The sequence below is a fragment of the Alteromonas profundi genome, from assembly GCF_010500865.1.
In the GTDB taxonomy this organism is placed as follows: domain Bacteria; phylum Pseudomonadota; class Gammaproteobacteria; order Enterobacterales; family Alteromonadaceae; genus Alteromonas; species Alteromonas profundi.
In genome coordinates this window covers 113,926-169,608 of sequence record NZ_JAAAWN010000007.1, presented here as the reverse complement: position 1 = coordinate 169,608, position 55,683 = coordinate 113,926, and the positions used below count along the sequence as shown (strand labels likewise).

The 55,683-nt window shown below is 44.8% G+C and carries 50 protein-coding genes and 9 tRNA genes; 31 read left to right on the top strand and 28 right to left on the bottom strand.

All coding sequences use genetic code 11. From position 1 onward, the window contains the following. Positions 1-189, top strand: a 189-nt coding sequence (locus GTH32_RS19360) for a hypothetical protein (protein WP_203565406.1), incomplete at its 5' end; no start/stop codon positions are given. A gap of 7 nt (positions 190-196) precedes the next feature. Here GTH32_RS19360 and fusA read toward each other — a convergent pair. The 5 genes from fusA to GTH32_RS07595 form a co-directional block, all read right to left on the bottom strand. Next, positions 197-2,281 carry an elongation factor G gene (gene fusA / locus GTH32_RS07615; RefSeq protein WP_163084638.1) on the bottom strand — a complete coding sequence of 695 codons (2,085 nt, stop codon included), beginning with the start codon at positions 2,279-2,281 and terminating at the stop codon, positions 197-199. A gap of 183 nt (positions 2,282-2,464) precedes the next feature. Then, positions 2,465-3,556 (bottom strand): 23S rRNA (cytidine(2498)-2'-O)-methyltransferase RlmM, encoded by a 1,092-nt coding sequence (gene rlmM, locus GTH32_RS07610; RefSeq protein WP_163084637.1) that lies wholly within the window; start codon positions 3,554-3,556, stop codon positions 2,465-2,467. Beyond that, a complete protein-coding gene (locus GTH32_RS07605; protein ID WP_163084636.1) occupies positions 3,549-3,977 on the bottom strand; it encodes a DUF423 domain-containing protein in 429 nt (142 codons plus the stop codon). Before GTH32_RS07605 ends, rlmM begins: the two co-directional genes overlap by 8 nt. Then, positions 3,974-4,612 carry an alpha/beta family hydrolase gene (locus tag GTH32_RS07600; protein WP_163084635.1) on the bottom strand — a complete coding sequence of 213 codons (639 nt, stop codon included), beginning with the start codon at positions 4,610-4,612 and terminating at the stop codon, positions 3,974-3,976. Before GTH32_RS07600 ends, GTH32_RS07605 begins: the two co-directional genes overlap by 4 nt. Then, on the bottom strand, positions 4,605-5,504 hold the full coding sequence (locus tag GTH32_RS07595) for a transcriptional regulator GcvA (RefSeq protein WP_163084634.1): 900 nt from the start codon (positions 5,502-5,504) through the stop codon (positions 4,605-4,607). The genes GTH32_RS07600 and GTH32_RS07595 overlap by 8 nt, the downstream gene beginning before the upstream one ends. Before the next feature lie 228 nt (positions 5,505-5,732). Here GTH32_RS07595 and GTH32_RS07590 point away from each other — a divergent pair, with 228 nt between their 5' ends. Continuing rightward, positions 5,733-6,020 (top strand): hypothetical protein, encoded by a 288-nt coding sequence (locus tag GTH32_RS07590; RefSeq protein ID WP_163084633.1) that lies wholly within the window; start codon positions 5,733-5,735, stop codon positions 6,018-6,020. A 60-nt stretch (positions 6,021-6,080) separates the two neighbouring features. Here GTH32_RS07590 and kdsA read toward each other — a convergent pair whose 3' ends face one another. The 6 genes from kdsA to hemA all read right to left on the bottom strand — a co-directional run bounded on the left by kdsA (position 6,081) and on the right by hemA (position 12,263). Next, entirely contained in the window at positions 6,081-6,935 is an 855-nt protein-coding gene (gene kdsA, locus GTH32_RS07585; RefSeq protein WP_163084632.1) for a 3-deoxy-8-phosphooctulonate synthase, read from the bottom strand. Between the two features lie 27 nt (positions 6,936-6,962). Beyond that, positions 6,963-7,334 carry a SirB2 family protein gene (locus tag GTH32_RS07580; RefSeq protein WP_163084631.1) on the bottom strand — a complete coding sequence of 124 codons (372 nt, stop codon included), beginning with the start codon at positions 7,332-7,334 and terminating at the stop codon, positions 6,963-6,965. A 66-nt stretch (positions 7,335-7,400) separates the two neighbouring features. Beyond that, positions 7,401-8,966 carry a DUF3369 domain-containing protein gene (locus GTH32_RS07575; protein WP_163084630.1) on the bottom strand — a complete coding sequence of 522 codons (1,566 nt, stop codon included), beginning with the start codon at positions 8,964-8,966 and terminating at the stop codon, positions 7,401-7,403. A 73-nt stretch (positions 8,967-9,039) separates the two neighbouring features. After that, entirely contained in the window at positions 9,040-9,885 is an 846-nt protein-coding gene (gene prmC / locus GTH32_RS07570) for a peptide chain release factor N(5)-glutamine methyltransferase (protein WP_343033398.1), read from the bottom strand. A 2-nt stretch (positions 9,886-9,887) separates the two neighbouring features. Then, positions 9,888-10,973, bottom strand: a complete 1,086-nt coding sequence (gene prfA / locus GTH32_RS07565; RefSeq protein WP_163084628.1) for a peptide chain release factor 1 — start codon at positions 10,971-10,973, stop codon at positions 9,888-9,890. A gap of 15 nt (positions 10,974-10,988) precedes the next feature. Next, complete coding sequence (gene hemA, locus GTH32_RS07560) at positions 10,989-12,263, bottom strand: glutamyl-tRNA reductase (protein ID WP_163084627.1); 1,275 nt, start codon at positions 12,261-12,263, stop codon at positions 10,989-10,991. 113 nt (positions 12,264-12,376) lie between these two features. Here hemA and lolB point away from each other — a divergent pair, with 113 nt between their 5' ends. The 4 genes from lolB (at position 12,377) to GTH32_RS07540 (ending at position 14,989) form a co-directional block, all read left to right on the top strand. Beyond that, positions 12,377-13,051: a lipoprotein insertase outer membrane protein LolB gene (gene lolB / locus GTH32_RS07555; protein WP_163084626.1), complete on the top strand. Its 675-nt coding sequence runs from the start codon at positions 12,377-12,379 to the stop codon at positions 13,049-13,051. Next, positions 13,036-13,926, top strand: coding sequence for a 4-(cytidine 5'-diphospho)-2-C-methyl-D-erythritol kinase (gene ispE / locus GTH32_RS07550; RefSeq protein ID WP_163084625.1), 891 nt, complete (start codon positions 13,036-13,038; stop codon positions 13,924-13,926). The genes lolB and ispE overlap by 16 nt, the downstream gene beginning before the upstream one ends. A gap of 5 nt (positions 13,927-13,931) precedes the next feature. Then, a tRNA-Gln gene (locus GTH32_RS07545) sits at positions 13,932-14,007 on the top strand. 43 nt (positions 14,008-14,050) lie between these two features. After that, on the top strand, positions 14,051-14,989 hold the full coding sequence (locus GTH32_RS07540; RefSeq protein ID WP_246223176.1) for a ribose-phosphate pyrophosphokinase: 939 nt from the start codon (positions 14,051-14,053) through the stop codon (positions 14,987-14,989). A 292-nt stretch (positions 14,990-15,281) separates the two neighbouring features. Here the strand turns inward: GTH32_RS07540 and GTH32_RS07535 are convergent, their stop codons facing one another. Next, entirely contained in the window at positions 15,282-15,605 is a 324-nt protein-coding gene (locus GTH32_RS07535; RefSeq protein WP_163084623.1) for a hypothetical protein, read from the bottom strand. 170 nt (positions 15,606-15,775) lie between these two features. Between GTH32_RS07535 and GTH32_RS07530 the strand changes: the two genes are divergently transcribed. From GTH32_RS07530 to ychF, 4 genes are all read left to right on the top strand, one after another. Next, entirely contained in the window at positions 15,776-16,249 is a 474-nt protein-coding gene (locus tag GTH32_RS07530) for a ribose-phosphate pyrophosphokinase (protein WP_163084622.1), read from the top strand. Positions 16,250-16,513: 264 nt separating this feature from the next. Beyond that, the gene (locus tag GTH32_RS07525; RefSeq protein ID WP_163084621.1) at positions 16,514-17,146 is read left to right on the top strand and encodes a 50S ribosomal protein L25/general stress protein Ctc; all 633 of its coding nucleotides are present in this window, start codon (positions 16,514-16,516) and stop codon (positions 17,144-17,146) included. Between the two features lie 5 nt (positions 17,147-17,151). Beyond that, positions 17,152-17,733: an aminoacyl-tRNA hydrolase gene (gene pth, locus GTH32_RS07520; protein WP_163084620.1), complete on the top strand. Its 582-nt coding sequence runs from the start codon at positions 17,152-17,154 to the stop codon at positions 17,731-17,733. A 37-nt stretch (positions 17,734-17,770) separates the two neighbouring features. Next, complete coding sequence (ychF, locus tag GTH32_RS07515; protein ID WP_163084619.1) at positions 17,771-18,862, top strand: redox-regulated ATPase YchF; 1,092 nt, start codon at positions 17,771-17,773, stop codon at positions 18,860-18,862. Positions 18,863-19,072: 210 nt separating this feature from the next. On the opposite strand, the gene GTH32_RS07510 is transcribed toward ychF, so the two are convergent. Further along, positions 19,073-19,816 (bottom strand): choice-of-anchor E domain-containing protein, encoded by a 744-nt coding sequence (locus tag GTH32_RS07510; RefSeq protein WP_163084618.1) that lies wholly within the window; start codon positions 19,814-19,816, stop codon positions 19,073-19,075. Positions 19,817-20,080: 264 nt separating this feature from the next. Here GTH32_RS07510 and GTH32_RS07505 point away from each other — a divergent pair, with 264 nt between their 5' ends. From GTH32_RS07505 to GTH32_RS07460, 10 genes are all read left to right on the top strand, one after another. After that, positions 20,081-21,004: a peptidylprolyl isomerase gene (locus tag GTH32_RS07505; protein ID WP_163084617.1), complete on the top strand. Its 924-nt coding sequence runs from the start codon at positions 20,081-20,083 to the stop codon at positions 21,002-21,004. Between the two features lie 182 nt (positions 21,005-21,186). Continuing rightward, positions 21,187-21,263: transfer RNA gene (locus GTH32_RS07500), tRNA-Met, on the top strand. A 36-nt stretch (positions 21,264-21,299) separates the two neighbouring features. After that, positions 21,300-21,384, top strand: a tRNA-Leu gene (locus tag GTH32_RS07495). A 4-nt stretch (positions 21,385-21,388) separates the two neighbouring features. Beyond that, positions 21,389-21,464: transfer RNA gene (locus GTH32_RS07490), tRNA-Gln, on the top strand. 25 nt (positions 21,465-21,489) lie between these two features. After that, positions 21,490-21,574: transfer RNA gene (locus tag GTH32_RS07485), tRNA-Leu, on the top strand. Positions 21,575-21,576: 2 nt separating this feature from the next. Continuing rightward, a tRNA-Gln gene (locus tag GTH32_RS07480) sits at positions 21,577-21,652 on the top strand. A 53-nt stretch (positions 21,653-21,705) separates the two neighbouring features. After that, a tRNA-Met gene (locus GTH32_RS07475) sits at positions 21,706-21,782 on the top strand. A gap of 34 nt (positions 21,783-21,816) precedes the next feature. Beyond that, a tRNA-Leu gene (locus GTH32_RS07470) sits at positions 21,817-21,901 on the top strand. 2 nt (positions 21,902-21,903) lie between these two features. Continuing rightward, a tRNA-Gln gene (locus GTH32_RS07465) sits at positions 21,904-21,979 on the top strand. 299 nt (positions 21,980-22,278) lie between these two features. Further along, positions 22,279-23,685, top strand: a complete 1,407-nt coding sequence (locus GTH32_RS07460) for an amino acid carrier protein (protein WP_163084616.1) — start codon at positions 22,279-22,281, stop codon at positions 23,683-23,685. Between the two features lie 171 nt (positions 23,686-23,856). On the opposite strand, the gene GTH32_RS07455 is transcribed toward GTH32_RS07460, so the two are convergent. Next, entirely contained in the window at positions 23,857-24,513 is a 657-nt protein-coding gene (locus GTH32_RS07455; RefSeq protein WP_163084615.1) for a cupin domain-containing protein, read from the bottom strand. Between the two features lie 591 nt (positions 24,514-25,104). Next, positions 25,105-25,725 carry a flavin reductase family protein gene (locus GTH32_RS07450; protein WP_163084614.1) on the bottom strand — a complete coding sequence of 207 codons (621 nt, stop codon included), beginning with the start codon at positions 25,723-25,725 and terminating at the stop codon, positions 25,105-25,107. A gap of 160 nt (positions 25,726-25,885) precedes the next feature. Between GTH32_RS07450 and GTH32_RS07445 the strand changes: the two genes are divergently transcribed. Beyond that, positions 25,886-26,440 carry an acyl-CoA thioesterase gene (locus tag GTH32_RS07445; RefSeq protein ID WP_163084613.1) on the top strand — a complete coding sequence of 185 codons (555 nt, stop codon included), beginning with the start codon at positions 25,886-25,888 and terminating at the stop codon, positions 26,438-26,440. A 133-nt stretch (positions 26,441-26,573) separates the two neighbouring features. Here GTH32_RS07445 and GTH32_RS07440 read toward each other — a convergent pair whose 3' ends face one another. Together GTH32_RS07440 and GTH32_RS07435 are read right to left on the bottom strand one after the other, a co-directional pair. Then, positions 26,574-29,147, bottom strand: coding sequence for a TonB-dependent receptor plug domain-containing protein (locus GTH32_RS07440; RefSeq protein WP_163084612.1), 2,574 nt, complete (start codon positions 29,145-29,147; stop codon positions 26,574-26,576). Between the two features lie 482 nt (positions 29,148-29,629). Beyond that, positions 29,630-30,181 carry a carboxymuconolactone decarboxylase family protein gene (locus GTH32_RS07435; RefSeq protein WP_163084611.1) on the bottom strand — a complete coding sequence of 184 codons (552 nt, stop codon included), beginning with the start codon at positions 30,179-30,181 and terminating at the stop codon, positions 29,630-29,632. A 154-nt stretch (positions 30,182-30,335) separates the two neighbouring features. On the opposite strand from GTH32_RS07435, the gene GTH32_RS07430 reads away from it, so the two are divergent. Next, entirely contained in the window at positions 30,336-30,938 is a 603-nt protein-coding gene (locus GTH32_RS07430) for a TetR/AcrR family transcriptional regulator (protein WP_163084610.1), read from the top strand. A 149-nt stretch (positions 30,939-31,087) separates the two neighbouring features. Here the strand turns inward: GTH32_RS07430 and GTH32_RS19355 are convergent, their stop codons facing one another. Together GTH32_RS19355 and GTH32_RS07425 are read right to left on the bottom strand one after the other, a co-directional pair. Further along, positions 31,088-31,264, bottom strand: coding sequence for a hypothetical protein (locus GTH32_RS19355; RefSeq protein WP_203565405.1), 177 nt, complete (start codon positions 31,262-31,264; stop codon positions 31,088-31,090). Continuing rightward, complete coding sequence (locus tag GTH32_RS07425) at positions 31,252-32,541, bottom strand: FAD-dependent monooxygenase (protein WP_163084609.1); 1,290 nt, start codon at positions 32,539-32,541, stop codon at positions 31,252-31,254. Before GTH32_RS07425 ends, GTH32_RS19355 begins: the two co-directional genes overlap by 13 nt. 517 nt (positions 32,542-33,058) lie before the next feature. Between GTH32_RS07425 and miaB the strand changes: the two genes are divergently transcribed. The 4 genes from miaB (at position 33,059) to GTH32_RS07405 (ending at position 36,647) form a co-directional block, all read left to right on the top strand. Next, entirely contained in the window at positions 33,059-34,504 is a 1,446-nt protein-coding gene (gene miaB, locus GTH32_RS07420; protein WP_163084608.1) for a tRNA (N6-isopentenyl adenosine(37)-C2)-methylthiotransferase MiaB, read from the top strand. Between the two features lie 40 nt (positions 34,505-34,544). Beyond that, positions 34,545-35,642 carry a PhoH family protein gene (locus GTH32_RS07415; protein ID WP_163084607.1) on the top strand — a complete coding sequence of 366 codons (1,098 nt, stop codon included), beginning with the start codon at positions 34,545-34,547 and terminating at the stop codon, positions 35,640-35,642. Then, complete coding sequence (ybeY, locus tag GTH32_RS07410) at positions 35,639-36,112, top strand: rRNA maturation RNase YbeY (protein ID WP_163084606.1); 474 nt, start codon at positions 35,639-35,641, stop codon at positions 36,110-36,112. The genes GTH32_RS07415 and ybeY overlap by 4 nt, the downstream gene beginning before the upstream one ends. A 106-nt stretch (positions 36,113-36,218) precedes the next feature. Beyond that, entirely contained in the window at positions 36,219-36,647 is a 429-nt protein-coding gene (locus GTH32_RS07405) for a 3-phosphoshikimate 1-carboxyvinyltransferase (RefSeq protein ID WP_163084605.1), read from the top strand. Between the two features lie 140 nt (positions 36,648-36,787). Here GTH32_RS07405 and GTH32_RS07400 read toward each other — a convergent pair whose 3' ends face one another. Further along, positions 36,788-37,804 carry an NAD-dependent epimerase gene (locus tag GTH32_RS07400; RefSeq protein WP_163084604.1) on the bottom strand — a complete coding sequence of 339 codons (1,017 nt, stop codon included), beginning with the start codon at positions 37,802-37,804 and terminating at the stop codon, positions 36,788-36,790. 586 nt (positions 37,805-38,390) lie between these two features. Between GTH32_RS07400 and GTH32_RS07395 the strand changes: the two genes are divergently transcribed. The 4 genes from GTH32_RS07395 to GTH32_RS07380 all read left to right on the top strand — a co-directional run bounded on the left by GTH32_RS07395 (position 38,391) and on the right by GTH32_RS07380 (position 43,802). Next, the gene (locus GTH32_RS07395; protein WP_163084647.1) at positions 38,391-39,815 is read left to right on the top strand and encodes an undecaprenyl-phosphate glucose phosphotransferase; all 1,425 of its coding nucleotides are present in this window, start codon (positions 38,391-38,393) and stop codon (positions 39,813-39,815) included. A 261-nt stretch (positions 39,816-40,076) separates the two neighbouring features. Next, positions 40,077-40,934, top strand: a complete 858-nt coding sequence (locus GTH32_RS07390; RefSeq protein ID WP_163084603.1) for a CorC family transporter — start codon at positions 40,077-40,079, stop codon at positions 40,932-40,934. A gap of 5 nt (positions 40,935-40,939) precedes the next feature. Continuing rightward, positions 40,940-42,460: an apolipoprotein N-acyltransferase gene (lnt, locus tag GTH32_RS07385; RefSeq protein ID WP_203565409.1), complete on the top strand. Its 1,521-nt coding sequence runs from the start codon at positions 40,940-40,942 to the stop codon at positions 42,458-42,460. Positions 42,461-42,476: 16 nt separating this feature from the next. Then, positions 42,477-43,802 (top strand): Xaa-Pro dipeptidase, encoded by a 1,326-nt coding sequence (locus tag GTH32_RS07380; RefSeq protein WP_246223173.1) that lies wholly within the window; start codon positions 42,477-42,479, stop codon positions 43,800-43,802. Positions 43,803-43,941: 139 nt separating this feature from the next. Here GTH32_RS07380 and pta read toward each other — a convergent pair whose 3' ends face one another. Further along, positions 43,942-46,080, bottom strand: coding sequence for a phosphate acetyltransferase (gene pta / locus GTH32_RS07375; protein WP_163084602.1), 2,139 nt, complete (start codon positions 46,078-46,080; stop codon positions 43,942-43,944). A 40-nt stretch (positions 46,081-46,120) separates the two neighbouring features. Further along, a complete protein-coding gene (locus tag GTH32_RS07370; protein WP_163084601.1) occupies positions 46,121-47,302 on the bottom strand; it encodes an acetate kinase in 1,182 nt (393 codons plus the stop codon). Positions 47,303-47,673: 371 nt separating this feature from the next. Between GTH32_RS07370 and GTH32_RS07365 the strand changes: the two genes are divergently transcribed. After that, complete coding sequence (locus GTH32_RS07365) at positions 47,674-48,126, top strand: Hsp20 family protein (protein WP_163084600.1); 453 nt, start codon at positions 47,674-47,676, stop codon at positions 48,124-48,126. Positions 48,127-48,312: 186 nt separating this feature from the next. On the opposite strand, the gene GTH32_RS07360 is transcribed toward GTH32_RS07365, so the two are convergent. From GTH32_RS07360 to dapB, 6 genes are all read right to left on the bottom strand, one after another. Beyond that, a complete protein-coding gene (locus GTH32_RS07360) occupies positions 48,313-48,705 on the bottom strand; it encodes a DUF3224 domain-containing protein (protein ID WP_163084599.1) in 393 nt (130 codons plus the stop codon). Between the two features lie 65 nt (positions 48,706-48,770). Beyond that, complete coding sequence (locus tag GTH32_RS07355) at positions 48,771-49,334, bottom strand: NUDIX domain-containing protein (protein WP_163084598.1); 564 nt, start codon at positions 49,332-49,334, stop codon at positions 48,771-48,773. Between the two features lie 216 nt (positions 49,335-49,550). Further along, positions 49,551-50,027, bottom strand: coding sequence for a transcription elongation factor GreA (greA, locus tag GTH32_RS07350; protein ID WP_163084597.1), 477 nt, complete (start codon positions 50,025-50,027; stop codon positions 49,551-49,553). A 117-nt stretch (positions 50,028-50,144) separates the two neighbouring features. Next, positions 50,145-53,366 (bottom strand): carbamoyl-phosphate synthase large subunit, encoded by a 3,222-nt coding sequence (gene carB, locus GTH32_RS07345; protein WP_163084596.1) that lies wholly within the window; start codon positions 53,364-53,366, stop codon positions 50,145-50,147. Between the two features lie 13 nt (positions 53,367-53,379). Continuing rightward, positions 53,380-54,510, bottom strand: a complete 1,131-nt coding sequence (gene carA, locus GTH32_RS07340) for a glutamine-hydrolyzing carbamoyl-phosphate synthase small subunit (RefSeq protein WP_163084595.1) — start codon at positions 54,508-54,510, stop codon at positions 53,380-53,382. Between the two features lie 364 nt (positions 54,511-54,874). Further along, positions 54,875-55,678, bottom strand: coding sequence for a 4-hydroxy-tetrahydrodipicolinate reductase (gene dapB, locus GTH32_RS07335; protein ID WP_163084594.1), 804 nt, complete (start codon positions 55,676-55,678; stop codon positions 54,875-54,877). Between the last annotated feature and the right edge of the window lie 5 nt (positions 55,679-55,683).

Here is a 55,683-nt window from a genome sequence, read left to right as displayed (position 1 = left end):
TTCCTTCAGACCCTGCCGTTAGCCAACAACGCCCTTGCCATTCGGATTGTCTTCCCCTCAGTCAGGGTGATTCAGGTTTCTTCCAACCTGACGGGATTGCCAGCTTCGCTGGGCAAACAAAAAAGCCGGTCGTTCGACCGGCTTTTACAATACTTAAGCAATGAGCGAGATAAACTCACTCAACGGTAAAGGCTAATTACTTAGCGGCTTTACGTGCTTTTGCTTCTTCAATTACTTTATCAGCAACGTTTTGTGGACATGGTGCGTAGTGGCTGAACTCCATAGAGAACTGACCACGACCTGATGTCATTGTACGTAGTGAACCGATGTAACCGAACATTTCTGATAACGGAACGTCAGCTTTAATGCGAACGCCTGTTAAACCAGCTTCTTGGTCGCTTAGCATACCACGACGACGGTTAAGGTCACCGATTACGTCACCAACGTGATCTTCTGGCGTGAATACGTCAACTTTCATGATTGGCTCAAGAAGTTGTGCACCCGCTTTCGGGATTGATTGACGGAATGCGCCTTTCGCTGCAATTTCAAACGCGATTGCTGATGAATCCACTGCGTGGAAGCCACCGTCAAACAGTTCTACTTCAACGTCAAGTACTGGGAAGCCAGCTAGAACACCTTCGTCCATCATTGACTTAAAGCCTTTCTCAACGGCAGGCCAGAATTCTTTAGGTACGTTACCACCAACAACGGTAGATTTGAACGTAAAGCCTGAACCTTGTTCACCTGGCTTGATGCGGTAATCAATCTTACCAAACTGACCAGAACCACCAGATTGTTTCTTATGCGTGTAGCTATCTTCAACTTCTTGCGTGATAGTTTCACGGTAAGCAACCTGAGGCTGACCAACGATAAGGTCTACACCGTAAGTACGCTTAAGGATGTCTACTTTGATGTCTAAGTGAAGCTCACCCATACCTTTAAGGATGGTTTCACCAGAATCTTCGTCAGTTTCAACCTGGAACGATGGATCTTCTGCAACCATTTTACCGATAGCAATACCCATCTTCTCGTTACCGCCTTTATCTTTAGGCTGTACAGCAATCGAGATTACTGGCGTTGGGAATACCATTGGCTCTAGGGTTACTTTGTCCTTCGGATCACACAGAGTATGACCAGTTTGAACGTTCTTCATACCTACGATAGCGATGATGTCGCCCGCTTGCGCACTGTTAAGTTCAATACGCTCGTCAGCTTGCATCTCAACCATACGGCCAACACGTTCAGTCTTACCTGTGAACGCGTTCATGATGGTGTCGCCTTTGTTCAGCTTACCAGAGTAAATACGAACGAAGGTTAGTGCACCAAAACGGTCATCCATAATCTTAAACGCTAACGCTTTAAACGTTTCGTCAGCAGATACGATGGCGTGCTCACCAGTTTCGTTACCTTCTTCATCCATAAGTGGCTGAGGGTCAACTTCTGTAGGCGCTGGCAAGTAATCAACAACAGCGTCAAGTACTAGTTGAACACCTTTGTTTTTGAATGCAGAACCACAGTATGTTGGGAAGAACGAAAGATCACGGGTACCTTTACGGATACAACGTTTGATATCTTCAATAGAAGGTTCTTCACCTTCCATGTAAGCTTCCATTAGATCGTCGTCTTGCTCTACAGCAGTTTCGATAAGTTGCTCATGGTATTCATTAACTTTGTCTACCATGTCCGCAGGAACATCTTGGACTTCATAGTTTTCAGGAAGACCTGTGTCATCCCAAACGTAAGCTTTCTTAGTAAGTACGTCTACAACACCTACGAAGTCATCTTCAATACCAATTGGTAGTGTCATAACTAGTGGAACCGCACCAAGTACTTTACGTACTTGCTCAGTAACACGGTAGAAATCAGCACCCATACGGTCTAGCTTGTTAACGAAGATTATACGTGCAACTTCTGATTCGTTAGCATAACGCCAGTTGGTTTCTGATTGTGGTTCAACACCACCAGAACCACAGAATACACCGATACCACCGTCTAGTACTTTAAGTGAACGGTATACTTCAACGGTAAAGTCAACGTGTCCAGGAGTGTCGATAACGTTGAAACGGTGATCTTTCCAGAAACAGCTTACCGCTGCAGACTGGATGGTAATACCACGCTCAGCTTCTTGTTCCATGAAATCAGTTGTTGATTCACCATCGTGAACCTCACCAGTTTTATGGATTTTACCAGTAAGCTTCAAGATACGTTCTGTTGTGGTCGTTTTACCCGCGTCTACGTGGGCAAAAATACCAATATTTCTGTAATGAGATAAGTCTGACATTAGTTCACTTTCAATTGGTTCAGAGTAAAAAAACGGCTGGATTATAAGGATTTCTGTACCAAATTTACACCTTTTTTAGCACAAACAAACAAATCGTTTGTACAAAATCAAGCCACCATCAATTCTTTTTCTTAAGTATCAGCAACTTACTACGTGAAGATACTTTTTTTGAAAATAACAAAATCACACCTCATCATCTGAAGTGCGAACAATTGTTACTGTAACTTCATCTCTGTCGTGGTAGAGATGCCTCACCTTTACCGTAAATGCATCGTTAAGGGCATCTAAACGGCTTACCAGCAGCGACATGGCCTCTGTTACGGTTTCATATCGGCGCTTCATAGGTAGCTTTAAATTAAATATTGCATGGGTTGCCCAGTGTTTTACCAGCCAGTCGCCCATTAGCTTTGCTACCCTATCGGGTTGCTCTATCATATCACACACTAGTAAATCTACGCGACCAAATTGTGGTTTATAACTAAAGCCGTCTGCGGCGTGGTGTTCAACCAAGCCGGTTTGCATTAAGCTATCTGCTACCGCACCATTATCTATCGCTTCTACATACATACCGCGCTTAACCAATTGATAGGTCCAGCCCCCCGGACACGCCCCTAAATCGACTGCTCGCCCGCCGCTACGTAGTACCTTGTTTTGCTCTTTGGCTGACAGCATATTCACCAGTGCATCTTCTAGCTTAAGCGTAGAACGACTAGGAGAGTCGGCGGGGAATTTCAATCGACAAATGCCTAAATGCGCTGGCGATGCATAGCCCTTTTCACTGTAGCCCACTACACAGGATTCAAAAGACGGGAAGAAAACATGAAGCTTTGCCTTTTGCGTATTTTCTTTAGCGGTTAACCATCCTTTTTGGCGAAGCGCTACCCGTAATGGCACTGTAAATTTACGGCAAAATTTAGCGAGTGTTTTACCCTCTTCAGTGTCAGGGTAATCCACCTCCAATACGCCAAACTCAGCTTTTGGCTTTTCTACCTCGCTAAGGGCATCGAGGACCTGTCCCACACGATCATCTTTGCCCAACGTATCTATTTTGGCGAATACACCAATTAACTGACGAGGAAAAATGGTTTCATTTACTGCCCGCAAAGTCAGTGCGTGCTTCAATTGATTTTCATCGAACAAATTGTAGTGAACAAAACCACTGTTTGACGTAGAAACAGGATAGCCAAACAGTTCTTTTTCGCCGTATAACGTGGCCAGTTCGTTGGCAGTGTCACTTTCATAGCCGGGACGGCAATAGGCCAAAATGCTAGTCATGTGAACGCCCCTTGAGTAAACCTATGGTAAGTAGCGCCCAACCTACTATGAATAATACCCCGCCAAGGGGCGTTATAGGGCCAAACCATTTCGCGCCAGTAAGCACCAATAGATAGAGGCTGGCGCTAAACAACAAACACCCACAGCAAAATGACACAGCTACGCGCTTAAGCCACTTTGGCGCTACGTAATCACTAAGTGTCGGCAGCAATAGCAACGCTAACCCATGATACATCTGATAACGTACTGCGGTTTCAAATGTGGTCAACTGGGACGCTGTTAAAATTGTGCTTAGGCCATGGGCTGCAAAGGCCCCAAGTATTACCGCGGTGCCAGCTAATAGTGCACCAAGAACTAACCAATGCTTATTTAAGCTTTGCTTAGTTAACCGCTGTGTATTTATCAAATCATTCTCTTTCATGACACTGTGTGTTCTTTTATAAAATCGGTTATCAATTTCGCCGCGTGCGTGAGGTGCTGCGCTTCACTAAACCCACTTTTCTTACGGGGTTTTAAACTATGATCACCATCCGCTAAAAAATACGTCGTAATGCGCGAAGAAAGTGAATAGCGCTCAACTTCGTGCTGGCTTCCTAGGGCATCCCGTTCGCCTTGCACTACTAACATGGGCGTAGTAATTGTTTGCAAGTGTGCCGTACGGGTTTTCTCAGGTTTACCTGCGGGATGAAAAGGATAGCCTAGTGCCACCACGCCTTGCACATTTTCAAGTTCGTCTACCAGCATACTGGCTATACGCCCGCCCATCGACTTACCGCCTATAAACGTAGCAAGGTCAGCGTAACTGGCCGAAATATGCGCCACTATATCTTTATACTCACCCAGTAAGGTTTCGGCTTTAGCTGGCGGTCGGCGCTTGCCCGTTTTCGTCATCACTTGCATATAGGGAAAATTAAACAGCACCACTTCAACCCCCTGTTTGCTCAATTTCGAGGCAATGGTTTGCATAAACGGATGTTGCATACCCGCGCCTGCACCGTGAGCTAAAATTAAACGCGCGATGGGGTTATCCGCCTCATGCAATTGTATATCAAACATCTTCTTGCTCTTCTTCTACTAAGGCTAAAATCCACTCTCGAAAGGCAGCAATTTTGCCCAGTTCCGCTTGAGACTCTTCACAAACCAAATAAAACGCATCTCGGCTTTCAACTTTCTCTTCAAAAGGCATCACCAATCGTCCTGCTTCAATTTCTGGGCGGGCCAAAATAGTGTTTCCTAATGCAATCCCCTGACCTAACGCTGCCGCCTGTAACACGAGCATTGAGTGACTGAACACAGGGCCTTGATTTACATTAACGCCTAATACCCCCACCTGCTTTAGCCAGTTTTTCCACGCTGAACGGCTGAGATCATGTAATAACACGTGATGACGTAAATCGGCGAGCTTCGCCAATGGTTTAGGGCTATTGAACAATAAGGGCGAGCATAAGGGCGTTAGAAATTCCCGATGCAGCTTATCGGCTTGAAGGCCACTCCAACGCCCCTTGCCATAATAAATGGCCACATCTACATCGTCGGCTAAAAAACCCTCATCAAAATCTACCGCTTTAATCCGTACATCAATATCTGGGTGAGCCTGACTAAATTTATTAATTCTAGGTACTAACCACTGACTGGCAAAACTTGGGGGCATGGCCACTGTCACCGCCCCTTTACTGCCTTTCGCTAATAGCCGCTCAGTAGCTTCTTGCAGGTTCTTGAAAATGTCCTTTAGCTCTAAAAAGTAAGCCTGGCCTTCTTCGGTTAGCAGTAACGTGCGATTGCGCCGTATAAATAATTTCATCGATAAAAATTCCTCAAGGGCTTTTATCTGATGACTTACTGCTGCCTGGGTGACAAATAGCTCATCTGCTGCTTTCGTAAAGCTTAAGTGTCGAGCCGCAGCCTCAAAGGCTTTCAGCGCGTTTAATGGAGGAAGACGTCGATGCATTTGTATTCTTGGTTAACCTTTTAGCCAACTATGACCGTTTGGTGAAATAAGCATTACTTTTTCTAATGATAACCCATACTTTTACTCGTTTTATTTTTGCACAAAAAATGACTATTATTTGCGCGAACTTTGAAAAGAAGCCGAAATATCAGCACTTTACAAAGACAAATTGTTAAGTATTTTAACAATTTAAAACAAACTTTTAATAAATTTTATTAGGTGTGAATTATGAAAACTAAAAAGTTACTTATTGCTAGTGTTTCTGTTATGGCGTTTGCCAGCGCAGCTGCAAATGCTAACGTACAGCCGGAAAAGATCAATCTACAATCACTGATTAATACGGCCATGACCAGCGTTAATATGGCGGAAGTACTTCCCGCTAATGACGCCCACATTGATGTTAAAAAACAGTCTACCACTATGCTATCTGAGCAAACTCAGATTGAGCTACACAAAAACTTGCTAGCAATGGCAAAGCGTGAAGAACGCGCTCCGGTAACGGCACAAAGCGAGTAACCCGTTATCACACCTGATCCGCATGCCGGTGTTTTACCACCGGCATACGTCATCAACATACTATGTGTTGCTGGTATCTAAAGGATCAAACCCTTTCACCAACTCATCTAAGGCTTTCATCTGTTGCAAGTAAGGCGCTAATTTAGTTAGTGGCAATGCACAGGGGCCATCACACTTCGCTTCATCTGGATTAGGGTGAGCCTCTATAAATAGCCCTGCTAAACCAAGAGCCATTCCGCTACGCGCTAGCTGAGCAGCTTGAGCACGACGTCCATCGGCAGAGGTAGCTCTACCACCTGGCATTTGCAACGCATGGGTAGCATCAAAGATAACTGGCGCATACGACTTCATTGCGTCCATACCAAGCATGTCTACCACTAGATTGTTGTAGCCAAAGCTAGTGCCGCGCTCACACAAAATAACCTGATCGTTGCCCGCTTCACCAAGCTTGGTAATAATATGGCGCATTTCGTGAGGGGCTAAGAACTGCGGTTTTTTCACATTAATAACACTACCGGTTTTTGCCATTGCCACTACTAAGTCGGTTTGACGTGCCAAAAACGCGGGTAATTGAATAACATCAACCACTTCCGCAACAGGCGCAGCTTGATGAGGCTCATGTACATCCGTGATTAACGGTATGTTGAAGGTAGATTTTATCTCTTCAAATATGCGTAGCCCTTCTTCCATACCGGGCCCACGATAGGATGTCACCGAGGAACGGTTTGCTTTATCGAAAGAAGCCTTAAACACATATGGGATACCAAGTTTTTGGGTAACTTCCACGTAGTGTTCGGCAATTTTCATCGCGAGATCCCGCGATTCTAGTACATTCATGCCGCCAAAAAGGACGAACGGTAAATGGTTGGCAACGTCAATATCGCCAACGCGAATAGTTTGCTGTGCTTGTGACATAATAAATTTAAGTGTCCGAGGGTTATTCTAAAAAAGGGGCTGCTTGGTTACCGCGACCATCGCGGTGGCCATAAGAACGGCTAGCGCTGCGATGAAAAATGCCCAGCGACTAACAGGGGTTTTGGCTTTTTTAAGGGCAAACAAACCCAATACGATATAGCCAACCACGCCAATAACCTTAAAGGTTAGCCACGCATTAACAATAGGGTATTGGGAAAGAATAACGCACAACCAAATAGCGCTGGCAAGCAACACGGTATCAACAATATGTGGAACCACTTTCACCCATTTTTTAGATAAGATGCTGGCGTCGAATTGCGACCAGATAAAGCGGAAAATAAACAGTAAGATACTTAATCCTACTGCGGTCAAGTGAAGGTGCTTAGCCATCATATACATATAAATTTCCTGTTCTCATTTTGTCGTTATTTTTGCTAACTATAGCGTAAACCTTGTTAGCTTTAGTTAAACATAATCAGGTGTATCTGGGTATTTGTGCTGGATAGCCTCAAAGCCACTAATGTTAGCCACTAAATAATTCACCAACGCGGGGTCGAAATGGCGGCCACTTTCTTCTTTTAGTACCCCGATAACTTTGTCAATTGGCCAAGGCGCTTTATAGGGTCTGCCATTAATTAACGCGTCAAAGGTGTCTAGCAACGCAGCAATACGGCTTTGCAATAATATATTTTTACCACTTAGTCCTTCAGGATACCCTTTCCCATCCCATCGTTCATGGTGCTCTCTTGCTAATGTGGCGGCAAGTTGTATTGTGGGCCTAGAGGAGCCCTTTAATATTTGATAACCAAATTCAGCATGTTGGCGAATAGCAAATACTTCATCGTCAGAAAGTGGCGTATTTTTTCGCAAAATGGTTTGCGGAACCTGAGAGTTACCTACATCGTGCAATTGTATTGCCTGCTTCAACCTACGTATTTCCTGGTCACTCATGCCGATACCAGAAGCCATCAACTCAGCCATTTCCGACATACGCGTTGCGTGTAAGCTTCCTGGTTCGTCGTAATCCATGGCTTTACTTAATCGCTCTACAATTTCTCGCTGCGTCTTTTCCAGATCCATGGTTTTTAGCACATTATCAAAGGCAAGCTGTACACTATTGGAAAAACGGCGCACTAAGTGTTTATCGTTTTCTCCTAACCGGCGAGGCAAACCCGATAAGTACAAAAGCGCGCCCTCTTGCGTTTTAGAATTGCAGTAGGCCACCACGTGATCCTCAGCATAAACAATTTCCCGCTTTTCCATGGCTTGTTTACACAACGCATACTGCGCATCAGATACCGCATTTTTAAGCGGGATACCTTCTTTATCTGCGTACTCACCATTGCCTGCAAACACATACAACTCATCGTTTTTCTCGCCCTTTGATTGCGCATCAGAAGTGGCTGCCACAGCAGTAGTTATATAGGCGGCATCTTTTGCACAGCCTAATATAGACGCAAGTTGTTGAATAATGCCCTGCATAAATTTTTCTAACGAGTGAGCAGAAAAAAGGTCTACCGAGGCATCAATAATTTTTTCAAGCCCTGCACGGTTTTCTTCAATAACGGTAATGTCTCGATAAGAGCGCAGTGCAGCAATAACCACGGTAAACAGCTTTTGCGACGTGAGTTCTGTCTTCGATTTATAGTCGTTGATATCGTAATTTATAATAACTTCTTTTTCAGGGACCTGACCGGGCTGCCCCGTGCGCAAAATAATGCGAGTGAAGTGGTTTTCGAGTTCGTTTCTTATATAGTTGGCAACTTCTAACCCTGCTTCATCGGTTTCCATTACAACATCAAGTAATACCACCGCGATGTCGTTATGCTCTCGGAAACACGCTTTCGCTTCCTCACCGCTGTATGCACTTATAAAGGTAAGAGTTTTGCCGTTTAATACAAAGTCGTTTAATGCCAACCGCGTAATTGCGTGAACTTCTGGTTCATCATCAACAATAAGTACTTTCCAAGAACCAAACTCTTCCACTTCCGGATCATCATCTTCTTCAATGAAGAGTAAATCATCGTTCATCGTACTTTCTGTCCTTATCTACCTGATAATAAAAGTGCTTACTTTGTTTATAGCGTAGGCGGTAAACCTAGCCTTAGCTATTCCAATAGCCCAGGGTAACACGGTCTAGTTGCGCATAGTCTTTGACAGTTTGCACTTGGATAAAGCCTCGCTCTCTCATAAGCGTCGCTACCGCTTCGCCTTGGTTAAACCCATGCTCAAACGCGAGTATACCCTTATCATACAAATAATCTGGCGCATAACGAACAATATGTCGAATATCTTTTAAGCCATCTTTACCCGAGGTAAGCGCAGAAACTGGTTCAAACCTTACATCTCCTAGAGCGAGAAACGGGCTATCGGCTTCGATATAGGGCGGGTTCGATACTATGACATGAAAACGTTTATTACTAAGCGCATCAAACCAACTGCTCTGCAAAAAACGGGCGTTGGTGATGTTATTTAACCTAGCATTTTGCTGCGCGAGTGCAACCGCTTCGGGAATAACGTCTACGCCAGTAACCCTAGCATTTGGCAATTCACTTGCAAGCGCAAGTGCTATCGCCCCTGTACCCGTACCTAAATCACACAGCGCTAAAGGGCTATCAAACGAGCATAAGCGAATATGCGCAAGGGTTTGTTCTACCAATACTTCGGTATCAGGACGCGGAATTAACGTATGCGCAGACGTAGTAAGCACTAGGCTCCAGAAATCTCGCTTACCGGTAAGATAGGCAATAGGAATGCCCTGTAAACGTCTATCAACCAGGGCGAAAAAACGCGATTGCTGACTACTGGAGAGTTGTTTTTCTGGCCAAGTAAACAAATAGGTTACTGGCTTATCAAGAACATAAGCCAGCAATACTTTCGCATCAACAGCGGGAGACTCCCCCTCTTTTAAGGTTTGCGCCGCGCTACGCAATGCCTCATCAATACGTATCATTACTCGTCAGACAAGGATGCAAGGAGGTCGGCTTGGTGCTCTTGCATAATTGGGTCTAGCAGTTGTTTTAAGTCCCCTTCAATCACTTCATCTAAACGATAAATAGTAAGGTTAATACGGTGATCAGTCACCCGACCTTGAGGGAAATTATACGTGCGAATACGCTCTGAGCGATCGCCACTACCCACTAAACTTTTACGGGTAGACGCTTCTTGTGCGGCACGTTTTTCTTCTTCAATTTGGTTTAAGCGCGCTTGTAGTACCGACATCGCCTTAGCTCGGTTTTTATGCTGTGAACGCTCATCTTGACACTCTACCACCAAGCCGCTAGGTAAGTGAGTAATACGAATAGCCGAGTCGGTTTTGTTTACGTGCTGACCACCCGCACCGGACGCGCGAAAGGTATCAATACGCAGTTCCGCAGGGTTGATCTCGATGGCTTCCGACTCTGGAATTTCTGGTAACACAGCAACCGTACACGCCGAGGTATGTATACGCCCTTGCGACTCTGTTTCGGGAACCCGTTGAACACGGTGACCACCAGACTCAAATTTAAGTACGCCGTAAACCCCTTCACCGCTAACGTTAGCTACAACTTCTTTGTAACCCCCATGCTCGCCTTCGTTTGCATTTACTAAATCTACTCGCCAGCCTTGGTTTTCAGCGTATCGGCTGTACATTCTAAATAAATCGCCAGCGAAAATAGCGGCTTCATCGCCCCCTGCCCCTGCACGAATTTCAAGGAAACAGTTGTTGTCGTCGTTTGGATCCCGTGGCAATAGCAATACTTGCAAATCTGTTTCAAGGCGCTCAATCTCGGCTTTCGCCTCTTTCATTTCTTCTTGCGCCATTTCCCGCATTTCGGCGTCGTCTTCGTTCATCATTTCTTGCGCAGACTCGAGGGTTTCTTGTGCTTGCTGATAGGCATTAAACCCAGCCACCACACCTTCAAGTTGGCTAAATTCTTTCGATAAATTACGGAATTTATCCTGATCGCCAATAACTGCAGGGTCTCCTAACAGGGCCTGAACTTCCTCGAAACGCTCCACCAAGTTTTCGAGCTTTCTGACAACCGACTCTTTCATATTCTTCTATTTACCTTATTTTTTGATATCTGATATGTCATCAGATAACGATAATGCTTGCCCTAACCAACGACTTAATGAGGGGTCGTCATGCATGGCGGCTTCGCGTAATGCCAATGTGGTAGGATGAAGCAATGTATTGGTTAATTTATAGGCCAATTCACCTATTACTGCCTCAGCATTTTTGCCTTCGGCTAATTGAACTAACGCTTTTTCGACTATTTCGTCCCGCTGGCTCATGCCTTTTTGACGATATTGGCGCACCAAGTCGATAGATTGCTGGGAATGCTTCCAGCTTAAATAATCACTTGCTTGCTTCTCAATAAGCTTCTCTGCTTCTTGTGCAGCTTGCTCTCGGTTAGCTAAATTTTTCTGCACTATGTGCTGTAAGTCGTCAACGGTGTATAGATATGCATCGCCAAGTTCGTTCACTTCTGGCTCTATATCTCTAGGTACAGCAAGGTCAACTAAAAACATGGGGGTGTTACGCCGTTCGCGTAATGCCTTTTCTACCATGCCTTTGCCAATTAACGGTAATTGACTGGCAGTAGAACTGATAACAATGTCAAAATCTTTTAAGTGTTCTGGCACCTGCGATAAAGTATAGACGCTGGCATCTAAGGTTTCAGCAAGCGCTTCTGCACGGGCCACCGTTCTATTTGCAACCGCTAAACAACTCACACCTTGTTCTTTTAAATGTTGCGCCACTAGCTCTATTGTTTCCCCTGCCCCCACTAAAAGCACAGAGCGTTTGGGAAGCTCGGCAAATATATGTTTGGCTAACTGTACCGCCGCATATGCCACACTTACCGCATTAGCACCTATTTCGGTTTCACTTCTAACCCGTTTAGCTACCGAAAAGGTATGCTGAAAAAGTTTGTCGAACTCGCTATTGATCATGCCCGAGTGCTTTGCATCACCAAAGGCCTGTTTTACTTGCCCTAAAATTTGTGGTTCGCCAAGGATAAGTGAATCGAGCCCGCTTGCCACCCGCATAATATGCTTAACGGCATCTTCTTGGCTTAGTACATAACTGTTTTGCGCAATTTCTTCTACTTCAAGGCGATGAAAGCGGGACAACCAGTGCAACAAAGCATCGGTATCGCCATTTTGCGTATTAACGTATAACTCAGTACGGTTACAGGTCGACACAATAACCGATTCATCTACACCCTCTAACTTTTTTAAAGACGCAAGGGCTTCCACCAAAGAATCTGGTGTAAACGCCACTTTTTCGCGTAATGCGACTGGGGCAGTTTTGTGGTTGATACCAAGGGCGAGTAAAGTCATTAACATCTATGCTGGCATTGTCGGAGCGGCATTGTACGAAAAAGCCAAAATGATTGAAAGTGTTGGTGAAACTGTGTTCCCATAAAGTATTACTAAAATAGATGTCATCCACTATGATTCGAAATTTTATAATGGCGCTGTTATGCACCTTGTTTATCGGCGCCTGTACGGTTACCCCAGATGGCCCCAAACAGGCGGTAAACCTGAGCGCACAGCTTAAACAGGTTGCCCAGGTAGATACGTGGGAGCTGCGCGGAAAGATGGCGTTTCGTCGCGGTGATGAAGCAGCGAGCGCTAATTTGCGTTGGAAAACCGATGGTGACGATTTTCATTTTAGATTAACGAATATGCTCGGGGTTACTATGGTTAGCATGGTGGTTGACGACAATGGGGCCGTGTTAGAGGCAGATGGCGAGACTTACAAAGACGCTGTTCCTGCACCGCTCATTTATTACGCCACAGGTATGGATGTGCCTGTAGCACCTTTATTATCATGGATAAAAGGTATGCCGCTGGCCACCGATACTTATACATTAAACGATAAAGGGTTACTGGCTACCTTGCGAAGCGGCTGTTCTGGTTGCCAAGGGTGGGATGTTTCCTATTCAAACTATGGCAGCGTTACGTTTTCCGATAGTGTGAACGACAGCGCCCAAAAACAGGTTTGGCTGCCCCATTTAATCACCTTGACCCAAGAGCCCATACAACCACCCCCTACATACAGTGAAACCGCTCCCTCATTAACAACCACACTTAAAATTAGAATATATCAATGGACAATACCGTAACAATTCATCGCGATTGGTGGCCATCACCCGCAAAGTTAAACCTGTTTTTGCATATCCTAGGCAAGTACGACAATGGCTATCACCAACTCGAAAGCCTGTTTCAAATGCTCGATTATGGCGACCGGTTAGCCTTTGAAACCAACGAAACCGGCGATATTGCCATGGCCTTACCTATGGCAGGGGTAAAAGACGAAGATAACCTTATTATTCGGGCGGCAAAACTGCTTGCAGCCCACAGCAAATGCAATAAGGGAGCAAAAATAACCATTGATAAACGTTTGCCTATGGGCGGCGGTATCGGCGGCGGCTCCTCCAATGCAGCCACCACACTGGTTGCACTGAATACCTTGTGGGATACCCAGTTATCCGTTGACGAACTCGCGACCCTCGGCCTTCAACTTGGGGCTGATGTGCCAATTTTTGTGCGCGGTGAAACCGCCTTTGCAGGAGGCGTAGGCGAACGTATTACCTCGGCTCCTCAACCCGAACAGTGGTTTTTAGTGGCAACGCCAAATGTACATATTAGTACTGCTGAGGTTTTCAGTGCCGCAGATTTACCCAGAAATACCCCTTCTATGCGCTGGGAAAACTATAATTTCGAAAAAACTCGCAATGATTGTCAGCAATTAGTCGCTAATCGCTATCCGGAAGTTGCAAAATTATTACAGTGGTTGGTACACTACGCACCGTCGCGAATGACGGGCACAGGTGCAAGCGTTTTTGCTGTCTTTTGTGACCAAGCTTCCGCCAACGATGTACAGGCGAAATTGCCAGCATCAACGAAAAGCTTTGTCGCAAAGGGTGTAAACCGCTCACCGCTATTACAAAAATTAGAAGAACAACATAGTATGTACGCCACATCGGACACGAACTAAACAATTGGGGTATAGCCAAGTTGGTAAGGCAGCGGGTTTTGATCCCGCCATTCGTAGGTTCGAGTCCTGCTACCCCAGCCAAACCTCTTTTATCAATGCACTGAGGAACCCACTTGTGCCAGATATGAAGCTCTTTGCAGGTAATGCTGTACCAGAACTTGCCCAGAAAGTTGCCGATCGCCTCTACACCAAACTTGGCAATGCCAAAGTTGGCCGTTTTAGTGACGGTGAAATCAGCGTAGAAATTCATGAAAACGTCCGTGGTTCGGACGTTTTTATTATCCAGTCTACCTGTGCACCCACTAACGATAACCTTATGGAATTGATTGTGATGATCGACGCATTACGTCGCGCATCAGCCGGTCGTATTACGGCGGTCATTCCTTACTTTGGTTATGCCCGACAAGATCGACGTGTGCGGTCAGCAAGGGTGCCAATTACTGCAAAAGTCGTTGCTGACTTTTTGTCAAACGTTGGTGTAGATCGCGTGCTAACCATCGACCTACACGCTGAGCAAATTCAAGGTTTCTTTGATGTGCCGGTAGACAACGCCTTTGGTACGCCCATTTTGCTTGCCGACATGGTACAACGTGATTTTGCTGATCCAGTTGTGGTATCGCCGGATATCGGTGGTGTTGTGCGCGCACGCGCAACGGCAAAACTGTTAAACGACGCCGACCTTGCCATTATCGATAAGCGTCGTCCGAAAGCTAATGTTGCTCAGGTGATGAATATTATTGGTGATGTCAACGATCGTGACTGCATTATTGTAGATGACATGATTGACACAGGCGGCACATTAGCTAAAGCGGCTGAAGCGTTAAAGAGCCATGGTGCCCGTAACGTGTATGCCTATGCGACTCATGCCATTTTTTCAGGCAATGCCGCGCAAAATTTAAAAGAGTCTGTTATTGATGAAATTATCGTAACTGATTCAATTCCGCTAGCGCCTGATATGCAGAAAATAGGCAAGGTAAAACAACTTACTTTGTCTGAAATGTTGGCTGAGACTATTCGTCGTATTAGTAACGAAGAGTCTATATCGGCAATGTTTGAATACTGATTGCTAGGTACTGGGCTTTGCCCATACCTTAGTTAATGAAAGCGAGCTTATGAAAATAAGCTCGCTTTTTTATTTTAGCCACGCCATTTTCACTCTCTATCATGTGAAGTGTCCCCTGTAATGTCTCAATCTAACTACACTTTGTGGGTTAACTTTACCCTGCGCTACGCGACTTTTTGAAAACTTTACAAAGCTTGCAGGTTCGTTAAACGCTAATTAAGTTTGGGGCGTTTTTTTCACCGCATACAAAAACAGCCTCAAAAGAGGCTGTTTTTATCGGCACCGCGACAAATTAATTGTCGTTGCGAGGTTCAGGATCGACTTCTTCCTCGTCGTCCTCAGGCATTTCTACGTCAACCACAGGAACTTCAACTTCCTTGGTTTCCGTGCGTACATCAACATCCGCGGTGTCTACGTCGTACTCAGGCATTTCTCCGCCCTCTACATCAACATCAGGCATTTCACCTTCGTCCTTTTTCACCACATCGTACTCTGGCATTTCACCGCCATCTACATCTACGTCAGGCATTTCGCCTTCTTCCGTTTTATTTACGTCACATGCACCTAGTGCTAACGCTACGGCTGATACAGCAAACAGTTTATGAAGTTTAAGCATATCTCTCTCCTTAATGTGCTTGTATTTAAATTGTTTGTCTCTTCTACTAAAGCACAGACTATGCCAACGAATTAAAAACTGCGGCAGGCCAACCTAGACCAATTGTGACTTTTAATTTTTAGCAATACCCATTATGTTCTTACCATGGATGTTAATTAAGGAAGGTAACAATGAAGATTAAGCATGCATTAATGGGCGTTGCCGTGTGCTCGCTAACATGGACGCTAACAGGGTGTGGTGAAGATAACGAAAATGTAGAGGACACCATGACAGATAAACCAACGATAGTTGAACAGGAGTCAACCGAGGACGAACGCGTTAAAGCAGTGACCGATTTAGCCGCCGAACCTATTGCGCAAGGCGAAGTGCGCGACGCCTCGCATAAAAAACAGGTTACCCTTACCGGCGCTATTTTTTATAAAGAAGTAGAAGGCGGTTTTTATGCCTTTGTTTCCGATGAGGGTGAGCGCTATACCTTACACGGCCTTGACGAAGTATTTCAGAAAAATGGCCTTGTAGTAGAAATTACCGGGCTGCCTAACCCCGATTTAATGACAACAACTCAATTTGGCACTGTGCTAAAAGTGCTAAACGTTGAGGTATTAGATACCTCCAAGGTTATTGAGGGCCATGCTACGCATTAAAAAGGAGTACGCAGATGATAAGGTGTGTACTCAGCACGAATAAATAAGGCCAAAGGCCTTATTTTTATAGGCTTATGTAATTGTAAGTTGGTGAGCACAGTGGTAGAATTCGCCGCCCTTAAATTTTGGGGGTTGGTTAACTGTGCTTACTAAGCGGGTATTTTTAATATTTGCCTGCTATTAGGGTGCCAGTTATACCAAATCATCGTAGGCTTTGGTCGCGAAAGCCTGCACTTTTAAATTATATTATTTTGGAGACATATAATGTCTAAGTCAGTTTTTTACCATGAAGCGTCTGTTCGTACAGACTTAGGGAAAGGTGCGAGCCGCCGCCTACGTCGCGAAGAGAAGCTTCCTGGCATCATTTACGGTGGTGATGAAGCACCTGTTTCTATCACCCTTGACCACAACAAAATCAACAACTCTGCTGATTTTGAAGCGTTTTACTCTCACGTTCTTACTTTGAACGTAGACGGTAAAGAAGTTGAAGTACTAGTTAAAGACATGCAACGTCACCCGTACAAGCCAAAAATCGTTCACATCGATTTTCAACGCGTAATTGCAGGTCAAGACGTTCACACTAACGTTCCACTTCACTTCATCAACGAAGATAAGTCTGAAGCAATTAAAGCGGGCGGTATTGCTGAGCACCACGTAAATGAAATTGAAGTAACTTGTCAGCCTAAAGACCTACCTGAGTATATCGAAGTAGATATCGCAGCGGTTGAAATGGGTCAAACGGTTCACTTGTCAGACCTTACACTTCCTGCTGGCATCGCATCAGTTGAACTTGCAAAAGACGACGAAGCGCACGACCTAGCGGTAGTAACTGTTAAGCCTGCTCCTAAAGCAGCTGGTACAGAAGAAGGCGACGAAGAAGAAGCTACAGAGGAATAATCCTCTTGGCTGATATTCGCCTTATCGTGGGCCTGGGTAATCCAGGCCCCGAATATGAAAATACCCGACACAATGCCGGTGAATGGTTTCTAAACCAACTTGCCGACACCTTCCATACCCCGCTAAAAGCAGAATCTAAATTTTTCGGAAAAACCGCCCGTGTGACTATAGCAGGTCAAGACGTTAGGTTGCTCTACCCCACTACGTTTATGAACAAAAGTGGCCAAGCGGTAGCGGCACTCGCCAACTTTTACCGAATTGAACCCGAACAAATTTTAGTGGCCTTTGATGAACTCGACTTACCCCCTGGCGTAGCCAAATACAAAGTAGGTGGCAGTTCTAGTCAAAATGGAATTAAAGATATTGTGGCAAGACTGGGTAATAATAGAGATTTCTTACGCTTGCGCATAGGTATTGGCCACCCCGGACATAAAAGCCGCGTAACCGGCCATGTCTTAGGTAAACCACCTAGCGATGAAAAAGCCGCTATAGATAGTGCTATCGACGAAGCCGTACGATGCACAGAGATTTTACTTAAGGGCGACCTCAAACAAGCGCAAAATAGACTACATTCCCATAAAGGGTAAGTCTAGGCACCACTAACTTCCAAACAAGGATCCTACTATGGGTTTTAAATGCGGTATTGTTGGATTACCAAATGTAGGTAAATCGACACTCTTTAATGCACTAACGAAAGCAGGCATTGAAGCGGCCAACTTCCCTTTTTGTACCATCGAGCCGAATACTGGCGTAGTACCTGTTCCGGATCTACGCTTGGACAAACTAGCAGAAATTGTAAATCCTCAACGGGTTATTCCAACCACCATGGAATTTGTTGATATTGCAGGGCTAGTAGAAGGTGCATCAAAAGGTGAAGGTTTAGGTAATAAATTTTTAGCTAACATCCGTGAAACTGATGCTATTGGTCACGTAGTACGCTGTTTTGAAGATGAAAACATTGTGCACGTTGCAGGCAAAGTAAGCCCTAAAGACGACATTGATGTTATCAACACTGAGCTTGCCCTTGCCGATTTAGAAACCACAGAAAAAGCACTTCACCGTGTAGCTAAGCGCGCAAAAGGCGGCGACGCAGATGCGAAGTTTGAGCTAAAAGTTCTAGAAAAAATTAAGCCGCACTTAGATGAAGGCTTGTTGCTACGCGCGTTAGCGTTGACTAAAGAAGAATTAGCCGCCATTAGCTACATGAATATGCTTACTCTTAAGCCAACTATGTACATTGCTAATGTTGACGAAGAAGGCTTCGAGAACAACCCTTATCTTGATCAAGTAAAAGAGATTGCAAGCGGCGAAAATGCAGTAGTGGTTGCAGTTTGCGCATCTATCGAGTCGGATATTGCCGAACTAGATGATGAAGAACGCGATGAGTTTATGGAAGATATGGGCCTTGAAGAGCCCGGTTTAAACCGCGTTATCCGAGCGGGCTATAATCTACTTACGTTGCAAACATACTTTACTGCTGGTGTAAAAGAAGTGCGTGCATGGACCTTCCCTGAAGGGTCAACTGCGCCCCAAGCCGCAGGCAAAATTCACACCGACTTCGAAAAAGGCTTCATTCGTGCGGAAATCGTGAGCTACGACCATTTTGTTGAATACAATGGTGAGCAAGGCGCGAAAGACGCCGGTAAATGGCGCTTAGAAGGTAAAGACTACATAGTGAAAGACGGCGACGTTATTCACTTTAGATTTAACGTGTAGTCTTGGTATAACAGGTTAGGTGTGAAATCACCGGTTAATGCCAGTGTAAACTCGTTAAATACAGAAAGCCGATACCTAGAGTATCGGCTTTTTTTATGCCTGTTGGAGGGCTACTGTTTACCAGGAATCGCGATTATGTAGCCTTGAATGTGGAAGGTTACTTGACGTTTTATTCAGCCTAACCTTTGTTAGCAACGAGCCCCTTCCCACTCACACTTTGTATCGGCGAAAAGTCCTAAGTGAAATGAGAGCGAGCGAAAGCCCAAATAACATAATTGTAGACGGGGAAGAAACGCGTACAGAGGCGTTTTCATACGTATAAAAAATATCCAATGTTCCAGCAGAAGAAACTTTAGCAAGATTGAGAACAGAACCACCGTCGGTCAAGAGCGTTGAATTTGATTCGCCATCCACATCTAGGTCAATAGTGCTTGTACCTATAAACAAAGCAAGAATGCTAGCATCAGTAATAGTTACCGTTTCAGAGTCTGTTACCGGTACAGGAGAAGCAGAAACAATATCTCCAGATGTTCCACTAAAGTCTATTGCTCCGTCGTAAGCGGTAAAGCTTCTTTCAAACGCAAACTCAGGTAATACCGTCACAAGGTCTATACCAGTTGACGTTGATAATGCAAGAAGAGATGCTATCAAACCCTCAACTTCAGAACCGCTGTCTGCCGACGTATTCTCAAGCTCAAACCGCCCTTCCATAAAACCACTAAGCGTTAATGTAACACTTAATAAGTTGAACGCCCCACCGTTATCATCAAACTGGTTTGCAGACAGCGTGTATGAATAGTTAGGGTTGAAATAGTCATCGCTATCAAAGTCAGTATCACCGTCTTTGTCATTAAATACATATTGAGAGGGGGAAGTGATGGCTGTGGCTGTAACAGCCCCAGAAAAAACTAAACTTGATACGAGTGCAAGATTAAACGCAATTTTTTTAAACATAATACACCTTAACAGCTTTATAAGGACAACAGACAACATTAGTATCTACGCTTAAGCAAACTCCATACCAGATAAAAATTTCATATTAAAAACAAAAACATAAATGGTTACTATATAGACAAAGTTTATACTTAAAGAAATTTTAACAATGTATTGTAAACAAACCTGACAGTTAGCAGCCTAGTAGATTGTTTAATTAAAAAAACGATGTCATATTATCTATAAAGTAAACGCCATAGACTCATTCACTAAGAACAACAGCCCATGAATATAAACTACACTGGTTCTATCTCACTGCTATTTTCGACAAAGCCTCTTTTAATATGGTGCACTAAGCGCGTTAATATATTACTCGTGCTATTGCTTTCACTACCATTTTTCACCCACAGCGCTGACGTTAACTGGCACAAGGTTTCTGCTGACAATATTGTTACCTTAGATACCCACTACGGGCCGGTTACTATTGCCCTTGAGCCTGAACTTGCACCCAACCACGTAAACCGTTTTCGTAACCTTATAAAGGATGGCTTTTTCAATCAGCGCTATTTTTACCGTGTGGTAGATGGGTTTGTCGCGCAAGGGGGCAGCAACGAGACACATGACGTCACCCCAGCCACAGATTTGCTTACAGCCGAATTCACTGTACCTTTAGCGAAAGATGCCATGGTTGTAGAAGAAAACGATATGTTCGCCCCTGCCACGGGTTTTTATCATGGCTTTGCCGTGGGTATAGATAAAGCTGCGGATAAAATGTGGGCGTTACACTGCCCTGGCACGGTTGCCTTTGCCCGAGACAATGAAAAAGACACGGGCAGTACAGAGTTTTACATAGTGATAGGTCAAGCTCCTCGGCATTTAGATCGTAATATGTCGGTAGTAGGCCGAGTAGTAGCAGGTATGCCTGCATTGCAGCAGCTTCCCCGTGGTGATAAGAAAGAAAGTGGCTTTATTGCGGCTCCCACAAAAGAGAGCAAAATTACGGGTTCTTATATAGGTACAAAAGCTAACGTTAGTGCAAATGCATCGCCAGAAACCTATTATATGCAACTTCCCACGCACGAAGAATACTTAAAAAGAACAGACTTAGCCCGTAACCTAAACAGCCCTTTTTACCACAATACCGACCATGCTCCGCGACCGGTAGATGTGTGTTACTACCAAACAAAAGCGAGTACGAGTGCGTGGTAACGAATTCGGTTTCGCTCCAATAAATAGTAAAAAGCGTGAATAAAAAGCGATAATTTGATGGTAATTTAACCCCAACGCACACATATTGAGCATTTAGAAAAAGTTAGCAAAAAAGGGGTTGACGGGTGACAGTCATATACGCATAATACGCGCCACTTCCTGAGAGGGAAGAGAAAAATGAAGGCTACGTAGCTCAGCTGGTTAGAGCACATCACTCATAATGATGGGGTCGCAAGTTCGAATCTCGCCGTAGCCACCACTTTCTCAATGTTCTCTTTTAGGAGTGTCTAGTTATGCGGAAGTGGTGGAATTGGTAGACACGCTGGATTTAGGTTCCAGTGCTTCACGGCGTGAGAGTTCAAGTCTCTCCTTCCGCACCAAAGTTGGGGTATAGCCAAGTTGGTAAGGCAACGGGTTTTGATCCCGTCATTCGTAGGTTCGAGTCCTGCTACCCCAGCCAACTTTGAGAAATAACTAGTGTCTATGCGGAAGTGGTGGAATTGGTAGACACGCTGGATTTAGGTTCCAGTGCTTCACGGCGTGAGAGTTCAAGTCTCTCCTTCCGCACCAATTGGGATATAGCCAAGTTGGTAAGGCAGCGGGTTTTGATCCCGCCATTCGTAGGTTCGAGTCCTGCTATCCCAGCCAAATTCTAAAAAGCCGCTCCCATGAGCGGCTTTTTACTGAAAATATGAAAGAAAGGCTACGTAGCTCAGCTGGTTAGAGCACATCACTCATAATGATGGGGTCGCAAGTTCGAATCTCGCCGTAGCCACCATCTTTCATATAGTCCCTCGGGAATACCTAGTTACGCGGAAGTGGTGGAATTGGTAGACACGCTGGATTTAGGTTCCAGTGCTTCACGGCGTGAGAGTTCAAGTCTCTCCTTCCGCACCAATTGGGATATAGCCAAGTTGGTAAGGCAGCGGGTTTTGATCCCGCCATTCGTAGGTTCGAGTCCTGCTATCCCAGCCATATTCTTAAAAAACCGCTCCTATGAGCGGTTTTTTATTGCCTAAAATATAGATGAAGGTACGTAAAGTGCATAAAATTCCTAATACACGGCATAAATCTTCATAAATACACCGTGTTTCATTGCTTTATTTAGACAGTCGTCATGCTAGTATTGCTTATTAACTCAATTTGGGTCTTTCCTTTTTGTATGTACAAATAAGCTTGCCAGTAGCGTTGACGTTAGGCTACAACACCCTTGTAGCCGCGTGATGTATAAGTTCAGCGAAAGACTTTATTAAAAAAATAACGAAGGAAAGTGCGTGATAAACGAATTCGTTTCATTAGTGAATAATGTGTTATGGGGCGACGGGCAAGTTCTCATAATTATGCTTTTGGCCTGCGGCATATGGTTTACGGTAAAACTTGGTGGTGTACAACTTCGCCACTTTGGCCACATGTTTGCCCTATTAAGAAACAGTACCACATCAAGCAAAGAAGGCATTAGTTCCTTTCAGGCATTGTGTACCAGTTTATCCGCGCGGGTAGGCACAGGTAATTTAGCCGGGGTAGCTGTGGCTATTTCTCTTGGTGGCTCAGGGGCTATTTTCTGGATGTGGATGATTGCCATATTAGGTATGGCCACCGGCTTTGCCGAAAGTGTCCTTGGTCAGTTGTACAAAGTACGAGATGAAAACGGCGAATTCCGTGGCGGACCTGCGTACTACATAAAACAAGGGTTAAACAAAACCTGGTTGGCTGTAGCATTCTCACTATGCTTATTCTTCGGCTATGGGTTTGTTTTTAGTGCGGTACAGGCCAACACCATTACCGATGCCTTAAACAACGCGTATAACTTCCCCAGTGAATATGTAGGTATAGTGATTATTGCGCTGGCAGCATTAATTGTAGTGGGCGGCTTACGAGGTATTGCACGCTTCGCAGAGTTTGTCGTGCCCTTCATGGGAATAGGCTACGTGCTTGTTGCTCTTGTTATTACTTTTATCAATATTTCTGAACTTCCAGCCATGCTGTTAGATATTATTAAGTCTGCATTTGGGCTTCAAGAAGCAGGGGCAGGCGCATTAGGCGCAGCTATCAAAAATGGTATCCAGCGCGGCCTGTATTCCAACGAGGCCGGCAGTGGCTCGGTGCCTCACGCTGCGGCGAGCGCAGTACCTAATCCAAACCATCCGGTTTCTCAAGGCTACATACAAATGCTAGGGGTATTTCTTGATACGCTTATTTTGTGTACTTCAACAGCATTTATCATTTTACTGGCGGGCGGCTCTAGTTCCGACCAAATGGAAGGCATTCGGTTAACGCAAGATGCAATGAGCAGTCATTTAGGTGAAGGCGGTACCGACTTTGTGGCCGCAGCCATTAGCTTGTTTGCGTTTACGTCGGTAGTAGCAAACTATGCTTATGGCGAAAGTAACCTGCATATGTTTAAGTTGGATAACAAAATAGGCCGTGCTGTGTATACCATCGGCTATTTGGGCATGATTTATTGGGGTGCACAAGCTGCCCTACCGCAAGTATGGGCGATGGCCGATATGGCATTGGGCTTAATGACGGTTATTAATATTATTGCCATTGTATGGATGACACCTACTATCGTTTCTATCAGCAAAGATTACTTTAAAAAGAAAGACAGTGGCGAAACCGTGGAATATAAAACAGGTGATTGCGAGATCCAGGGCCAGTCTGAAGACGGCATTTGGAAATAGCGCTGCAATAACAAACCACATCTATATAAAGGAGGCTAAATTGCCTCCTTTTTTATTACTTAAATTGCTGCATGTAATACCCTAGATGTCAGCATTCAATAACGGAGTCCACCCGTTAACACCGGTTTAGTTCCATGATCCAGCGTTGACATCCCGTGTTTAAAGCGCGCCTTATAGTGCCACCGGTAAGTGGCCAGTTTTCACCCAAATTATGGTTTCCTGTGTTACGAACGGGTGGTGTTCGCTCATATGGGGATTACGTAGCCAAGTACCTTGCGGGTATTCACCTCGCTCATCCTTAAACACCCCAGATAATACAAAAATCTCTTCTCCACCAAAATGCTTATGAGGCTTGAACACTTCGCCTGCTGGCCACTTCACTAAGGCCACATGCTCATGTTCAAAATTATGCAACGGCATTACTTCAAGCCCGCCCTGCCCCTTTAGCCAAGGCGTGGTGTTCGTGTTCACCCTTACTTCGAGTAAATCTCGTTTATCAAACTGGTTTAGCTTCACCAAAATAACACAGCCACCTTTACTAAACGGGCTATGCTTACTGCCCGGTGGATTGCGTAAATAGGTGCCTTTCGGGTAGTCTCCGTGCTCATCGGAAAATACGCCCTCTAACACCAAAATTTCTTCACCATAAGGGTGACTATGCTGCTTAAAGCTTGCGCCTGCCTCATACTTCACCACACTGGTAGTATGGCCAGACTCTTTGGCTTCACGCTCAAGTGGCTTGCGCCATACCGTAGCCGATGGTGACGCTTGCCATTGTTCACTAAACGTGTGAATTACTATTCGTTCGTCGAAGTTCATATTGAACATGATGCTGTTACTTCCTTTAGCAAATTATTCGCTAAGCGTAGCAAATTTGGAAAATGTTAGGGACCACTATCGTGACAGTCATAACATGGCCACTATCGTGACAGGCATAGCATGGCCACTATCGTGACAGGCATAGCATGGCCACTATCGTGACAGGCATAGCATGGCCACTATCGTGACAGGCATAGCATGGCCACTATCGTGACAGGCATAGCATGCCCACTATCGTGACAGTCATAGCATGCCCACTATTGTGACAGGCATAGCATGCCCCCTATCGAGACAGGCATAGCATGCCCACTATTGTGACAGGCATAGCATTGGCCACTATCGTGACAGGCATAGCATGCCCACTATTGTGACAGGCATAGCATGCCCACTATCGAGACAGGCATAGCATGGCCACTATCGTGACAGGCATAGCATGGCCACTATCGTGACAGGCATAGCATGGCCACTATCGTGACAGGCACAGCATGCCCACTATCGTGACAGGCATAGCATGGCCACTATTGTGACAGGCATAGCATGCCCACTATTGTGACAGGCATAGCAGTGACAAAAACACATAGCAACTTACGAATTGCCCTCTTATTCAGGCCTTAGCATTTTAAAGTAATTTTCTTGAGAAATGGTGTAGTAGTCACCTTGTCCACCTCCACGGCTTACGGGGGCTGCTTTTATTGTGCTGTACACGCCACTTTCTAATAGCGACTTATCAATATGAACCCCCACCACTTCGCCCATAACCCACCAGCTGTTAACCAATGCCCCCGACGCAGACTTCAATTGAACGATATCGGTTAGTTTACACTCCATGCTAACTTTACTTGCTTTAACACGGGGCACGCTTACTATTTCGCTATCCACTGTCTCAAGGCCTGCAGCGTCGAATTCACTTTCTTCTGGCATTAAGGGTTTACTTGTTACGTTCATGGCATCGACTAGGTCTTGAGATACTAGGTTCCAACAAAACTCTCCGGTTTCTTGCACATTTCGCAGCGAATCTTTTTTACTGCCCACACAACAAAAGCCAATAATTGGCGGCGTATAATTAAGTGCATTGAAAAAACTATAGGGCGCTAGGTTTAATACCCCTGCTTTTGATTTTGTAGAAACCCAACCTATAGGGCGTGGTGCGATAATAGCGTTAAACGGGTCGTGGGCAAGGCCGTGGCCTTCCTTGGGCTGATAAAAATGTATATTAGACAAAACCTTTCCTTTAAAAATTGTGCTAGGGTAACTATTACTAACTATATAAAACAGTATAAATAACGCAGAGATAGCGCTCTAAGTACTATAAATCCTTATCGCCCTTTGTACGTTAATTTCTACATCCCGATCTATTCCCAGTAACATAGCAAGGTGCTTTATGAACCCGCGTACTATCGCTTTTTCTCGAACTCGTTTAACAGAACTTATGGTCCCCTCTTTCGCGAACTTCGGCGGTAAGGTACACGGCGGCGTTATTCTTTCTTTAATGGATAAAGTAGCTTATGCCTGCGCCAGTAAACACGCCGGCGCTTATTGCGTAACCGTAACCGTTGATGGCGTAGAATTTTTACAGCCCGTTGAAGTAGGTGAGCTGCTCCATCTGGATGCCACGGTACACTACGTTGGTAATACCTCGTTAGTCGTAGGTATAAAAGTTACCTCTGAAGACATTAAAAGCAATGCGGTAAAACACACCAATAACAGCTTTTTTACCATGGTAGCGAAAGATGATAATGGTAACCCTGTAAAAGTGCCTGAGCTTGAACTTACAAGCCATCAAGAAATGCGACACTTTGTTACCGCTATTCGCCGCAGCAAAATTAAAAAAGAGGCGCAAATACGCCTACAACAAGACTATGATGCGTTTATTCCCAAAGAAGATTTCGCCTTGCTAGACTCACATCGATGCCAGCTTGCGTTTGAAAAAGAATAGCCTTTTGATAACCAATAATCCCCGAATAAAAAGCCTATAAGCGAATGGCTTAAACAAAAAAGCGGAACTAGAGTAGAACTCTATTTCCGCTTTTATTAGCTAACTTATTAAGCATGCAAAGCACGCCATTACATCAGAACGTGTAGCTAACTTTACCGTATACATAACGGCCGGTGAAACCGTAAGGCGAGAAGCCAGAATACGGGAAGATATTTGAAAAGGTTGTAACCTCATCTACTAGATTTCTTGTAGCTTCAGGGTAAACATCAAATACATTATTCGCTCCCACTGATACAGACAAACCTTCAGTAAGCGCTACTCGCACGTCTAAATCCGTGATCCACTCAGATGGGATAATTTCATTAAGCGCTGGATCTGAAGATGGGTCTTCCACTTCACCGTAGCGTGTGGTGCGCAAGGTTGTTGTGTAGCGATCATAATTCCAGGTTACACCTAGATTTAGTTTGCTATCAGGCGAACTTGTTTCAAATCGACGTAGCTCAACATCGCTAAACAGGTTGCTTTGATCAAAACCTGCCCCTTGGAGCTCTTCTGGCGCGTCTAAAATATCAGTGACTTCATTATCGTTGAAGTTAATACCTGCATTGAAGTTAAACGCACCGTAGTCGGCGGTGTTCAATGTATAGGTAGATACTATGTCAACACCTTCAGTGCGCGAATTAATCGCATTAAGGAAGAAGCGCGCGCGGTTAGCACCGGTACCTTCTAGTAATGCTTCAATGGCTTCGCCTGAAAGGTTATTCGACAATACAATACGATCATCAATATCTATGCGGTAGAAATCAACGGTTAAGTTGAAATCTGCGGTGGGTGAATAAGTAAAGCCCGCACTGTAGTTATTCGACTCTTCCGCATCTAGACCTGGGCTTCCTAGCGCTTGCGCTACGTCACTTGAGGGCGCGAAAGTACCTGTTTCGGTAGGCACGCCGTCAACAAAAACAGTGGCAATAGAGGTAAAGAACTGCTGTTGTAGCGAGGGCGCTCTAAAGCCGGTTGATACGGATGCACGCAGTGCGAATGCGTCGGTAACCGTTACCCGATTAGATAGCTTCCAGTTAAACGTGCTACCAAAATCAGAATAGTCTTCGTAACGACCTGCAATTGCTACGTTCCAGTTCTCAATCACGTCAGCTTCAACATCTACATAAAAACTGTAGTTATGACGACTATTTTCACCTGCAGATTCAGGTGTAAAACCAGGAAACACCTGTGATCCAGCTGCACCAAAAGGGCCTTCAACAGGGTCGGTTTCTACACCACCTGGGCCAAACGTGCCCTGAATATAGGAATTCTCTTCACCGGCAGAAATTTCATAGCTTTCGTGACGATATTCGGCGCCCATCGCGAAGTTCATTTCGCTATAAAATACGCCAGTATCGACCAAACGTGATGCATCAGCATTCACTATGGTAGTGTTGTATTCCAAGGTACCCGCATCAAAACTAGTTTGACTTGTTGGCCCCAACGAAGTGTTTAAGCTATTAATAACACTATATTCAAGCTCGTTCCCTCCGTGGGTAACAGAAAGGTCGTAATTCCAAACATCACCATAGCCTTTAATACCAGCGAGCAACGATCTGTCAGCGATATCGGTTTGAATAGTTGGCAAGAAACCATCGGGGTAAATTTCAATAATATTACGGGTATCTGAGGCACGGCGATAGAAACCACCACCAAGAGAGTCTCGCGAACTCATTCCTGCGGTAGCATAAAACTCAATGTCGTCAGTCAGTGCTTTACCAGCGTTAACAAACAACGCATAGTCTTCCACTTCACCGTTACCATAAACGTGGTTATAGCGGTTTACGGTAAATTCTCGTTCGTCCAAATCGCCGTTTTCATCGCGGGCATAATTTTCACGAGGGTCAAAATCGGAACGGTTTGCTTCACCACGGTCGCGGTATTCGGCAGACACGTTTACAAATCCATCATTACCCCATTCAAAGCCAATGTTGCCACGTAAGGTAAATGTTTGGCCGTCAGTCAGTTCTCTATCAGAACCTGTATCAAACGCTAAATTTCCTTCGGCATCAGCACTTACCCCTTCAAGGTTAGGTACGCCGTCCATAGTAGTAACATTTGCGCCATAGGTAGCTGATACTTCGCCGCCTTCAGCAGCGTCTTTCAACACTATATTGATAACGCCCGCTATAGCATCTGAACCGTATTGGGCTGCTGCACCATCGCGCAGTACTTCTATGCGTTTAATGGCATTTGCCGGAATGGCATTTAAATCTACCGCAGAAGATCCACGTCCAACGGAACCATTTAAGTTAAGGAGTGCCGAAGTGTGGCGACGCTTACCATTTACCAGTACCAGGGTATGATCCGGTGCTAGACCACGAAGCTGTGCTGGGCGCACGTGATCGGTACCGTCAGTAACCGAAGGCTGAGGGAAGTTGAAGCTAGGCAACAAGCTATTTAGGATCATATTCGTTTCGGTTAAGCCTGTTGCTTCAATAGAAGAAGCATCGATAATATCGATAGGTACCGGAGAATCATTTATGGTTCGGCCCACACGGCGCGAACCCACAATTTGAATTTGCTCTACGTCTTGTTCGTCGATGGTTTGTTCTTGCGCAAATGCTGGCGAGGCCAAAGGCATTCCGGCAATTGCACCGGCGATAAGAGAAAGCTTGAATACAGTGGGGCTAAATTTACCCTGTGGCTTTTTATCCTGATACATTGTGATGTTCCTGATTTGTGTGTGTTTACATCTAAAAAGCGGGCGCTTTTTTAATCGCCCGTGTAGCGATGCATGTTGCTTTAAGTAATTAACTGATCACTACATTCTGTTGTCAGGGGCACGAATTAACGCCAGGTGTCTGAACGACTTATTATTATTAGGTATGACGGGCGAAATTCCCGTGACAGGAGTTAATCACAAAATAGTTCACTCACACAATACCCCGCCAGTATTATTTTTAGAATATCGATAGTGCGCAGAGTTTTCGGGATAGATCACTTTCACGTAGCCTTAAACTTAATGTAGCCACTAAATTATGGGTTAAAAATTCCCCCACACAAAACTACTGAACATTGCCCTTGGACTAAACGAGATAAAAAAAAGCCCCTGACATCTCAGGGGCTTTTTGGGTATCGACCTAATTATACGTGTTGCACGTAAGCTTTCGCTAAGCGGTTTCGCGCAAACTTGCTATAAAACTCTTACTTAGGCTGCCATTCAAATGATTTGAACGCGTCGTCAACCGGCGTTTCAGCTACGTGGTTGGTGTAATTACTCATTACTTTTTGAGCAAGAATAAGAATAATTTCAAGCAACTGTTGTTGCTCGTACCCTGCATCATAAAACGCTTTTAATTGCGCATCATCAATATTACCGCGACCGCGTGTTACCGCTAGCACAGTTTCTTTTAGCGTATTTAGTTTGTCATCAGACAAAGCTTCATCGTTACGAAGCTGCTCTATTAGCTCATCGCTTACTTTCATGTTTTTAGCAATGCCGGTGTGCGCAGGTACGCAGTAGTGACAGGCATGTTCAACATTAACGGTTTGCCAAACAACGGTAAGTTCATCGGCATTAAACGAAGTTTTTTGCGCCAATTCGTGAAGAACTTGATACCCTTCCAATAAGGTAGGCGCTTCAGCCATTACCGCATGAAGGTTAGGCAACATGCCGAAGGCTTTTTGCGAATTGTCGAGCAAAGGTTTCGCTGCTTCTGGTGCAGAATCTTTCGTATGTAGTGTAAAGTTGTTCATTCCACTCTCCTATTTAAGTGTGGTTAGGGTGAGTACGCTACGTTAGGTAGGTACCGCTGATGTCTTGTTACAATACAATATAGGTTTACTTGAACACTTGTTCAAGTCATAATTGAACAAGTGTTCAAAATAATCATGTATATGGTATATCAATATGAAATATGCAACGCAGGAAGTGATTGAGAAAGCCACCGTGCTATTTTGGCAAAAAGGCTTTCAGGCAGCTGGTATGCGCGACATTCAAGATGCATTAGATATGCGTCCGGGTAGTATTTATGCGCGTTTTAAAAGTAAAGAAGGCTTATTTCAGTTGGTTGTTGAACACTACGTAGAAAACAGCAAAGCTAAATTAAATGCGGTAGCTGAAGCAACGTCGCCGTGCACGGCCTTACATTCATTTTTTACTCAAGCGCTGATTAACCCCGAAGAGTACCGATTTATGCGTCAGTGTTTGTTGGTAAAGTCGATAACCGAATTAGACGTGATTGGCGAACAAGGCAAGCAAGCGGTGGTAGAAGGTATGGCCGTCTTACAACAATGCTTTGCCAGTATTGTTAGCCGCGCAATAGAATGCCAAGAGCTGCCAACGAGTACACCGGTAGATTTAGCTGCAAACTGGCTACAGAATCAATTTGTAGGTTTACGGGCGTTCGCCCTTATGCAGCACGATAATGCCGCAATCGCCACTATGATTGACAAAGTGTTGATAGATTTAAAAACGCAGTGGCCTATTAATCGCACATTAAATGCCCATTAGGGCCCTGTTTTCTGATAAAGGCTATCTATCTCATAGGGGTAAATTAGCGCCACACGCTAAAGGAAGGTGTTTATGCTTAGCTCCTCTTCCTTTCGCAGTGTGCTAGTAATCCCCCTACTGGTACGTATTGTTATCAAATGATAACCGTACTAGGAAAACATCATCCGTAAAAGCTGGGCAATTAATAGTATACCCATTAATGGCCAAATCCATTTTGCCCACTTGGCTGCATCCTTATTACTAATACGCATTTTTGAGCGCTCTATTAGCGGTATCACTATAAATAAGGCAGCAAACAATACCGCCAGTAAAATTAAAACTTCCATTCGCGCATCCCTATAGCATATTTAAGCACTTCACGTTTTGCCGGTTCGAAGCGCTGGGCAGCTGATAACAGCTGATTACGTAACCACTTAATGGGGCCAATATCGTTGCTAAACAAGCCATAAAAGCCATCCATAGCAGACATCATTAATCGGTTATCCCGCTGGCGTGGCCTTTCATAATCTCGCGTTAACCCTTGAATGAAGTGCGCACTGTTAAGTGGATGTTTGTTGGCCGTAACCGCCAGTAAACTTTCTACATCACGAAACCCCAAGTTAACGCCTTGCCCAGCAAGTGGGTTAATTGTATGCGCAGCATCGCCTATTAATATATAGGGGGCGCTGACATAGCGGGTAGCGTGTGCCCGGGTTAGCGGGAAACAGGCTTTATCAATTACAGTAAGACTATTAGGCTTATCTTCGCCACCTACCTCACCCGTTTGCGCTAGCGCGTTTCCAAGCTCGTCGGGGAATGCCGCCATAATACGCTGGGCAAGTTGTTCGTTGTTCAAATTATTCAATGCTTTTAAGGTATCTGGTGTGTCGTACCATACTAAAGAGGCATAGTTATCAAACATAGGTAAAAAGGCTTTTGGCCCCGAGGGGGTAAACTGTTGCCATGTAATAGCCGGTACGGGCTTAGCCATTTCAACCGTTATTCCCATGGCTTGCTGTTGGTATTGCCACCCCGAAGTACCTATATTGGCGGCTTTACGCACCTTCGACATTGCGCCATCGGCGCCTATCACCCAACGTGCATCAATAGTTTGGCCACTCGCAAACGTAATGCGGGCGCAAGCTGCCCCCCCCTCTTCTTCACTGTTTTCAAGGCCATTACATTGTGTAACCGACGCCCCTTGAGAAGGCTTAAGTACATTAAACTCTGTGGCTTCTTCGCTATACCAGGTAACGTTATCTAAATGCTGCAACGCTTTGTGACAACCTAATTGCAATAACCTATTTTCAACGAAAAAACCTAACTGAGGAACCTCTATACTTTGAGCGGTAAAGTCAGTTCTGTGGGCGGGGTTATCCCATACACTCAAACCGGTATAGGGCTTTACCCGCATTTCCGCGATATATTTCCATGCGCCTAAAGCGCGAAGGAGCGTTACCGAGGCTTCACTAATAGCCGACACCCGCAGGTCGGGTTTGCTACCAACGTTGTACTCATCTGGCATATTAAGCTCAATAATAGCAACCTTATAATTTTGCTGAGCAAGCCCTAGCGCTAAGGCTGCGCCCACCATGCCGCCACCATTGATACAAAAATCGTACATTTAATCTCCTCTTCACCCAGATAATAAAAGGGCGATATGTGACTAGTTTATATTGAATACGTGACAATATCGAATGCGCAAGGCCAATGATTTACCTACGATTAATAACGCCCATTGGCTTTACTGAACATGGCAAAAACTTACTGCACATCTTTTTAAAAACACCTTAAAAAAGCCGTAATAAACGAGTAGAAAAACCGCCATCTATACACCAACACTAAGGGTAAAAGATACGTTTTATAAAACGCGCAGCGTTACACAACGTTAAGCAGGCATTAATTAACCATGGAGAAAAAATCGAACAACCCTTAATTTGTACACCGAAAGGCAAGAATATGTGTGAATACGCTGGGCAAGAGGCTACACAACAGGTAAAATATGCGGCTATTTTGAACATCTTCCCAAAAATGCACGTGCTAATTCACGAGACCAGCGCAGCGTAAGCACGATAGGTGCTTTATTTTTTACTGCAGGTCAATGGCTTACGGGAACACTAACAGGTTATCGAATAGTTGTTATGACTAAAAAGCTGTATATCAAAACCTGGGGCTGCCAAATGAACGAGTACGACTCGGAGAAAATGGCAGACTTACTGGACTCTACGCACGGTTATACTGCGGCAGAAACGCCGGAAGAAGCCGATGTCATTCTTTTGAATACCTGCTCTATACGTGAAAAAGCGCAAGAGAAAGTATTCCACCAATTAGGGCGTTGGAAAAATCTAAAGCAAGATAAACCCGACCTTCTCATTGGCGTAGGCGGCTGTGTAGCATCGCAAGAAGGCGACGTTATACGCCAGCGTGCCCCCTATGTAGATCTCGTTTTTGGGCCGCAAACGTTACACCGTTTACCCGAAATGATAAACGAGCTACAAGGCGGCGCAAAGTCTGTGATTGACATAAGCTTCCCTGAAATTGAAAAATTCGATCGTTTGCCTGAGCCTCGTGCAGAAGGCCCCACCGCGTTTGTAAGTATCATGGAAGGGTGCTCTAAGTACTGTACTTTCTGCGTAGTACCTTACACCCGTGGTGAAGAAGTGAGTCGCCCTGTTGACGACGTATTGTTAGAAGTGGCGCAACTGGCTGGCCAAGGCGTACGTGAAGTAAATTTATTGGGTCAAAACGTAAACGCATTTCGTGGCGAACACCACGACGGTACTATTTGCACCTTTGCCGAGCTACTTGAATTAGTCGCTACTATCGACGGTATTGACCGAATTCGTTATACCACTTCGCACCCGGTTGAGTTTACTGACGATATTATTGAAGCTTACGCGTCAATACCTGAGTTGGTTGATCATCTTCACCTGCCTGTACAAAGCGGTTCAGATCGAATTTTAAACCTAATGAAGCGTGGCCACACGGCTATCGAATACAAGTCGAAAATACGAAAGTTACGTAAAATTCGCCCTAATATTAGTATGTCCAGCGACTTCATTATTGGTTTCCCCGGTGAAACTGATGCCGACTTTGAAGCCACTATGGACTTAATCCAGGCAGTAGATTACGACCTAAGCTTTAGCTTCATTTACAGTGCTCGCCCTGGTACGCCTGCCGCCGATGCGGTAGACGATGTGTCGGAAGAAACCAAAAAACAACGATTGCACCTATTACAGCAACGCATAACGCAGCAGGCGTTGCGAATAGCTCGTCATATGGTAGGCACAGAACAACGTATTTTAGTTGAAGGCCCCTCTAAGAAAAACCCAATGGAGCTTTCTGGACGTACTGAAAATAACCGTGTGGTTAATTTTGAAGGTACGCCAGACATGATTGGTGAGTTTGTTGATGTTGCTATAACCGACGTTTTCACCAATTCATTACGCGGCGATGTAGTGCGTAGAGAAAGTGAAATGGGCTTGCGTGTGGCAGTTTCGCCCCAATCTATTATGGCGAAACACGATATAGAAAAAGCTGCAGGGCAACCTGATGAATTAGGTGTAGCTACATTTACCCCAGCATAAACCCTATTGACGTATATAAAAGAGAGAGGAATACAGTAGTTTGAGTACATTGGTAAGTAACGAATTTGAATTGGAACCGGCTGACAGCAAACGTCTGTCTAGCTTATGTGGGCCGTTTGACGACAATATTAAGCAAATTGAACGTCGTTTAGGGGTAGAAATTACCTACCGCAACAATGCGTTTAAGGTGCTAGGCGAACCACTCCAAATGAACAGTGCTTGCGAGCTTCTTAAACTGCTGTATGTCGAAACTCAGCCCATTAAAGGCCGTACCCCTGAGTTAGAACCTGAACAGGTACATTTGGCTATTCAGGAATCTCGCGTGGTAGAGCAAAACGTTGAGGGTGGATATGGCAAAGAGATTAATATTCGCACCAAACGTGGGGTTATTAAGCCTAGAAACCCCAACCAAGCTCAGTATGTTGCAAATATTCTTAATTACGACATTACTTTTGGTATTGGCCCGGCCGGTACAGGTAAAACCTATTTAGCGGTAGCCGCAGCAGTAGATGCTTTGGAACGTCAAGAAGTGCGCCGAATATTGCTTACCCGCCCTGCCGTTGAGGCTGGGGAAAAGCTAGGTTTCTTGCCAGGAGATTTATCACAAAAGGTAGACCCTTACCTGCGTCCCCTTTACGACGCCTTGTTTGAAATGCTCGGCTTTGAAAAAGTAGAAAAGCTAATGGAGCGCAACGTAATTGAAGTAGCGCCTCTTGCTTATATGCGTGGGCGTACACTAAACGATGCCTTTATTATTCTGGATGAAAGCCAAAATACTACGGTAGAACAAATGAAAATGTTCTTAACCCGTATCGGCTTTAATTCACGGGCTGTAATTACCGGCGATATTACCCAGGTAGATTTACCGCGCGGCGCTAAATCCGGCCTGCGTCACGCCATTGAAGTATTGAGCAACGTTGACGACATCTCGTTTAATTTCTTTAACGCTGAAGACGTGGTACGCCACCCTGTTGTTGCCCGTATTGTTCGTGCCTATGAGCAATACGACGCCGAACAAGAACGCATTCGCAAGCAGAAGAAAGACGAAGCCTTGCGTGCCCAACAAGCCCATGCGTTAGCACCAAAGAACACAGACAGCGCCAGTAGCAATGCCGATAAAGGCGCACACAAACAGTGAGCGCCATTGTCGATTTGCAACTCGCTTACGAGGGTAAAGATAACGTAGCCGATGCTATCCCCTCGCTAGATAACATAACCCAATGGGCCAATGCTGTACTTGTCGCCGAAGGCCTTGATGAACAAGAGCTTACCGTTAGGTTTACCGACGAAGAAGAATCGCAAGCGCTAAACTTTGAGTTTCGAGGTAAAGATAAGCCCACTAACGTACTGTCGTTCCCGTTTGAAGCGCCCCCTGGTATAGAGTTAAATTTACTGGGCGATTTGGTGGTATGTGCGCCGGTAATTATGCGTGAAGCAAGTGAGCAAAATAAACTGCACACGCACCACTATGCCCATATGATTATTCACGGTACCTTGCATTTATTGGGGTACGATCATATCGAGGACAGTGATGCCGAGGTAATGGAGCAAAAAGAAATCGACATTCTAGCCAGCCTAGGCATAGACGACCCCTATCAAATTCGGTAACTTGGTATAAAAGGTAATCAAAACGCGCTTACCCGTTGTTAAAACAGTAGGCTCGTATTTAAACACCACACCATATTTAACCCTTTTGCTTGTTATAAGGCCAAGGATGACAACCCCCAGTTCTCATAGAGAAGTACCAAACGATATAAGAAACGACCCTGTTATTAGCCGGTTGCTTGATAGAATGCCGCGTAAGGTAGCCCAGTCGTTTGACGAAGAGCAGCTTTCTCATATTCGAAATGCCATTGGCGCACGAGAATGGGGTAAACATAAGGTCGATCTTCGTGGTACCGTGAAATTCTTTCGATGGCGCTATTACTATGTGGTACTGGCAGGACGAAACAGACGGGCGCTGTCAGATTCGGAAAAGAAATTTGCGACCTTACTGACCGCCACATTACTTTCAGCCTTCATCCTCGTTTCCCTACTTTTCGGTTTACTGGTACTTTATTTAATCAAGTCGGCGCTAGGTATAAACCTAATAGACGATTACAGCTTAGGGATTTGGGACTGGTTTAAAACTCAGTTTTTATAGCCCGGCTATTCGCTGGGCTCAAAGTGAGTGTTTAGGAAGAACCGCCGCTTACCCATAAGTATGCATCTATGTATATGATATGCAACGTCATAGTATAAACGGCGATAGCGCGCATTTAACACGCTTACTTTAGCGCTTGGTTACACACCGTAATACGCTTTATACCATTTAACAAAGTTGCCAATTCCTTCCTTTATCGAGGTACCGGGCTTATAACCTGTACTTGCCCCTAACGCATCTACATTGGCATAAGTAGCGGGAACGTCACCGGGTTGTATAGGTAGTAATTGCTTTTTCGCCTCAATGCCAAGGGCTTCTTCTAAGGTTTCAATAAAACTTAATAAGTGAACAGGATCGTGCGCGCCAATATTGTACACACGATAAGGGGCTTTACTGGTAGAAGGGTTTGGCTGCTTACCATTCCAGGTAGCATCGGGAGCGGCCGTATGCGTTAAAGACTTAATTACGCCATCCACAATATCATCGATATAGGTGAAATCGCGGTAATGATCGCCATAGTTATACACCTGTATTTCATCACCAGCCAAGATAGCTTTAGTAAACTTAAACAGTGCCATATCTGGCCGGCCCCACGGCCCGTAAACCGTAAAAAAGCGTAGCCCAGTGGTAGGTAAACCATACAGATGGCTATAAGTATGGGCCATAAGTTCGTTGGCTTTTTTAGAGGCAGCGTACAAACTTACGGGGTGATCGACATTATCTGACTCAACAAACGGCATGGTTTCGTTCGCGCCGTAAACAGAGCTAGATGAAGCGTACACTAAATGTTTCACATCATTGTGCCTGCAGCCCTCTAGAATATTAACAAAGCCTACCAGGTTTGAATCGACATAGGCATGAGGGTTTTCAATAGAGTATCGAACGCCCGCTTGCGCCGCTAAGTGTACAACTTGATCAAACTTTTCACTCGCGAAGAGGCTTGCAACACCATCGCGTTCTTCTACCCCTAATTGATGAAACGAAAAATTTTCGCCACTAGGCGCATCGCTTACGTCTTGTAAACGTGCTTTTTTTAGCGCTACATCGTAGTAATCGTTTAGGTTGTCTATCCCTACTACCGAATGCCCTTGTGCTAGCAATATTTTAGATACTGCAGCCCCAATAAACCCTGCTGCGCCAGTGACTAATATTTTCATTATTATAATATTCCTCTATCTAATATCTCTATGTTGTATGTTTGTGAAGCAGCATACAAGAGGAATTTATTGAAATGGGTTCCCTCGGGCAGCAACACAGCCCTATCACCATACACATATAAAGGTAAATTGGATTAATCTGCCAAGCGTTCTCTTTAAGTTAAAAGAAAATTTCTAGTTGAAGCACATTACGCCACCTAACAGAATAACGGCACAATCGCTAACAAGTAAATGTCTTCACACGGTAGCTGAGGCTTGTTTAGAAATGCCCCCTCAAATTAATTCTAGACTTAATACGCGTTGATATTTTAATGTGTAAGTAACTCAACCTGCAGTTTCTAAGTATTCCCCTGAATTATTGGTTTGCTTTAAAACAAACTTGGATAGTCGTTGATTGTTAGTAGCAGTAATAGTTATTATAGTATTTGTGGTTTTTTTGAAGTAATAAAACGAATTCTTGGTTAATTTTGGAATTGTTTTGCGACTGGAGACAGAACATACGTACAGAAAACACACTGCGAAAACGTAGCAGTTGTTTAGAAAGCTTAGCTGTATCATGGAAAAGAAGGCGTATATTTTGCAAGACATGGGCTCTGACCAAACACCTCGAACAAGAAAAGGTGGTTTTGTTGTAAGAAACCAAAGTGGTTTTTCTACACTCTATCGGTTAATTGATTTATCTATTATTACTCTGCTTTACTATGGCTCTTACGCCTTTTTCGATTTTTCAGTTGCTAATGTCGACTTAATCCTGCTTTTTGTTTTCGTTATTTCCTTTCAGTTGGTAGCAGAAGCATTTGACTTGTATCGTTCATGGCGGGGGTATGCCACCATTGAGATACTTAAATCCACATCTTATTGCTGGGCAATTACCTGTGTAGCTACTCTCACCATTGGCTTTTTTATCGTCGAAGCCATAGAGCAGCCTACTTCAGCGTTACTTATGTGGTTCGCGTCTTCAGGTGTAGCTTTATTAAGCTGGCGCTTTGTAATGCGCAAATTCTTATTCAAAATTCGCCAAAGTGGAATGAATAGCCGTCAAGCTATTATTATTGGCGCAACAAAAACCGGCTACAACCTAGCGCATCAAATTATTGATAACGAACAACTTGGTATCCAATTCCAAGGTATTTTTGATGACAGAGCCGAGGAGCGGCTACCTCATAAATTTAAAAATCAGGTGCTAGGTGACATAGAGCATGCAATTAATATGGCGCGCAATAATAAGGTAGATTACATTTATATTGCCTTGCCTATGAGTGCTGAAAATCGAATTCGGGACATTTTGGAAAAATGCGCCGATACTACTGCCAACGTTTATATTATTCCCAATTTCTTCATCTACAATTTAATGAATGCGCGCTGGCAAAGTGTGGGTTCGGTTCAAGCCCTCAGCGTATACGACACGCCTTTTCAGGGTGCCAGCAACTTGCTGAAACGCGCTGAAGATATTGTCGTTGGCAGCATTATATTAACTATTTTAGCTATCCCCATGTTGTTTATAGCTGCAGCCGTAAAACTCACCTCCCCAGGCCCCATAATCTTTAAACAAAAACGCTATGGGTTAGACGGTAAACAAATCTATATTTACAAATTTCGCTCGATGACAGCCATGGACAATGGCCCGGTAGTGAAACAAGCAACGAAGAATGACCCGCGTATTACCAAGCTAGGGTCGTTTTTACGCAGAACGTCCCTCGACGAACTGCCCCAGTTTATTAACGTGCTACAAGGAAGAATGTCTATAGTTGGGCCGCGCCCCCATGCTGTAGCCCATAACGAGCAATATCGAAAGCTAATTAAAGGCTATATGCTGCGTCATAAAGTGCGCCCTGGGATCACTGGCTGGGCACAAGTAAACGGGCTTAGAGGCGAAACCTCTACCATTAACAAAATGGTAGAACGGGTTGAATACGATTTAGACTATATTCATCGCTGGTCAGTTTGGTTAGACGTTAAAATTATTGTAATGACTATTTTTAACGGCTTTGTAAATAAAAACGCCTATTAATTCTTCTTCGAAGATGGGCAAAAGCACTTATCAATAGTAGCTATGGGCGTTTTTTTGTGCCCAGCATCCTCTGTTTACTGTGCAGGTATGTGCCCCTTAGGCCTTAATGCTTATTTCCGCTTTGTTTTTCTGTAAATGCCCCTATTTTATAAATGAAAACACGCAGCCTATGGCTGTTTTTACACTTTCAATCAATAAAGCATTGACGACCTTGGTTAAGACATTTAACGTTGGCGTTGATTTAATTAAAAACTGGACACTATGAGCGACGATAATCCTCACTCTACCAACGGCTCCTCAGGAAAAAGTTGGTTAGACAAACTAAAAAATTCAATCTCTGGCGAGCCGAAAAGTAAACAAGAACTGGTAGAAGTTATTACCGAAGCCGAGCGTAGCGAAATTATAGATCCGCAGACTCGGGAAATGATCGAAGGCGTAATTGGCGTCAACGAAATGCGTGTACGCGATATAATGATCCCCCGCGCGCAAATGATCACTATAGATGTTGAACAGGATGTGGAGTCTTTCCTACCTGTTATGCTTGAATCTGCCCACTCCCGCTTTCCGGTTATCAGCGAAGACAAAGATCATATTGAAGGTATTTTACTGGCCAAAGATTTGCTTAGTTATGCCTTTAATGCCGAGCGTGAGTTTAACCTAAGAGATGTACTTCGTCCTGCGGTTATTGTTCCAGAAAGTAAACGGGTGGATGTTCTGCTAAAAGAGTTCCGCCAGCAACGTTACCACATGGCTATAGTCGTAGATGAATACGGCGGTGTGTCTGGCTTGGTGACGATTGAAGATATACTTGAAATCATTGTCGGCGAAATAGAAGACGAGTTTGATATTGAAGAAGACGGCACCGATGACATTCGTCCACTGAACAAATCTACATACTCAGTAAAAGCCCTTACTCCTGTTGATGAATTTAATACCTTCTTTGAAACTAATTTTAGCGAAGAAGAAGCCGACACTATCGGCGGCATTGTATTAAAAGCATTTGGCCATATGCCTGAAACCAGTGATGAAGTAACCATTGGTGATATTCAATTTAAAGTGACTAACTCGGATAAACGCCGGTTAATTCAACTTAAAGTTTCGGTGCCCTCTCTGGAGTAACTCCACTGAAAACACTTATTCCCTATATTCTGCTTTTATTAAGCGGCGCCAGCTTAACGCTGGCTTTTGCCCCTTTCGGCCTATGGCCTTTGGTGATTCCTGCGTTGGCCCTAGCGGTTAGACAGGTGAGTAAACTTAACACGCGGCCGTTTTTGGCTGGCTGGCTTTTTGGCCTTGGCTGGTTTGGTGCGGGTATAAGTTGGGTGCATGTAAGTATCGACCAGTTTGGTGGCCTTCCGCTTATTGCCTCAGTGGGCATTATGCTGCTGTTGTGCGGCTACCTTGCTCTGTTTCCGGCATTAGCATTTAAAATAACTGCGCGCTTCTTTTCGGTTAACTTATGGCCTCTGGCTCTGCCCTTCTTTTGGGTGCTGAGTGAATGGTTGCGTAGTTGGCTACTCACTGGGTTCCCCTGGCTGTCGTTAGGCTATAGCCAAATAAATAGCCCTCTTGCAGGTTGGGCGCCGATAATAGGTGAAACAGGTATTACAGCGTTATTGGTGATGGCTGCTTCTGCATTGGTTTGCAGTTCGCGAACGCGAGGTTTAGTTGCCGGTAGCCTTGTCACCCTTGCTATTTATGTGAGTGGTTATATTGCACTTCAACACGTGTGGGTAAGCCCAAAGGCGACCTACGATGTGGGTATGGTACAAGGTAACATTCCGCAATCGTTACGCTGGGTGCCTGAGCAAGATAAGCCCACTATGGATAAATATCTCACCCTAACGCAGGGCCTGTGGCAAAGCGATCTTATCATTTGGCCAGAAGCGGCTGTGCCAAAGCTAGAACCCTTGGCGCAGGACTATTTAACCTTGGTAAACGAGCAGGCTTTTAACCACAATAGTGCACTTATAACCGGTATCGTAAACTACAATTGGGAGTCGCAGGAAGCGTGGAACAACCTTATTGTCCTGGGCAAGCGTATCCCCGAAGCACAAACACCTACCTACCAATACTTCCATAATAATCGCTATGCTAAGCATCATTTGTTGCCAGTGGGGGAGTTTGTCCCTTTTGAGAATTGGTTACGTCCGTTAGCTCCGTTATTCGACTTACCCATGTCCTCATTTGCCCGTGGCGATTTTCAACAAACAAACCTCACAGCAAATGGCATTAACTTAGCACCGGCAATATGCTTTGAAATAGCGTTTCCTCGCCAAGTAGGTGCTAATATTAACAGTAATACCGACATGCTCATTACCGTAAGTAATGATGCCTGGTTCGGTCATTCACACGGCCCGGCGCAACATTTAGAAATTGCGCGGATGCGGGCGCTTGAATTTGGTCGTCCAGTGCTGCGCGCTACCAACAATGGTATAACTGCGTTTATCGACCATAAAGGCGAGATAATTGCCCGTTTACCACAGTTTGAAGCTGGTAGTATAAGTGCGCCCGTTACGGCAACCAAAGGCGCTACGCCGTACCATAGGGTTGGCGATATTGCGGTTTGGTTGCTGGTATCATTACTTTTATGCTTCGCGCTCGTTTTACAAAAACGTATGCGTGCAAACGCTGTTGCAAAATAAAAATAAAGGAGCACTAATGAAATCGTTAATGATAGATTTGGCCACTAAAATAGGCAGTAGAGTAGCCGCATTTTCTACTGCGGCGGTTGCTGTGGCTTCACTGTCAATTACCGCCGTTGTTGCAGATACAATTGTATTAACCGCAGATAGAATGATAGATGTTAACAACGGCCGCGTTATTACGCAGGCGGCGATAGTTGTAAACGACAATATCATTACCGCTTCTGGTAAGGCCAATACGCTGAATTTACCCGCAGATGCGACCCGCGTTGATTTAGGCGACGCAACGTTAATGCCTGGTCTTATGGACATGCATGTCCACTTAACCAGCGACGCTACACAACATGGTTATAAGCGCCTAGAAGTATCCTTGCCCCGCGCTACTATCACGGGTGTAAAACACGCTAAACAAACCTTAGAAGCAGGGTTTACCACAGTACGTAATGTGGGTGCGCCAGGGTTTACCGATGTCGCATTAAAAGATGCCATTAATGCAGGTGACATTCCTGGCCCTCGTATGTTTGTTGCTGGTCCTTCACTTGGTGTAACTGGCGGGCATTGCGATAACAACTTACTGCCTTTCGAATATAAACACTACAGCGAAGGCGTGGCTGACGGCCCTTGGGAAGTTCGCAAAAAAGTACGTAGAAATATTAAGTATGGCGCCACCGTAATTAAATTTTGCGCTACCGGAGGCGTGCTATCTAAAGGCACCAAAGTAGGTGCCCAGCAGTATTCACTTGAAGAAATGAAAGCGTTGGTTGAAGAAGCCCACCTTCGTGGCCTTACCGTAGCAACCCATGCTCATGGTACCAGCGGCATTAAAGATGCTATTCGAGCAGGTGTAGATTCTGTTGAGCATGTGAGCTTACTAGACGATGAAGCGATTGCTTTAGCTAAAGAACACGGTACTTACTTCTCTATGGATATTTACGTTACTGAATATATCTTAGGTGAAGGTGAAAAAGCCGGTATTTTAGAAGAGAGCTTAAACAAGGAACGCAAGGTGGGTAAGCTACAACGCGAAAATTTTGCCAAAGCGGTGAATGCTGGGGTAAACATGGTTTTTGGCTCTGACGCCGGTGTTTACCCGCATGGCGACAACCCAAAACAATTTGCCCGTATGGTTACTTTTGGAATGACACCAATGCAAGCGATTCAAGCCGCCACTATTAATTCGGCAACGCTGTTAAAGCAGTCGTCTACATTAGGAAGCTTAGATGAAGGTAAGTTGGCCGACATAGTAGCGGTGCCAGGTAACCCGTTAGAAGATATGAGTAGAATGGAAGACGTTCACTTTGTAATGAAAGACGGCGCTATTGTTAAGTCGTTAGCTATGTAATAGACGTGGTTAAGTATAAAAAAGGCGTGTTGTTATTCACAACACGCCTTTTTTTATTCACTTACCATCATGCGTTAGCACGAGGCAATGGTTAAAGCATAGTAGGGGTATAACTATTGCCCAATGCCTCATCGTGTACCTACTCACCTTCAGCTTGTATAGCGGTAAGCGCAATAGTAAATACAATATCGTCGACTAAAGCACCACGACTTAAATCATTTACAGGCTTACGCATACCTTGCAGCATGGGCCCAATACACACTAGGTCAAAGCTACGCTGTACGGCTTTGTAAGTGGTATTCCCTGTGTTTAAATCAGGGAATACAAACACATTTGCTTTACCCGCAACAGGGCTATTCGGTGCTTTACTGCGCCCTACACTCTCAATGGCAGCTGCATCATATTGTAACGGCCCGTCAATAAGTAAATCGGGACGCAAGGATTGCGCTATTTTGGTTGCCTCACGAACCTTTTCTACGTCGCTACCTGCACCAGAGTCGCCGGTGCTGTAGCTAATCATGGCAACTCTAGGCTCTAAACCAAACATTTCGGCAGACGCTGCCGACTGAATCGCGATATCCGCAAGTTGTTGTGCGTTAGGATCAGGATTAATCGCACAATCGCCATATACGAGCACTTGGTCGGGCAATAACATAAAGAACACAGAGGACACTAATGAGGCGTTTTCCGCGGTTTTTATTAACTGTAACGCAGGACGAATGGTATTCGCCGTGGTGTTAACTGCGCCAGATACTAAGCCATCCACATCGCCTTGTTGAAGCATCATAGTACCTAGGGTTACCGTATCTTGTAGTAGTTCTTTAGCTACCACATCTGTCACGCCTTTATGGCCGCGAAGCGCCACTAGCCCTTCCACATAGCTATCTCGAATAGTAGAAGGTGAAACTATTTCTACCCCATCGCTAAGGGTGACACCCTGCTGCTCTGCAACACGCCGAATCTCAGTTTCTTCGCCCAACAAAACAGGCCTTGCTAACCCGCGTTTGGCGCAAATTGATGCTGCCACTACGGTGCGAGGCTCATTGCCTTCAGGCAGTACAATACGTTTATTAACCTGGCGTGCACGATTGGTAAGATAAAAACGAAAGGCCGAAGGTGATAACTTTTTGCGGCGGGTAACCTTGTCAGTCAAAGAGTTCACCCATTTAGCATCTAAACTTTCCGCAGTATGCACCATCACTTTTTCAATGCGTTGGCTATCATCAACCGGCACTTCTTGGTTAAACGCTTGAAGATTTTGCGCTGTTTGCCAAGTGTTAGTACTTACTGACATAATCGGCAAACCCGCTTCCATCGCTTGGCTGCACAGCGCTTGAATGTTCTCGTCAATGCTATACCCGCCGGTGAGCAATAATGCGCCCAGTTTAGTGCCGTTTAGCGCGGCTAAACAACATGATACAAACACATCGCTTCGGTCGCCGGAAAGAACCAATAAGGCCCCTGGTTTAAGCGCGTGGGTCATATTGTGTATTTCACGCGCACAGAAAGTCACGCTGCTTAAACGTCGCGCCGATATGTCACCTTCATTCACTATGGTAGCGCGTAAATGCTTTGCAACATCAATGGCGCGAGGCGACATAAGCTCGGCACTCCAATCTATGGCGCCTAAAAATGCCAAACCCCGGGAGAATATAGGTAAGTTGCGAAGTGCTTCACTGCGCGTCTCATCATGCTCTGTGGCTTCAATGGCGCCTATATCTACGCGCAGGCGGCCATGTTCGTCTATGGGGGCATTTACTTTGTTGAATATACACCCTACTACCTTTTTACTTTTGTGACCGCCGTAGGTATCAACCACTATCTCAAGACGGTGATTGATATCCACCGGGTTTTCGTTGCCCGGCACACATACAAATACAATATCGGCATCAAGTGCGCGGCTAATTTCTAAATTCAGTCGCTCGGCGTAAGGGTGATGATGGGTGGTAACCAAGCCCTCAATAACTGTAACAGCATCAGGCTCTTGGTGTTGTTCAAAGCGCTCTATAATTTCTTCAAGAAGCTCATCGGTGTTGTCGTTACTTATCATTTCCTCAACGTAACTAAGCTCAAATGGCGTTATTGGCTTAACACTACAATGATGACTAATAATAGCGGTAGAGCGTTCTTCGCCCGTATCTCCTCGATGAGGCTGCGCGAGGGGTTTAAAGAAATTGATTTTAATGGCTTGCTCTTCTAACGCGCGTACCAAACCCATGCTGACAGTAGTTAAACCCACACTGGTTCCTACTGGGATCAACATTATTCTGCGTGACATATAATCTCCTGCCTAATTAAGAAAGCCGCTTAGCAAAATGCTAAGCGAACTGTACCGCTTCAGCGGCAATCACCCATTCTTCGTTGGTAGGCACAACCAACACGGGCTTACTGGACGACGGTGTAGAAATCTCACCTTCTTTGCCAAAACGCTTAGCTAAATTACGTTCGTTATCAACTTCTACGCCCATATAGGCAAAATAGTCCATCGTAGTTTGGCGAATAAGCGACGAGTTTTCTCCTATACCACCAGTAAATACAATGGCATCAAGGGAAGGCACTGCAACCATATAGCCAGCTATATATTTAGCGAGACGATAGCAAAAAATTTCAATGGCTAGCTTTGCGCCTTCATGCCCCTTTTCGGCCTCATCTTCTAGAATGCGACAATCGTTACTAAGTTCGGAAACACCAAGCAGTCCAGAGGATTTATTCATTAAATCTTTAATTTCTTCTGCATTTTTACCCAGGCGCTCTTGTAGTGTTCCCGGAAGGCTTGGGTCTATATCGCCGCAGCGTGTTCCCATCATTAAGCCTTCAAGTGGCGTAAACCCCATGCTGGTGTCTACCGCTGTGCCTTTGCTGATTGCAGATACACTGCATCCGTTGCCTAAATGAGCGCTGATGATACTTGTTTCTGCTACCGGCTTATCAAGCATTTTCGCGGTACTGTCTAAAATAAATTTATGGCTAGTGCCATGAAACCCGTAGCGTCTAATACCGTGTTCACGATAGAGCGCTTTAGGTAACGCATACAAGTAGGCTTTTTCTGGCATGCTTTGGAAAAACGAGGTATCAAACACCACCACATGCGGCAGTGTAGGATAGGCTTTTTGGGCGGTTAGAATACCTTTTAAATGGGCCATATTATGTAGCGGCGCCATTTTCGCGTACTCTTCTATGTCAGCTAAAACCTGTTCGTTAACCAGTGCGGCACTTTTGTAGCGTTCCCCACCATGGACTACACGGTGGCCTATCGCCACAGGTTGAACGCCGGTACTTGAAATGACATTTTGAATGGCGTTGAGCGCTTCACTATGGCTGGCATTATCGGAAAGTTCTTTCTGGATTTTCTTTCCTTCATGTTTCACCGTAAGGCTTGCATCGCTGTTGCCTAAGCTTTCTGCAATGCCCGATAAACCGGCCTTGCCCGTATTGGCATCGATAATGGCAAACTTTACCGATGAACTACCACAATTTAAAACCACAACGTCTTTTTTCATCTGATCACTTTAAAGTAAAATAGTTAATCTATAATCCACTTCAGTATAACAACAAGCGAATATTTAGCTTATTAAACAATATTTTAATTTTAGCTTAAAATCGAGATTTGCTACCAATATTTATCAGCTTTAGGGTTATTTTAAGCAAGCTTTTAACACTCGCTTCAGTACGTTGTTACATTCTCGTAAAACCTCGCCTTAGATCAGAGTAAAAAAATAATTTTTATTTTTTTTCAATTATTCTCTTGAAAAGGATTTCTGCCACCCTATATATGAATTGTCGGCGCTGAAAGGTCAGGTCGACAAAACTGTCGCCGAATAATCGGGGCAAATTTTTCTAACATATTGCTTTAATTTTTAAGGATATGACTATGCGTACTATCGATCTATCTCCACTTTACCGTTCATTCATTGGTTCAGACCACTTAGCCGCACTTGTAGATGCAGCATCCCGTGCTGATAAGCAAAGCACTTACCCTCCCTATAACATTGAGCTACTTGCTGACGACAAGTACAGGGTAACTATGGCTGTTGCTGGTTTCAGTGCTGATGACGTGTCTATTGAAGTACAAGAAAACACGTTAACTATCACTGGTAAAAAGAACGCTGAAGAAAATGACAAAGACGAAAAGGAACGTAAGTTTCTTCACAAAGGTATTTCCGAACGCAACTTTGAACGTAAATTCCAGTTGGGCGACCATGTGAAAGTACTGGCTGCAGATATGGAAAACGGGTTGTTGCACATCGATATGGAACGTGTCATTCCTGAGGCGAAAAAACCTCGTCAAATTGAAATAGGGTCACGCCTAATCGAAAACTCATAACGTTTTCAATGTGAATTTCCCTGGTTAGAAACGGCGCCTTTTGGCGCCGTTTCTTATTGTGCACTTTCTTATTGAGCACTACGTTGAATAAATCCGAGATATAACGTGGTTAAAGCCCCCTTATTCATCCAGCGTAAAAGCCGGTAATTAATAAGTATGGCTAAATCCATACTCCAATAATCTTTTCTAACAATCGTTTAGGGTACATTGGTAATTGGCCACCCCGGCTTCTCCTGAACGAAAGCGCCCGGATATAGCCATGTTTGCTAGCTCGCCAGTGGCACTTAGCGCTACCGACTCAAATTGACTGCTGGCCACGCCATTTTCAAAAGTGCCGGAATGTTGAAATGTAATTGCACCCCGCTTACCTTGAATAACCCCTGTGAAGGTTTCAAAGCCGGTGAACCTTGCCTGAGTTTTAGACTGATATGACATGAGAAACTCAATTTCGCTTTCTCCCACAATATCACCACTGTATTTTTGCTTAATGGTTGCATGGGAAGTTTTAACGTTATCACATCGTTCTACGAGCGTTGTTTCATCCCAGTTCGCAATGGTAAATTGTCCTAAGCAATTCATAATGTTCCTATTTTTATATCAATTCTATATCAGCTTAACGAATTGCTCGTAGGCTGTACAACGTATTAGAGAAAACCTTTTAATTTCGCTAATCCGTAAGCGTTACAAGTCGACGCATCTTTGATATCACCAGAAACAACTTTTTGATGAAACTTATCTAGCGGCATAGGGATAATTTTTAGATCCTCCTCTTCCGCATCAAGAGACTGCTCGCCTTGGCTAAGGCCTGTAGCTAAATAAATATGATACCCCTGATTGCAAAATCCATAGGCAAGATACTGAAAACCAACGTATTGCATATGTTCTGCTTGCATACCCGTTTCTTCTTTAAGCTCACCTTTGGCCAATTCACAAGGATCAGCGTCTGGGTTTGCTTCCCATGCGCCTTGGGGAAGTTCTAACATACGCTGTCCAATGGTATAACGGTATTGTTCAACAAGATAAATAGTGTGGTTGTGAATAGGTAAAATAATGGCAAAGTCGGGCTTTTCCACTACCCCATATATCCCCTCTTGCCCGCTAGCACGGCGGATTTTATCTTCTTTAACCGTAAGCCATTTATTTTTATATACCACCTGCGAAGAAAGGGTTTCAATATCTTTTACGCGAGTGTGAGTATCATCCGACATCTAGCTAACCCCATTAAAATGTTGCAAAGAAATATGAGTGTACGAGGCAGCGTGACACACGGCAACCTAATTTAGCCTACTAGATTGAACAAAGAACAGGTGGGAGAAAAGTTATGCGCCAAAGGCGTGACAAAAGAAAGGGAAACAAAAACGCCGGTTACTATTACCGGCGTTTAAACGTTATACGTTATCTAGAGCTAATTAGATAAATGCGTGTTAGATGTACTCTACTTCGATGATTTCTACTTCAACGCCCCCTGCTGGGGTTTGAATTGTCACCACATCGTCAACTTCTTTACCAATAAGACCACGGGCAATTGGCGAATTAACCGAAATTAAGTTGTTCTTAATATCAGCTTCGTCATCACCTACTATGCGATACCGAGTTTCTTCATCAGTATCAACATTTAAAATAGTTACCGTAGTGCCGAAAATCACTTTACCTGTGTTTTCTAACTTAGTCACATCGATAATTTGCGCATTAGACAGTTTAGCTTCAATGTCTTGAATACGCCCTTCACAGAAACTTTGTTGCTCACGCGCAGCGTGATATTCAGCGTTCTCTTTTAAATCGCCATGCTCACGGGCTTCCGCGATAGACTCGATAATACGAGGACGTGTTTTAGTTTTAAGCTCGTTTAATTCTTCACGCAATAGCTCTGCGCCATGCGCTGTCATTGGATACTGACTCATGGTTACAGTCTCACCTGGCTGGATATTTTAAACAGAAAAGTGCGCCGCGTAGGCGCACTTTTATTCATTCACACAAATGTCATATAAGAAGGATACCGCGTATCCGGCTTTATGTCATTAGTGATTCAGTCTTGCATGAAGCTCTTGCACAGAAGCCACTTTATTGCGATCGTCAGCTGACTTAGCGCGAATAGTGGCAAATGCCGCATTCATTGTGGTGGTATAAGTTACCTTATTCAACAAAGCTTCACGGCGTATGTACACTGAATCGGTAATCGCTTGACGCCCTTCTGTTGTATTTACTAAGTAAGCATACTCGCCGTTTTTGATGGCATCCACAATATTAGGACGGCCCTCAGACAGCTTGTTTACTACCGAGCATTGAATACCAGCATCATTAAGGGTAGCTGCAGTTCCGCGGGTGGCTTCAATGCTAAACCCTGCTTGCGTAAGCGCTTTGGCCAGGTCGATAATCTTATTTTTATCGGTATCACGTACCGAAATTAACGCCTTGCCAGCTTTAGGAAGTGGCGCGCCAGCACCAAGGTTTGCTTTCGCATAGGCTTCTTCAAAAGTATCGCCCACCCCCATTACTTCACCGGTAGAGCGCATTTCTGGCCCTAGAAGTGGGTCAACACCTTGGAATTTAGCAAAAGGCAGTACCACTTCTTTCACCGAGAAAAACGGCGGAATAATTTCTTCTGTAACGCCCTGCTCTGCCAAGCTTACGCCCGCCATTGCTCGTGCGGCAACTTTGGCCAATGGAACCCCGGTGGCTTTCGACACAAAGGGCACTGTACGGGCAGCACGTGGGTTTACTTCAATCAAGTAAACTTCGCCATCTTTAATTGCGAACTGGGTATTCATTAAACCAACTACACCAAGTTCTAATGCCATTGCACGCACTTGCTCACGCATGGTGTCTTGAATAGCCTGAGGCAATGAATGAGGTGGAAGTGAACATGCCGAGTCACCTGAGTGAACCCCAGCTTGCTCAATATGCTCCATAATACCGCCAATAACCACGTCTTTACCGTCGCAGATGGCATCAATGTCAACTTCGATAGCATCATCAAGGAAACGGTCTAACAAGACAGGGGCATCGTTAGACACCTTAACGGCTTCTGTTAGGTAGCGTTTAAGATCTTTAATGTCGTAGACGATTTCCATCGCCCGGCCGCCAAGTACATAAGAAGGGCGAACAACCAATGGGAAGCCGATTGCTTCGGCCATTGATAGGGCCTGTTCAATGTTTGTTACTGTGGCATTTGCGGGCTGCTTAAGGCTAAGCTTATTCACCATTTGCTGGAAACGTTCACGGTCTTCAGCACGGTCAATCGCCTCTGGCGAGGTGCCCATAATAGGTACACCTGCTGCTTCTAGTTCACGGGCTAGCTTAAGAGGCGTTTGGCCACCATATTGCACAATCACGCCTTTAGGCTGTTCTTTCGCAACAATTTCTAGCACATCTTCTAGTGTCACAGGTTCAAAGTACAAACGATCTGAGGTGTCGTAGTCGGTAGATACGGTTTCTGGGTTACAGTTAACCATAATGGTTTCGTAACCGTCTTCGCGCATCGATAAAGCCGCGTGCACGCAGCAATAGTCGAATTCGATACCTTGGCCGATACGGTTTGGACCACCACCGATCACCATGATCTTGTCTTTATCGGTTGGTTGCGCTTCACACTCTTCATCGTAGGTTGAATACATGTAAGCTGTGCTACTTGAGAACTCGGCCGCACAAGTATCAACGCGCTTATATACCGGTGAGATGTCAAAGCCACGGCGAGCTTCGCGAACGTCACTTTCAGCTACTTTGGTTAATTCGGCTAAGCGAGAGTCTGAGAAACCTTTACGTTTAAGTTGACGCATAAAGTCTGCATCAATACCTGCAAGACCACTTTGCGCCACTTGGTCTTCAAGCTTAATAAGGTCTTCTAGTTGCACCAAATACCAAGGGTCGATATTGGTTAAGTTGAAGACTTCATCCACGGTCATTCCCATACGGAATGCATCACCGATGTACCAAACACGCTCAGCACCAGGTTCACGCAATTCGTATATAACTTTATTGCGCGCTTCTGGGTCGTCCAAATCAACCATTGAATTAAGGCCGTTGGCGCCCACTTCTAAGCCGCGAAGTGCTTTTTGAAGCGATTCTTGCTGGTTACGACCAATAGCCATAACCTCACCCACCGATTTCATTTGCGTAGTAAGACGGTCGTTAGCACCAGCAAATTTTTCAAAGTTAAAACGAGGAATTTTTGTAACAACGTAGTCTATCGAAGGCTCAAAAGATGCCGGTGTTAGGCCACCTGTAATATCGTTGTCCAATTCATCGAGTGTATAACCTACGGCAAGCTTGGCAGCCACTTTCGCTATAGGGAAACCTGTCGCCTTAGAGGCCAATGCCGATGAACGAGATACACGGGGGTTCATTTCGATAATAACTAAGCGACCGGTTTTAGGATCAACACCAAATTGAACGTTCGAACCACCTGTTTCAACGCCTATTTCACGTAGTACTGCCATAGCAGCGTTACGCATAATCTGGAATTCTTTATCTGTTAGCGTTTGTGCAGGAGCAACGGTAATTGAATCACCTGTATGCACGCCCATAGGGTCGAAGTTTTCAATGGTGCACACAATAATGCAGTTATCTGCTTTGTCGCGTACCACTTCCATTTCATACTCTTTCCAGCCTAACAAAGACTCATCAATAAGCAGTTCTTTGGTAGGTGAAAGGTCGAGACCACGGGCACAAATTTCGTTAAATTCTTCGATATTGTAAGCAATACCGCCACCTGAGCCACCCATGGTGAATGACGGACGGATAATACACGGAAAGCCTATACGGCTTAGTACATCGTGGGCTTCATCCATGCTATGAGCAATTTCAGCACGGGGACATTCCAAGCCTATGTTCTTCATGGCTTGGTCGAAACGTTCGCGGTTTTCCGCTTTATCGATAGCGTCTGCGGTAGCGCCGATAAGCTCACAACCAAACTCTTCCAGCACGCCGTGCTTGTCAAGTTCAAGAGCACAGTTAAGCGCCGTTTGGCCGCCCATGGTAGGTAGCACCGCGTCTGGGCGCTCTTTTTCAATGATCTTGCGTACAACTTCCCAATGAATAGGCTCGATGTAGGTTGCATCGGCCATTTCTGGGTCGGTCATAATAGTGGCAGGGTTAGAGTTTACCAATATTACACGGTAACCCTCTTCACGCAGCGCTTTACACGCTTGCGCGCCTGAATAGTCAAATTCACAGGCTTGGCCAATTACAATAGGGCCAGCACCAATGATAAGAATACTTTGTATGTCGGTACGTTTTGGCATAACGGGCTCGTTCCTACTGCTTGTGTTGTTCGATTAATTCAATGAAGTGGTCGAATAGCGGCGCAGCTTCGTGGGGCCCTGGACTTGCTTCGGGGTGACCTTGAAAACTAAACGCTGGCTTATCGGTACGATGAATACCTTGCAGAGATTTATCGAACAAAGAAACGTGGGTAACTTCAAGGTTATCTGGCAAGCTTGATTCGTCTACCGCAAAACCATGGTTTTGACTGGTGATCATAACCACGTTTCGTTTTAAATCTTTTACTGGATGGTTGGCACCATGGTGACCAAACTTCATTTTCACCGTTGTTGCACCACTTGCCAAGGCAAGGAGTTGGTGGCCTAAACATATACCAAACACAGGGATACCAGTATCGACAATGGTTTTAATTGCGCTAATGGCATAATCACAAGGCTCTGGATCGCCTGGTCCATTAGAAAGGAATACACCATCGGGGTTCATACCCAATACATCTTCGGCCGGCGTTTGCGCAGGCACCAAGGTAATTTTACAGCCACGGTCGGCAAGCATACGAAGAATATTGCTTTTCACACCGTAGTCGTAGGCAACGACATGATACTTAGTGTCGCTAGGGGTAACGTACCCTTCGCCTAGTTTCCAGCTTCCCTCAGTCCATGTTTTTGGCTCAGTAATACTCACTACTTTTGCCAAGTCCATGCCTTTTAGCCCTGGGAAGGCTTTTGCTTGTTCTAATGCGTTGGCTTCGTCTAGCTCGTCGGTGCAAATAATACAGCCATTTTGCGCCCCCTTGTCACGTAGAATACGTGTTAATCGGCGAGTATCGATATCAGCAATACCCACAACACCTTTGCTTTCAAGGTATTCAGACAATGTCTGCTGTTGACGGAAGTTACTAGCAACGAGGGGTAAATCACGAATAATAAGACCTTTCGACCAGATTTTATCTGCTTCAACGTCTTCTTCGTTAGTTCCAGTGTTGCCAATGTGAGGATAAGTAAGGGTGATGATTTGTTCAGCGTAGGATGGGTCGGTGATGATTTCTTGGTAGCCAGTCATTGAAGTATTAAAAACAACTTCACCAACGGCAGTACCTTGAGCACCTATCGCCGTACCTTTAAAGACAGAACCGTCCTCTAACACCAAAAGGGCAGAATTAGCCAAGTCAACCTCCAGATTAAGGATAACTATGTGTTTATGCAGCATTTCGCACAAACCCCACAAAAAACGGGAGATTAGTTAAATAATGCAACCCGTTTTACGATCTTTGCAGCTAATAAAACCGTAGACTTCCGCCGATTTCTCAGCTTCAGAATACGAAATTCTGGCAAATTCCGGCGAGTATACATCACTGACTGAAAATGTCTAATTTATTTGCAGTAATTATTCAAAATAACGCTTACAGCGTCTTTTTAGGGTTAAACCGTCGAAAACCCAGCTTAGTGGTTATATTTAAAGCAAGTAAGCTAAATAAGAAGGTTTTGCCAGAGCGATTCAACCCCACCTAGTCGTGATAAACTTCGCTGCCCTAGAGTTTAAGGTTAAGTACGTCCACCATGGAGTATGGGCCAGCATCTTTGCCATGCAACCACTGTGCTGCATGCACAGCGCCTTTAGCGAAGGTTAAGCGGCTCGACGCTTTATGAGTAATTTCTAAACGCTCACCAATGTCTGCGAATAACGCCGTATGTTCTCCGACAATGTCCCCGGCACGCACGGTGGCGAAGCCAATCGTACCTTGGTCTCGTTCCGGCTCTTTCCCCTCGCGGCCATACACGGCGCAGGTTTTAAGGTCGCGGCCTAATTCATCCGCAATGGCTTCACCAATTGCCATGGCCGTGCCAGAAGGCGCATCTTGTTTAAACCTGTGATGAGCTTCTGTAATTTCAATATCTGCCGTGTGGCCCAATACGCTTGCCGCTTGACGCACCAGTGACAGCATGAGATTTACGCCAACGCTGTAATTTGCCGCAAATACAATAGGAATCTGCTTAGCCGCTTCATCTAGGGTAGCCAGTTGCGCTTCACTAAGGCCAGTGGTGCCTATAACCACCGGCATTTTGTGCTCTACACACCACGCTATATTGGTTTCAAAAATAACTGGCAGTGTAAAATCAATCATCACATCAGCATCTTTGGCGGTTAAGCTAGACATAGCACTACAGTCGATAGCTTGTTTGCCAATACCGGCTAACTCACCTACGTTCATATTTACCCACGGAGAGTCATCTCTTACCGTAGCAACACTAAGCTCTGCCTGGTCACTTTGATCTAATGCTTCAATGAGCACTCTGCCCATACGCCCGTTGGCGCCGAATAAACCTACCTTCATGTAAT

Excerpts from the sequence above, each read along its gene's own strand:
- GTH32_RS07435 (WP_163084611.1), bottom strand. The coding sequence starts at position 30,181 with ATGAACAACTTTACACTACATACGAAAGATTCTGCACCAGAAGCAGCG.
- ispE (WP_163084625.1), top strand. The coding sequence starts at position 13,036 with ATGGACAATACCGTAACAATTCATCGCGATTGGTGGCCATCACCCGCA.
- dapB (WP_163084594.1), bottom strand. The coding sequence starts at position 55,678 with ATGAAGGTAGGTTTATTCGGCGCCAACGGGCGTATGGGCAGAGTGCTC.
- miaB (WP_163084608.1), top strand. The coding sequence starts at position 33,059 with ATGACTAAAAAGCTGTATATCAAAACCTGGGGCTGCCAAATGAACGAG.
- GTH32_RS07590 (WP_163084633.1), top strand. The coding sequence starts at position 5,733 with ATGAAAACTAAAAAGTTACTTATTGCTAGTGTTTCTGTTATGGCGTTT.
- GTH32_RS07600 (WP_163084635.1), bottom strand. The coding sequence starts at position 4,612 with ATGTTTGATATACAATTGCATGAGGCGGATAACCCCATCGCGCGTTTA.
- GTH32_RS07445 (WP_163084613.1), top strand. The coding sequence starts at position 25,886 with ATGAACCCGCGTACTATCGCTTTTTCTCGAACTCGTTTAACAGAACTT.
- GTH32_RS07455 (WP_163084615.1), bottom strand. The coding sequence starts at position 24,513 with ATGTTCAATATGAACTTCGACGAACGAATAGTAATTCACACGTTTAGT.
- GTH32_RS07365 (WP_163084600.1), top strand. The coding sequence starts at position 47,674 with ATGCGTACTATCGATCTATCTCCACTTTACCGTTCATTCATTGGTTCA.
- GTH32_RS07430 (WP_163084610.1), top strand. The coding sequence starts at position 30,336 with ATGAAATATGCAACGCAGGAAGTGATTGAGAAAGCCACCGTGCTATTT.
- GTH32_RS07405 (WP_163084605.1), top strand. The coding sequence starts at position 36,219 with ATGACAACCCCCAGTTCTCATAGAGAAGTACCAAACGATATAAGAAAC.
- GTH32_RS07580 (WP_163084631.1), bottom strand. The coding sequence starts at position 7,334 with ATGTATATGATGGCTAAGCACCTTCACTTGACCGCAGTAGGATTAAGT.
- GTH32_RS07355 (WP_163084598.1), bottom strand. The coding sequence starts at position 49,334 with ATGTCGGATGATACTCACACTCGCGTAAAAGATATTGAAACCCTTTCT.
- GTH32_RS07390 (WP_163084603.1), top strand. The coding sequence starts at position 40,077 with ATGAGCGACGATAATCCTCACTCTACCAACGGCTCCTCAGGAAAAAGT.
- hemA (WP_163084627.1), bottom strand. The coding sequence starts at position 12,263 with ATGACTTTACTCGCCCTTGGTATCAACCACAAAACTGCCCCAGTCGCA.
- GTH32_RS07425 (WP_163084609.1), bottom strand. The coding sequence starts at position 32,541 with ATGTACGATTTTTGTATCAATGGTGGCGGCATGGTGGGCGCAGCCTTA.
- prfA (WP_163084628.1), bottom strand. The coding sequence starts at position 10,973 with ATGAAAGAGTCGGTTGTCAGAAAGCTCGAAAACTTGGTGGAGCGTTTC.
- pta (WP_163084602.1), bottom strand. The coding sequence starts at position 46,080 with ATGTCACGCAGAATAATGTTGATCCCAGTAGGAACCAGTGTGGGTTTA.
- GTH32_RS07510 (WP_163084618.1), bottom strand. The coding sequence starts at position 19,816 with ATGTTTAAAAAAATTGCGTTTAATCTTGCACTCGTATCAAGTTTAGTT.
- GTH32_RS07525 (WP_163084621.1), top strand. The coding sequence starts at position 16,514 with ATGTCTAAGTCAGTTTTTTACCATGAAGCGTCTGTTCGTACAGACTTA.
- ychF (WP_163084619.1), top strand. The coding sequence starts at position 17,771 with ATGGGTTTTAAATGCGGTATTGTTGGATTACCAAATGTAGGTAAATCG.
- GTH32_RS19355 (WP_203565405.1), bottom strand. The coding sequence starts at position 31,264 with ATGGAAGTTTTAATTTTACTGGCGGTATTGTTTGCTGCCTTATTTATA.
- fusA (WP_163084638.1), bottom strand. The coding sequence starts at position 2,281 with ATGTCAGACTTATCTCATTACAGAAATATTGGTATTTTTGCCCACGTA.
- GTH32_RS07360 (WP_163084599.1), bottom strand. The coding sequence starts at position 48,705 with ATGAATTGCTTAGGACAATTTACCATTGCGAACTGGGATGAAACAACG.
- lolB (WP_163084626.1), top strand. The coding sequence starts at position 12,377 with ATGATTCGAAATTTTATAATGGCGCTGTTATGCACCTTGTTTATCGGC.
- rlmM (WP_163084637.1), bottom strand. The coding sequence starts at position 3,556 with ATGACTAGCATTTTGGCCTATTGCCGTCCCGGCTATGAAAGTGACACT.
- GTH32_RS07370 (WP_163084601.1), bottom strand. The coding sequence starts at position 47,302 with ATGAAAAAAGACGTTGTGGTTTTAAATTGTGGTAGTTCATCGGTAAAG.
- greA (WP_163084597.1), bottom strand. The coding sequence starts at position 50,027 with ATGAGTCAGTATCCAATGACAGCGCATGGCGCAGAGCTATTGCGTGAA.
- GTH32_RS07530 (WP_163084622.1), top strand. The coding sequence starts at position 15,776 with ATGAAGATTAAGCATGCATTAATGGGCGTTGCCGTGTGCTCGCTAACA.
- GTH32_RS07575 (WP_163084630.1), bottom strand. The coding sequence starts at position 8,966 with ATGAACGATGATTTACTCTTCATTGAAGAAGATGATGATCCGGAAGTG.
- GTH32_RS07395 (WP_163084647.1), top strand. The coding sequence starts at position 38,391 with ATGGGCTCTGACCAAACACCTCGAACAAGAAAAGGTGGTTTTGTTGTA.
- GTH32_RS07440 (WP_163084612.1), bottom strand. The coding sequence starts at position 29,147 with ATGTATCAGGATAAAAAGCCACAGGGTAAATTTAGCCCCACTGTATTC.
- kdsA (WP_163084632.1), bottom strand. The coding sequence starts at position 6,935 with ATGTCACAAGCACAGCAAACTATTCGCGTTGGCGATATTGACGTTGCC.
- GTH32_RS07505 (WP_163084617.1), top strand. The coding sequence starts at position 20,081 with ATGAATATAAACTACACTGGTTCTATCTCACTGCTATTTTCGACAAAG.
- GTH32_RS07535 (WP_163084623.1), bottom strand. The coding sequence starts at position 15,605 with ATGCTTAAACTTCATAAACTGTTTGCTGTATCAGCCGTAGCGTTAGCA.
- GTH32_RS07605 (WP_163084636.1), bottom strand. The coding sequence starts at position 3,977 with ATGAAAGAGAATGATTTGATAAATACACAGCGGTTAACTAAGCAAAGC.
- GTH32_RS07400 (WP_163084604.1), bottom strand. The coding sequence starts at position 37,804 with ATGAAAATATTAGTCACTGGCGCAGCAGGGTTTATTGGGGCTGCAGTA.
- GTH32_RS07540 (WP_246223176.1), top strand. The coding sequence starts at position 14,051 with ATGAAGCTCTTTGCAGGTAATGCTGTACCAGAACTTGCCCAGAAAGTT.
- carB (WP_163084596.1), bottom strand. The coding sequence starts at position 53,366 with ATGCCAAAACGTACCGACATACAAAGTATTCTTATCATTGGTGCTGGC.
- GTH32_RS07595 (WP_163084634.1), bottom strand. The coding sequence starts at position 5,504 with ATGCATCGACGTCTTCCTCCATTAAACGCGCTGAAAGCCTTTGAGGCT.
- GTH32_RS07380 (WP_246223173.1), top strand. The coding sequence starts at position 42,477 with ATGAAATCGTTAATGATAGATTTGGCCACTAAAATAGGCAGTAGAGTA.